Here is a 57,671-nt window from a genome sequence, read left to right on the forward strand (position 1 = left end):
GCTATTACTCGCTGCCGGTCGTTGGGCTAACGACGCTGTTTACCGGCATGGTGCTGGCCCTGCAGGGCTACACGGGCTTTGCGCAGTTCAACGCCGAAAGCACGATTGCCAATCTGCTGGTGCTAGCGATCACCCGTGAACTGGGGCCAGTGATGGCCGGGTTGATGGTGGCAGGCCGCGTTGGCGCGGCGATGGCGGCGGAGCTTGGCACGATGCGCGTGACCGAGCAGATCGACGCGCTCGATACCCTCTCCACCCCGCCGATGAAATATCTCGTCGCGCCGCGCCTCTTGGCCGGAACCTTGGCGCTGCCGCCGCTGGTCGCCATCGGCGATATCATCGGCGTCATGGGCGGCTGGCTGATCGGGGTGCAGAAGCTGGGCTTCAACGGGGCCGCCTATCTTCAGGCAACGATGAATTATCTGACCTTCGAGGATGTCTTCTCGGGCCTCGTCAAAGCTGCCGTCTTCGGCTTTACCGTCACGCTGATGGGCTGCTACCACGGTTTCTATTCCGGGCGCGGCGCCCAAGGCGTCGGGTCGGCCACCACCAATGCCGTCGTCTCGGCCTCCATCCTCATTCTGGTCTTCGACTATCTGCTGACGGAGGCGTTTTTCGCAAAATGAGCGCCGACTACAAGATCGCCGCGCGCGGCGTCAGCAAGAGTTTCGGGCGCAAGCATGTGCTGCGCGGGGCCGATCTTCTGGTGCCGCGCGGGCAAAGCACGGTCATCATCGGCGGCTCGGGCACCGGCAAGTCGGTGCTGCTGAAGTGCATCCTGGGGCTGATCGAACCCGATGCGGGCCGCATCGAAATCGACGGCGTCGATATTCTGAAGGAAGGCCCGCGCAGCCGCCGCGACATTCGCCAAAAGATCGGCATGCTGTTCCAAGGTGGCGCCCTGTTCGACAGTCTAAGGGTCTGGGAAAATGTCGCCTTCGGGCTAATGCAGGGCGAACGGATGAGCGCGCGCGACGCAAAACCGATTGCGGTGCAGAAGCTGGGACAGGTCGGCCTTGGCCCCGATGTCGCCGATCTTTTCCCGGCAGAACTGTCGGGTGGGATGCAAAAGCGCGTCGGCCTCGCCCGTGCCATCGCCCGCGAGCCGGAAATTCTGTTCTTCGACGAACCAACCACTGGGCTTGATCCAATCATGGCCGGGGTGATCAACGATCTGATCCGCCAATGCGTCGCCGATCTCGGCGCTACCGCCGTCACCATCACCCACGATATGACCAGCGTGCGCCATATCGCCGATCAGGTGGCGATGATCTATCAGGGGCAATTCATCTGGTGTGGGCCGATTGGCGAGCTTGATCAGTCGGGCAATGCTTATGTGGACCAATTCATCCACGGCCGCGCCGACGGGCCGATCGCCCTGCAAGTGCGGAGCGCCTGATGGCGCGCGGCGGCAGCCATTACGTCTGCCAGTCCTGCGGGGCCTTTTACGCGAAATGGCAGGGGCAATGCACCGCCTGCGGCGAATGGAACACGCTGGTCGAAGAATCGGCCCCGCCGCCGGTGGGCGGCAAGAAGGGCGCTTCGGCGCCTCGGACGCGCGGCGGCGGGCTTGATTTCGTCGATCTCCACGGTTCCTCCGCCCCCGCCCCGCGCCGCCCCAGCGGGATTGGCGAGTTAGACCGGGTAACCGGCGGCGGTATCGTTCCCGGCTCCGCCATTCTCATCGGCGGCGATCCCGGCATCGGCAAATCAACCTTGCTCACCCAGCTTGTCGCCCGCTTGGCCGAAACCGGGGCGCGCTGCGCCTATATCTCCGGCGAAGAAGCCGTCGATCAGGTGCGCTTGCGCGCGGGCCGCCTGGGGATTTCGGCGGCGCCCGTCGCCCTCGCCTCCGCCACCGCCCTGCGCGATATTCTTCCGGCGCTGGAAACCGATAACCCGCCCGATGTGGTGGTCATCGATTCGATCCAGACCATGTATCTCGATGCGCTGGACAGCGCCCCCGGCACGGTCGGCCAAGTGCGCGCCTGCGCCCAGGAATTGATCCGCGCCGCCAAGAAGCGCGGCTTCGCGCTGATCCTGGTAGGCCATGTCACCAAGGAAGGCGCCATCGCCGGGCCGCGCGTGCTGGAACATATGGTCGATACGGTGCTGTATTTCGAAGGCGAGCGCGGTCACCAGTTCCGCATTCTGCGCGCGGTGAAGAACCGCTTCGGCCCGACCGACGAAATCGGCGTTTTCGAGATGACCGACCGGGGCCTATCGGAAGTGCCGAACCCCTCTGCCTTATTTTTGGCCGAACGGCGGGACAATGTATCGGGCGCGGCGGTTTTCGCAGGTATGGAGGGCACGCGCCCGGTGCTGGTGGAAATCCAGGCGCTGGTCGCCCCCACCAGCTTCGGTACACCACGCCGCGCCGTCGTCGGCTGGGATAGCGGGCGGCTTGCGATGGTGATGGCGGTGCTGGATGCACGCTGCGGCCTATCCATCGGCGCGCAGGATGTGTACCTGAACGTTGCGGGCGGGTTGCGGATTTCCGAACCGGCGGCGGATCTGGCAGTTGCCGCCGCGCTGGTTTCCGCCTATTCCGGGGAACCGGTACCGCCGGATATGGTGGTGTTTGGCGAAGTCGGGCTAGCGGGCGAGGTTCGGCAAGTCGGTCAAACCGATGCGCGGCTGAAGGAAGCCTTGCGCTTGGGCTTTGGGCGGGCTTTGATCCCGGCGCGCCGGGCGGGGGCTGCGCAAGGGTCGAGCGGACTAACGCTGACCGAGATCGACCGGCTGGCGGAGCTTGTGGAACGCCTCGCCCCGGCGGAAGACAATACATGGCGGCGCAAGCTGCCGTAAAAGGAACCAGAACGGGTCCGAGAGGAGTAGAATGGACGGCGGCTTTCATATGACCGACATCGCGGTTGTGATCGTGGTGCTAATTTCGGGGGTGCTCGCCTTTCTGCGCGGCTTCGTGCGGGAAGCGCTGGGGATTGCCGCCTGGATCGGCGCCGCCTTCATCGCCATGCAGGTCCAGCCGATGACGATGGGGATCGCTATGGATCTCATCGGCATGGAGGTGATCGCCAAATACGGCTCCTGGGTCGTTATCTTTCTGGTCGCGCTGATCATCCTGTCCATCGTCAGCGGCGCGCTGTCGAACATGATCAAGGATACCAGCCTGAATGCGCTCGACCGGTCCCTAGGCTTCGTCTTCGGCTTGGCGCGCGGTGCGCTGCTGATTTCGGTGGTCTATTTCCTCGGTGCGCAACTGATGAATAAGAACGCCCCGCCGCCCGAGTGGCTGGCGCAGGCGAAGACCTATCCGCTAATCCAGCGCGGCGCCGATATGGTCGCCGTCTTCGTGCCACGCGATCAGTCGGAAGAAGCTGCCCGCGCGCTGGAAGAAAAACGCCGCCAGGGGGAAGCCCTGCTGGAAATTCAGCGCAATCTACAAACCCTCACCGCCCCGCCCAGCGGTGCCCCGGCCCCAGCGGCCCCAACGCCGGCCCCCGCGCAACCGGCGCCGCAAGCCGCTCCCGCTCCTGCCGTGCCGCCCGCGATCGTACCACAGCCTGCCGCCCCAGCGGGTGCTGCGCCGGTAAAACCAGCGCCTGCCCCGGCCCCGCCGTCGGCGCCGCAAGGCCAGAAACCGGCGCAAACTCAGGCCCCCGCCCCAGCGGCGGGACAAGCCCCCGCAAAAGCGGGGACCGGGTATGACGATCAGCAACGCAACGCGATTGATGCATTGTTCAAAAATAAGCAGTAAAGAGGCGCCAGCCATTGCCCCGGTGGCCGCGCCGGGGTCAGCCTTGCTTTAGAAAAGGGTTGCCCGCACATGCTCACGACGCATCCGTTTGACGACGACAAGCTGCGGGAGGAATGCGGGGTCTTCGCCATCTATGGCACGCCGGACGCCGCCGCCCATACCGCGCTCGGCCTCCACGCTTTGCAGCATCGCGGTCAGGAAGCCGCCGGGATCGTCGCGTTTGACGGTACCCAATTCAACGCCCATCGCGCGCTCGGCCATGTTGGCGAAACCTTCGCCCAGCCGGACGTTATTGGCCGATTGAACGGCCATGCCGCTATCGGCCATACGCGCTATGCTACGACCGGCGATACGCTGCTGCGCAATGTTCAGCCGCTGTTCGCCGATCTCGCCATCGGCGGCTTTGCCATCGCCCATAACGGCAATCTGACCAATAATCAGGCCCTGCGCCGCCGCTTGGTGGAACGCGGCTCGCTGTTCCAATCGACGACCGATACCGAAGTGGTGGTGCATCTGATCGCCACCGCCCTCGCTACCGCCGTCGTGGACCGGCTGATCGACGCGCTGCGCCAGATTAATGGCGCCTATTCCTTCGTCGGGCTGATGGACGATGGCATCGTCGGCGTGCGCGACCCCAATGGTGTGCGCCCGCTGGTGCTGGGCCGCTTGGGCGATGCCTATGTGATGGCGTCGGAAACCTGTGCGCTCGATATTCTCGGTGCCGATTTCATCCGCGATGTCGAACCGGGGGAAATGGTCATCGTCACCCGCGACGGGCTGACCAGCCGCCACCCCTTCCCCAAGGCCAGCCGCCGCTTCTGCATTTTCGAGCATATTTATTTCGCCCGGCCCGATAGCATCGTCGAAGGCACCTCCGTCTACGACGCCCGCAAGCGCATTGGTGCCGAATTGGCGCGCGAAGCCGGGGTGGATGCCGATGTGATTATTCCGGTGCCGGATTCGGGCGTTCCCGCCGCGCTCGGCTATGCCAATGAAGCGGGCATCCCCTTCGAACTCGGGATTATCCGCAACCATTATGTCGGTCGCACCTTCATCGAGCCGACCGATCAGATCCGCCATTTGGGCGTCAAGCTGAAGCACAACGCCAACCGCGCCCATATCGAAGGCAAGCGCGTGGTGCTGGTGGACGATAGCATCGTGCGCGGCACCACCTCGACCAAGATCGTCGAAATGGTGCGCGCCGCCGGGGCGACGGAGGTGCATATGCGCATCGCCTCGCCGCCGACGACCCATAGCTGCTTCTATGGCGTCGATACTCCGCGTCGGGAGAAACTGCTGGCGAGCCAGATGGATATCGAAGCGATGACCAAGTTCATCGGCGCCGATAGCCTAGCCTTCGTCACCATCGACGGCATGTACCGCGCGATGGGCAAGCCCGAGGGGCGCAATAGCCGCGATCCGGGCTTCTGCGATGCCTGCTTCACCGGCGATTACCCGATCCCGCTGATCGATTTCACCGACGGGACCAGCGATGACCGCGTGAGCGTGCTGGCCGAATAATGACCAAGGGAATGCTTGCGGGCCGCATCGCGCTGATCACCGGCGCGTCGCGCGGCATTGGCGCCGCCGTTGCAAAACTGTTCGCGGCGGAGGGCGCGCAGGTCGTGCTCATCGGCCGGTCGGTCGGTGGGCTTGAGGAGGTGGATGATGCCATCCGCGCCGCCGGGCATCCGGGGGCGACCCTGCTGCCGCTCGATCTGGCCGATGGCGATAAGATCGATCAATTGGGCTATGCCCTGGCCGAACGCTTCGGGCGGCTCGATGTGCTGGTGATGAACGCCGGGGCGCTCGGCGGGTTCTCGCCAGTCGGGCACCAGAAGCCGAAAATTTTCGAAAAACTGGTGGCGGTGAACTTCATGGCGCCCTGGCGGCTGATCCGCGCCTGTGACCCGCTGCTGCGGGCCTCCGACGCCGGACGGGTGATCGCGACGGTCGGCGGACCGGGCACAGCCACGCCGGAGCATTTCACCGGCCCCTATGCCGCCAGCAAGGCTGCCCTGCTCAGTTTGATGCAGACCTACGCCCTTGAGAACGCCAAGACCAAGTTGCGGGTGAACTGCGTCGATCCCGGCACGGTAGCGACCCGCCTGCGCGCCGAAGGTTTCCCGGGCGAAGACGCTGCCGCTTTGGCGACGCCGGAGAGCGTGGCGCCGCTGTACCTCGATCTCGCGCGCGCGGACTGCCACCGAAACGGCGAAATTCTGCGGGCCTAGCGGACCCAGGGGGTTTCCCCCTGGCCCCCACTCACGGGGCTTGCCCCGTGAGAATCCCTTTTTCTTTTCCAGTCCCCTCCTGTAAACCATGCGCCCTTGCAATAGGATTCTTAAGGGGTAAGCCCCTTAAGCGGGGGTGTCGGGGGCGGCGCCCCTGACAGCGGGCCAGGGTTTCCATGAACGTCGCCGATTTTGATTTCGACCTGCCGGACAGTCTGATTGCCGAGCGCCCGATGGAGCCGCGCGAGGCGGCGCGGCTGCTCTGCGTTGGGGATAGGCTGACCGATAAGACCATCGGCGATTTGCCGAGCCTGCTGGGGCCGGGTGATTTGATCGTCTTTAACGATACCAAGGTCATTCCCGCCCGGCTGCACGGCCGGCGCGAACGGGTGGAGGGTGGGGCCGTGGTAGCGGTCGAACTCCTGCTGCACCAACGCCACAGCAGCGCGGAATGGACGGCTTTCGCCAAACCCGGCAAGCGGCTGCGGATCGGCGACACGATCCGCTTCGGCGATCTCTTACGGGCGGAACTGCTGGAAAAACGCGACAGCGGTGAAGTGCTCATCCGCTTCGACCGCAAGGACGCCGAGCTGACCGCCGCGCTGGAGGCCATCGGCGAAATGCCGCTACCGCCCTATATCCGGCGCGCCCAAGACGCCCGCGACCGCCAGGATTATCAGACGATCTTCGCGGCGAAAGAGGGCGCCGTCGCCGCGCCCACCGCCGGGTTGCACATCACGCCAGGGCTGTTGCAGGCACTGCGTGAGCGGGGGGTTGCGACGGAAACGGTTACCTTGCACGTCGGCGCGGGTACCTTCCAGCCGGTGAAAGCCGAGCGGGTGGAAGACCATAAGATGCATTCGGAATGGGCGGAACTGTCGCCGGAGGGGGCCGCGCGGCTAAATGCGCACCGCGCAGCAGGCGGGCGGATTATCGCCTGCGGCACGACCTCCTTGCGCACGCTCGAAAGCGCCGTGGCGCCAGATCGGCGCTTTAGCGCCTTGAGCGGCGGGACAGAGATTTTTCTCTATCCCGGCAAACCGATCTATTCCGCCGACCGGCTGCTGACGAATTTTCACCTGCCGCGCTCGACGCTATTCATGCTGGTCTCCGCCTTCTCCGGCCCGAACCGCATGCGCGCGGCCTATCAGCACGCAATCCGGCAGAACTACCGCTTTTTCTCCTACGGAGACGCCTGCCTTTTGGAGCGACGGGACGATGACACAGCTGCGCTTTGAGCTTCTGAACACCTCCGGTCGCGGGCGGCGTGGGCGGATTTTCACCGCGCACGGCACGGTGGAAACGCCGACCTTCATGCCCGTTGGCACCGCCGCCACCGTGAAAGCGATGACCGTCGACGCGGTGAAAGCCACCGGCGCGCAAATTGTGCTGGGCAATACCTATCATCTGATGCTGCGCCCCACGGCGGAACGTATCGCCCGCCTGGGTGGCCTGCATAAGTTCATGAATTGGGAAGGGCCGATCCTGACCGATAGCGGCGGTTATCAGGTCATGTCGCTGACCGCCCTGCGCAAGATGAGCGAGGACGGCGTTACCTTCCGCTCGCATCTAGACGGCAGCGCCCATACGCTGACCCCAGAACGCTCCACCGAAATCCAGAACCTGCTGGATGCCACGATTACGATGGCGTTCGACGAATGCACACCCTATCCGGCGACGCATGAGGTGGCGCAGAAGTCGATGGAACTGTCGATGCGCTGGGCCGAACGGTCGCGCAAGGCCTTCGTGGCCCGGCCCGGGTACGGCCAATTCGGCATTGTGCAAGGATCTGTCTATCCCGACCTGCGCGCCCGCTCGATGGACGCGCTGATCCCGATGGATTTCGAAGGCTATGCCGTGGGCGGGCTTGCCGTCGGCGAAGGCCAGGCGATCATGTTCTCGGTGCTGGACGCGACCACCCCGCGCCTGCCGACCGATAAGCCGCGCTATTTGATGGGGGTCGGCAAACCCTCGGACCTTGTTGGCGCGGTGCAACGCGGCATCGATATGTTCGACTGTGTGCTGCCCACCCGCTCCGGCCGTACTGCCCAAGCCTTCACCCGGCGCGGCACGGTGAATATCCGCAACGCCCGCCATCAGGACGATCCGCGCCCGCTCGATCCCGATTGCGCCTGCCCGGCCTGTTCCAACTATTCGCGCGCCTATCTGCACCACCTCGCCCGCTCCGGCGAGATTCTGGGGGCGATGCTGCTGACCTGGCATAATATCCATTATTATCAGGAACTTATGGCGGGGATGCGAAAAGCGATCGAAGAAGACCGGCTGGATGCTTTCGCAGCCGAGTTCCACCGGGAGCAGGCGGCGGGGGACTTGGAGGCGTGGCGGTAACGCCGCAAAAATATCCCCCCCGCCCCTTGAACGCTAGAAACCTGCGGGCCACCTGAGATCAGTCTCAGGTCCGGGCCCCTCTGGCGGTCCTTCCAGGCCGCGATGTCGGACCCTTAGACGACACCCACCCGTGCCTTCGAAAAGGGACCATCATGAGCCTGTTTTCTATGTTCAAGAGTGACAAGGGCGAGCAGATGACGCCGCATAAGGCGTTTGCCGTCGCGCTTCTCTACACGATGGCCGCCGATGGCGAAATGGATGCCGAAGAAGTCGGTCATCTGCTGTCCGTGATCGGCGGATCGCGCGAGGGCGGCACGATTGGCGTCGGCGCCAATAACCGCGCGCTACTGGAATCGGCGATGAAATACGTCCGCACCCATTCGCCCGATCAGTTCCTGGCGGAAGCCACGCCGTTGCTGACCACGGCGCAACGCCTGTGCATTCTGATGAACCTTGTCGATAGCGCCCTGTCGGACGGCGAGGCGGAGCCGGAAGAACGCGCCTTCTTCGATAAGACGCAAACGGCCTTTGGGATTTCGGATGAAGAGTTCCGCCCCTATTTCCAAGTGCTGATGATGAAGAACGACCGGTCGGTCTTCATGGATCAAAACCACCCGCTGAACCGGCCCGATTTTAAGGTCGGGCTGCCCGGCCAAGCGGCCTAATTGCTTGGGCCGGGGTTTGTCCCCCGGCCCCTTCTATCACGCGGCGCGGACGGCTTTTAGGAACTGTTCCACGACCCGGTTGAGCGCCTGGGTTTCCACCCCGAGGTTCTGCGACGTGCTGGAAACCGATCCGACAATCGAGCCAACCTGCGCCGAAGCGCCAGAAATGCGGTCCACATCCCCCGCGACGCGGCGCGCGCCCTGCGACGCATAATCGACGGCGCGGGCGATTTCCGCCGTTGCCGCCCGTTGTTCTTCGGCTGCCGACGCAATCATCGCAATCGTATCGTTGATCGTGCCGATGACTTGGCCAATCCCCTGCACCGCATCCACCGTCTCGCGGCTAACCGCCTGCACGGCGGCAATTTGGGTGGTGATTTCCTCCGTTGCGCGGGCGGTTTGATTGGCGAGGCTTTTCACTTCATTGGCAACGACGGCAAAACCTTTGCCCGCCTCCCCCGCCCGCGCCGCTTCGATGGTCGCATTGAGGGCCAACAGATTGGTTTGCTCGGCGATACTCTGGATCAGCCGCACCACGTCGCCGATGCGCTGCGCCGCCTCGCTTAGGCTTTCGACCGTTGCATTGGTTTTATCGACCAAATGCACCGACTGCGCCGCCTGATCGGTGCAGATCGACAGATCGCGGCTAATACTGGCGATAGAAGCGGAAAGTTCTGCCGCCGCCGTCGCCGCCGTATCGACATTCGCCGCCGCCTGATCGGCTGCGCTTTGGGCCGATGTGGTATCGGCATGGGTATTTTTCGCGAGCCGGTCCAATTCCCCGGCGCCAGAGCAAAGATTGCCCGTCGCTTGGGTAACGGCCTCGGCCACATGGCCAATCCCCCCCTCGAAATCGGCAATCGCGGTTTCCAGCGATTGCTGGCGGGCAAGCCGCTGCGCCGCCTCCGCCGCGCGTTCCTGCTGGGCGGCAGCCACCCGTTCCGTAGTTTCGCGGTAGGCTTCGACGGCGCGGGCGATAGCGCCCATTTCGTCCCGAGCGGTGAACCCAAGAGGATCCGCGCGATCGCCGTTGCGAATCCGGTCAAGTGCCGTTGCACAGGCGCTGAGTGGCCGGGTGATTGAGGTTGCGATCAACCGGGCGGCAACAAGCAACCCAAGCAAAGCCAAAACGATCACCGAACCAATTGCCCAATAGGCCGTGGCGATCAGGCCATCGGCCTGGCTACGCACGCTATCGGTTTCCGCCTTGATCAGATCTTCGATTTCTTCCTGCTCCTTCGCCAAGGCATCGAAGGCCGTAACAAAGGCGGGCAATTGGGCCGACGCTTTGGCGCGGTCCTGCGCAGCCAGCGCCACCAGGGTTTCCGACTGGCGAATATAAGTCTCTAAGGGCGTAGAAACGCGCTGCAAGAGCTCCCGCAGCCGCCCCTCGGCCCGCTGCTGATTATCTGCCAGCGTTTTGCGGAAGGCGGCGGCATCGGTTTTCAAATCCTCGGCCACATGCATCGCATCCGCCGTCTTTTCACCGCTCGCAGCCAGCATCGCTTCGAAGACATGCCCGCGCAGGGTATCGTGCAGCATGTCGCCATATTGGAAGTCGCTTAAAATTTCGCCCTGTGCCTTCACCGTATGCAGCAACACGACGACTTGCTGGAAGAAGTAAGCCGACAACCCCGCCGCAGTCAGCATCAACACCCCTGCAATAAGAACCAATGACAGTATTTTCTGCCGTAATCCCCGTAAGGTGCGCATGGTGCCCTCTCTCCCTTCACTGATTGCCGTCGATGAACCCCCAAGGCCGATCTGCCAGAACTGAAGAAGAATAGAAACGTTTCGGAAATTTTTAGTGCAATTTATCGACTCTATACGCCTCTCTTTCGTATTTCGATACTCACGAAATTTGGTCACGATACTGCCCAAATATCAATAAATCGTGAATCGGAATTTCTATCAGGGGAGGCAATGCCGCAAAGGTCAGGAGCTACCCGCCGCATGAAAGCCTGCCCTGCTGGAACCTCGGCGGCATGAGGATTGCCAGGGCAGCGGCAGCAAGACCAAAGTAAGCCGATGCACGCCCCGACCGAAGCCCTGACCCACGCCGCCCGCCGCCTATCCATCGCTTTGCTGAGCGGTCTGGCGTTTTTCACGATTCTGGCCGCCACCAGCGGACGGACCGAGTTTGGCACACTCGCCGCCCTCTGCCTTATTCTCTACCTCGGGATGATCCTACCGTCGGTGCATAAGCGGGAAGCGCCGCTGGTTTCGGTCGCCGCCGTCTCGGTGATCGCGGTCACCATCCTGCATCCGGCGCCGGGGCCGATTCTGTTGACGGCCGCCGCCAAGGGCGCGAGTTTCGCGTCGCTAATCCTGGCTTTGGGTTTTTTGCAAGCCCCCGCCAGCCACTCGCGCCTCGTGCATCGCTGCGGCGAGTTTCTGATCAATCAAGGCCCCAGCCGCCGCTATGCCGCGCTCACGGTGGGCGGGCATCTGTTCGGCATCGTCTTGAACCTCGGCGCCCTTTCGCTGCTTGGCGGCATGATGAAACGGTCGAATACGCTAGAGCAGGCGGGCGGCGATCCCGCCATCGTTGCCCTGCGCTCCGAACGCATGAGCATGGCGATGTTGCGCGGTTTCAGCACCTCGACCCTCTGGTCGCCGACCACGCTGACCGTCACCGTGTCGCTGACCCTGGTGCCCGACGGTCTCTGGCTATCGATCCTGCCCATCGGGATGTCGATGGCGGCGCTACTGCTGTTTATCGGCTATCTGCAAGATCGCCTGCAGCACCCGCCGCGCGCCCGCGCCCGGGCGCTGAGCTATCACACCGACCTGACCCTGCGCGAAACGCTGCTGCCACTCAGCCTGCTGGTCCTGAGCGTGCTCGCTCTGATCGTCGCCGTTCGGCAGCTCATGGGGTGGCCGCTCGGTACGGTCGTTATGACTGTCGTGCCGCTGTTTTCGGTGGGCTGGATGTTCTGGCAGAATGTGGGGCGTAGCCTGCGCCTCGCGCTCGGTCTCACCGCCCGCCAGACGCTGCGCCATTGCGCCGAAAAACTGCCGAAGAACCGCTACGAGGTGATCTCCCTCTCATGCGGCGGGATCGTCGGCGGCTGCGTTGCGGCTCTGATCCCACCCCAGGCGTTGGGCGACCTGATGAACTATTTGGGGCTGCCGCCCGTCGCGCTGCTGATCGCGGTTTTCTGGGTTGTCGTGCTGGGCGCGCAGATTAGTATCAACCCGATCATCACGGTGCCGCTGCTGGGCAGTGCGATTATGCAGATGCATCCCTTGCCCGTATCGCCCTTCGCGCTGCTGGTGACGCTGATCACCAGTTGGACGATGTTCACCCTGTTTTCGCCCTTTTCGGCCTCCGCCCTCATTCTCGGGAATATCGGCGAGGTGCCGCCGCGCACCATCGTTCACCGCTGGAATGGCCTCTATGCCCTGGGCGCCGCGTTTTTATTCAATCTGCTTATCATCATAGTCGAGCTTCTGACCGCGCCTGTGGTATGACGCTTCCGCTATGTTGGACATTACGAATATTACCTATCGCATCGCCGGGCGCGTCCTGCTCGAAGGGGCCTCCGTGCGCGTTTCGGAAGGGCATCGCATCGGTCTGGTCGGGCGCAACGGCACCGGCAAATCGACGTTGTTCAAGCTGATCTCGAAAGAAGCTGAACCCGACGCGGGCGAGATTTCGCTGCCGCGCGGCTGCCGTATTGGCATGGTCGCCCAGGAAGTACGCGGCGATGAAGGCACGCCGCTCGAATACGTCCTGGCTGCGGATACCGAGCGCGCGGCCCTACTGGCTGAAGCCGACACCTGCACCGATGGCCACCGCCAGGCCGATATTCAAACCCGGCTGCTGGATATCGACGCTTATGCCGCCCCGGCGCGCGCCGCTACCATTCTCGACGGTCTGGGGTTTGATGCCGAAGCGCAGAATAAGCCGCTGTCGGCCTTCTCCGGCGGCTGGCGCATGCGCGCGGCCCTCGCGGCGGCGCTGTTTGCCCAGCCCGATTTGCTGCTGCTCGATGAACCGACCAACCATCTCGATCTCGAAGCGGCACTGTGGCTGGAAGGCTTCCTGAAAAGCTGGCCGAAGACGCTGATTTTGATCAGCCATGACCGCGATTTCTTGAATAGCGTCGTCACGGGCATCGTCCATCTCGAACGCCAAGGGCTTTACGCCTACTCCGGCTCTTACGATAGTTTCGAGAAACAACGCCAGGAACGGATCGCCCAGACCGAGCAGGCGATTGCCAAGCAGACCGCCGCCCGCGCCCATCTTCAGGCCTTCATTGATCGCTTTAAGGCCAAGGCCAGCAAAGCGAAGCAGGCACAAAGCCGCGTCAAGGCCCTGGCGCGGATGGAGCCGCTGGAAGCCATCACGCGCGACCCGGAAGTGCGCTTCAACTTCCCCGACCCGGACGAGTTGGCGCCGCCGATGATCTCGCTGAACGGCGCCGCCGTTGGCTACGACGGGCGGCCCATTCTGCGCAATATCGGCCTGCGGCTCGATCCTGACGACCGGGTGGCGCTGCTGGGCGCCAACGGGAACGGTAAAACCACGTTGGCCAAACTCATCGCCGGGCGGCTGGAGGTGATGGATGGGGAACGGATTGCCCCGAACCGCCTGCGCGTCGGCTATTTTGCCCAGCATCAAGTCGATGAACTCAACCTCGACGAAACACCGATCCAGGCGATGACCCAGGTCATGCCGAAGACGGCGAAGCCCGAACAGGTGCGCGCCAAGCTGGGCGCTTTCGGGTTCGGGGCAGAAAAGGCACAGACCAAGATCGGCGCCCTATCGGGCGGCGAGAAGGCGCGGCTAACGCTAGCCCTCATCACCTATGATGCGCCACATCTGCTGATCCTCGACGAACCGACCAACCATCTCGATATCGAAGCGCGCTCCGCCTTGGTCGAAGCCCTGACGATCTATAAGGGCGCCGTCATTCTGGTATCGCATGATCGGCGCATGGTGGAAATGGTTGCCGACCGGCTGTGGCTAGTCGCCCACGGCACCGCCAAACCCTTCGATGACGATATGGATGCCTATCAGCGGCTGATCCTCTCGGGCAGCCTAACCGCCCCCTCCGGCAAGGGTGGCGCGAAGTCGGAACCACGCAGCAAGACGCCCGGCGAAAAGCGCCCGGCCCTTGGCCCGCTGAAAAAGGCGGTGACCCAGGCGGAAGCCGCGCTCGCCAAAGCCACGGCGGAGAAGGAAAAGATCGACGCTAAACTGGCGGAGGATGGGGTTTATTCTGGCCCCAAGGATAAGCTGAATGCCCTGTTGAAACAGCAGAGCGAGGCCGCCACCGCCGTCGCCAGCGCCGAAGCCATCTGGCTTTCGGCGATGGAAGCCCTGGAGGCGGCGGAAGCCGCCTAACGCCAATGAACTATCGCCACGCCTATCACGCCGGCAACTTCGCCGACGTTTTCAAGCATGCCGCCCTGTCCTTGCTGCTTCAACACCTGCGGAAGAAGGACAAGGGCTTCTGCGTTATCGATACGCACGCTGGGGTCGGTCGCTACGATCTGCACGGAACCGAGGCCCAGAAAACCGGCGAATGGCGCGCGGGCGTCGGCGCGGTGCTCAAGGCGCCGGAAACCCCGATCCTCGCGCCCTGGCGGGACGTGATCGCCGCGCTGAACCCAAACGGCGGCTGCCGCGTCTATCCCGGCTCCCCGCTCGTCGCGCGGCATTTCCTGCGGCCACAGGACCGGCTGGTGGTTGCCGAACTGCACCCGCAAGACCGGGCACAGTTGGCCGACCTCTTCGACGGCGACCGACAGGTACTGGTGCGCCCCGCCGATGGCTATGCGACGCTGATCAAGCAGGTTCCACCCCTCGAACGGCGCGGCGTCGCCCTGATCGACCCGCCCTTCGAGCGCCCCGACGAATGGGAAGTGCTGACGGAGGTGATCGCCACCGCCCACCGCAAATGGGCGACCGGCTGTTGCGTGATCTGGTATCCGGTGAAGGATTTGGCGGAGGTCGTGCGCTTCCACGATGTGCTCGCCAGCCTCGGCATTCCGAAGATCCTGATTGCCGAATTCCACCTCGGGCCACCCAAGCCCGGCACGTTCTTCGGCTCCGGCCTCGCGGTCATCAACCCGCCGTGGCAGTGGGATGAGGAATTGAGAGAGCTGGGCGCCGCCCTCGCCACGGCTTTAGGACGGTGCGACGCCCGCACGATTGTCGATTGGCTGGTACCCGAAGACGCCTAACCGGCGCGCACAATCGGCTCCAGCGCCCGACCGATGGCCAAAATACGCCGGTCGTGCATCGGCGCCCCCACCAGGCTGATGCCGACGGGCGGTTCCCCCGGACGATGGCACGGCAACGTCAAGGCGCAGCCATCGGCCATATTGACCAGCGCGGGATTGCGTAAAATCAGCAGATTCAAGCGCGCATAATCTTCCTCGCTCGCCACCTCGTCAAAGCGCGGGGCGATGACCGGCACGGTCGGCATGACCAGCGCGTCATAGGGCGCCAAGGCCGCGTCCATGCTCCGCACGAAGGCTGCCCGCAACGCCAGCGCCTCGATGTAATCGGCGGCGGTCATGGTTTGGGCTTTTTCGATGCGCACGCGCACGCGCGGATCGTAGCGGTCGCCGTCGCGGGCCAACAGGTCGCGGTGCCACGCATACGCCTCCGGCGCCGAAAATCCACCGCGCGCGCCAATCGCCTGCACATCGTTCAGCACCGGCAGAGCGGCTTCAACGATCTTCGCGCCTGCAGCGGCCAGGACCGACAAGGTGCGCTCGTAGGCCGCGGCAACGGTCGCATCCATCCCATCCAGCACGGCGTTGGTCGGCGCCAGCAGGCGCAGCCCGTGGGGATTGAGCGGCATCGGCAGCGGCGCCGTTGGATCGCCGCTCAGCACCGCATCGGCCTGGGCGCACAGATCGACGGTTTTGGCCAGCGGACCAATCGAGTCGAGTGTCGTCGACAGCGGCAAAACCCCGTCGCGCGGCACTCGGCGGGCGGTCGGCTTAAAGCCGACGAGGCCGCAGAGCGCCGCCGGAATGCGCACCGATCCACCGGTATCGGACCCGATGGCAACATGGGCCATACCATCCGCGACCGACACCGCCGCCCCGGAGCTAGAGCCCCCGGGAATCCGTCCCGCCCCGATTTCGCGGCCATAGGGATTGCGCGGCGTGCCGTAATGGGGGTTGAGGCCCAGGCCGCTAAAGGCGAACTCCGTCATATTCGTGCGGCCAACGATCACCGCCCCTGCGGCCCGCAACCGGGCCACCACGGGCGAGTCGCGCACCGCCGGAGGGGCCTCGTTCAGCACGATTGAGCCGGAGCGCGTGACCTGCCCCACCTCATCGACCAGATCTTTGACCGACACAACCAGCCCACTCAGCGGCGACGGTACGATGCCCGCCGCGCGCAGCCGGTCGGCATGGTCTGCCGCCGCCAGCGCCGTTGTGCGGTGGACCGCCAGGAATGTCTTCGCCCCTTCCCCCGCAGGATCGTCGATCCGGGTCAGCGCCGCCGTAAGGTAGCTGACGGCGGTTTCCGAGCCGTCATGCAGGGCGCGCTGCGGGGGGTGTCGATGGGGCATTTTCCTCTCCTTAACCTAGTATTAGTCTCAGCCCTTAGAGACCGATTACGCCGGAAGTGTGGCCGGTTCCACAATCCGCCAAGGTAGCGCCTGCCCGGCCCAGAACGGCACGATATGCTGATCTCGGGCGACGATCTCCGCCGCAACCCGTTCTGCTTGGCCGTCGCTCACGCGGGCGAGGGTGACTTTCTGCACATTGATCGGCAGACCGTAAAAGGCCGGTCCGTGCAGGCTGGCGAAGCCTTCGAACCGGTCGAGCGCCCCTTCTTCCTCAAAGACCTGCAGATAGGCCGCCAAGGCCGAGGGTGCCGTGAAAAGCCCGGCGCACCCGCAGGCGCTTTCCTTATCGCGGGCCAGATGCGGCGCCGAGTCGGTTCCCAGGAAAAAGCGCGGATCGCCAGAGGTCGCGGCATCGCGCAACGCCAGCCGGTGAATTTCGCGCTTCGCCACCGGCAGGCAGTAGAAATGCGGGCGGATGCCGCCTTGGAACATGGCGTTGCGGTTGATGTGTAGATGATGCGCCGTAATCGTCGCCGCCACATTCTGCGGGTGGGACTTCACGAAGGCCACCGCATCCGCCGTCGTCACATGCTCGAAGACAATCTTCAGGTCCGGCAGCCGATCACAGAGCAGCGCTAGCACCGTATCAATGAACATCGACTCGCGGTCGAAAATATCGACGTGCTGATCCGTCACCTCGCCATGCACCAGCAGCGGCATGCCAATGTCGGCCATCCTCTCCAGCACTGGCATGATGCCGTTGATGGAGGTCACGCCGAAATCGGAGTTGGTCGTCGCCTTGGCGGGATAGAGTTTCGCCGCCACCCAGATTTTCTCGGCAAACCCGGCGGCGATTTCGTCCGGGGTAATGGCATCGGTCAGATAGGCCGTCATCAGCGGCTCGAAGCTAACGCCCTTCGGCACGGCGGCGCGGATGCGGTCGCGATAGGCCGCAACGGCGGCGCGGGTGGTCAGCGGTGGCACAAGGTTCGGCATAACAATCGCGCGCGCGAAGGAGTTTGCCGTATGCGGCACGACCGCCGCCAGCATATCGCCGTCGCGCAGATGCACATGCCAATCGTCAGGACGGCGGATGGTCAGAGAAAGTGGGGTTTGAATATCGGTCATCACGTCCGTTCCTGCAGGTCTTCTTGCCCTTACAGGAGGGGAGCCGGGCCGGGTCTGTCAAGAATGGGGCGTTTTTATCGCTTTCGACCGCGAGATCAAGAAGGCCCCCAGCAGAATAAAGCCGCCACCCGCCAGCTTCCCCACCGTCAGCGCCTCGCCAAAGGCCCAATGGCCGCCCAGGGTGGCGCTGAACAGCGACAGACCGATCCCGATGGGATAGGCGATGGACATTTCGTTGCGTGCCAGCGCCACCGTCCACAGCCCCAAACCCAGGAAATAGACCGCCGCCGCGCCGATCAGCGGCAGCGCCTGCCCGAGCAGTGCAGGTAGGGTCAGAACCTCCGGTAGGGCAGTTTTCAACCCGATCATGCCGAGCGTCGTCAACAGCGCACAGAGGGTCGAGAGGATCAGATCGAGCGGCCGCATGTCACCCCCAGGCCAGCAGGCCAACGCCGATCATCAGCGCTGCCATCCCGGCGATTTTCCAAGCATCCAGCCGCTCCCGAAACAGAAGCCGTGCCAGCAGCGCTGCGACGATCAGGTTGACGCCAATCGCCATCGGCGCCGCCACGCTCATATCAATCCGCGACAACAGAAACCCGAGCAGGGCGAAATTGCTGGCAACCAGCGCGCCGGCGATTATCCCAGAGGGAAGTGAGGCCGCCCAGCGCCGCGCCAGCAGATGTGCCATCGCAATCTTTGCCGCCGCCGCCGCCGCCGTGCCGATAGCGGCATAGAGGATGTAGAGCGGCAGATAGAGGATCAGCGTATTCTGGGTCATAGCCCCGCTCCCGCCCGCACGGCCCGCGCCGCCGGGCATAAACCGCAGCGGCATAGCGCAGGCGGGCCGCTGCCGTCCAGACCGCGCGGCATCACATTACCGAAGTTTAAGGTGCGCGTTTAGGTTTGAGCGGGAATCATACACTTGTGACGGAAATGAGGTAACGCCCAGGGTCGTCGCAAGAAACTGGCGCCCAGGGGAATCCCCCCGGCGGCGACGCGGAGGCCCCGACGCACGGGGCTACTATTGATCAGTTAGGTGCTAACGTGTCCGCTGCCAATATCCTCAGCTTGCAGAATGCGCTGACCCTCGCCCGCACCCCCGCTGCCCAGCCGGTTCCGGCCACCGTCACACCGCTCCCGTCCCCCGATAGCGAACCGCTGTATTTCGCCCGCCCCAGCGCCCAGTACCGGGCGATGCACGGCGAGATTGACGCGGCGATCCAGTCGGTTCTCGATGGCCATACCTACATCCTCGGTGAAGCCGTCAAGCAGTTCGAAGCCGAATTCGCGGCCTACACGGGCGCCAAATACGCCATCGGTGTCGCCAACGGCACGGATGCGCTGCACCTCGCCCTGCGCGCCCTTGGCATTGGCGACGGCGATGAGGTGATCACGACGGCCCATACCGCCATCGCCACCGTCGCCGCGATTGAAATGAGCGGCGCCACTCCGGTTTTCGCCGATATTACCGCCGACCGCTACACGCTGGACCCGGTGGATGTCGCGCGCAAGATCACGCCGCGCACCAAGGCAATTCTGCCGGTCCATCTCTACGGTCATCCGGCGGATATGGGACCGCTGCTGGAGCTGGCGGCGCGCCATAAGCTCGAAGTCATCGAAGACTGCGCCCAGGCCCATGCGGCGGAGTGGCATAACCATCAAGTCGGCACCATCGGCAAGATCGGCTGCTTCAGCCTGTATCCGACCAAGAACCTCGGCGCGATCGGCGATGCCGGTATCGTCATCACCAGCGACGAAGCCGTAGCGGATAAGCTGCGCCTACTGCGCCAATATGGGTGGCGCGACCGGCAGCTTAGCCTGATTTCGGGCTTTAACTCGCGCCTGGACGAGCTTCAGGCCGCCATTCTGCGGGTAAAACTGCGGCACCTCGACGAAACCACCGCGCGCCGTCGCCAGATCGCCCGCGCCTATTCCGAAGCCTTTGCCGATCTGCCCCTGACCCTGCCGCGCGATATCGACGGCAATCTGCACGTCTATCACCTCTACGTCCTGCGCACCCCGCAGCGGGAAGCCCTGAAAGCCCATCTGGCGGGGCAGAACATCCATGCGGGCATTCATTACCCCATCCCCTGCCATAAGCATCCGGCCCTGGCCGAACGCTGTGCTACCCTGTCGCTACCGGTGACGGAACAGTTGGCCGACCAAATCCTGTCGTTGCCGATGTACCCGGAACTGACGGATGGCCAAGTGGAGCGGGTGATCCGGGCGGTCCGCAGCTTTTATACCGCGTAAGACAGTCGGGCAATTTCTGCCGAGGTCTGCAAAACCGGCTTCTGCCTCAGAAGCCGGTTTTTCTTTTTAGAACAGGGCATTAAAGAACGTCCTCCACCTTTGGCACGCTATTCGCTAAGAAAGTGGCGAGCTTCAATCGCTCGCGGCGAAACATGCCGGGTCCGATAGGCGCTAACCGCGTGTCATAATTGGTTTTCTGCCGTTGGCGGGAAAGCTATTATGGAGCCGGAAGGCGCCTTTCTTCCGGTCGGAGGCAAACGGGGCGCCACAGGATGACGATGATCAGGGGAACGGACATGACCGAATTCGCCGACGATGATCAGGGCCAGGATGCTCTGACTCAACTGTCGTTCGACCTGCGGGAAGTGACCGAACTCATCGACCGGCTAACCGCCGTGTTGGATGAGGAAACGGCCCTGATCGACGAAGGCCGCATTGCTGAGATCGAACCGCTTCAGGTGGAAAAGAACCGGCTTTCGGCGGCTATCCGGCAGGCGACCGGCAGTCTCGAACCGATTATCGACTTTCTCTACGAAACCGATGATCCCGAGATCGCGGCAGACCGCGACGATATGATCGATGCGGTGCTGATGCTGAAGGATGCGTCCGAACAGAACGAACGGGTCATCCGGGCGGCGCTGCGGGCCACGTCGCGGCTGGTTAGCGCGCTGGTTCATACGGCGCGTAATGTCGCTGCCGAAGACAGCCGCGCCTATACGGCGGCGGGGTCGGTCGCGAAGAATGCGCCGGGAACGGCGATGGGTGCGGTAGATCATTCGCTGTAGCCCAACCCGGCGATTTTTGCCGGGTTGCGGCTTGTCGATGTTGCCTAGTGGCTTTGGATATGACGGTACGGGAAAGGTAGAACACCATGAGCCTCTCGCTCTCCCTCAATAGTGCAATCAGCGGGCTGCGGGCTGCGCAAAACTCGTTGGCGGTCATTTCCAATAACGTCTCGAACGCGAAGACGGCGGGCTATACCAAAAAGGTCCAGCCGCAGGTTAACGTAACCTACAACGGCATGGGGGCCGGGGTCGTTTCCCAGACCGTCTATCGCCAGACCGACGAGTTGATGCGCCGGGAGATCCGCAAGGAAACCTCGACCCAAGGCCGCACGACCATCGAAAACGACTTCCTGAAGCAAATTCAAACGATGTACGGGAAGACGGAAAGCGGCGGCCGCCTGGGCAGTGCCATTACCGCCTTCAATACCGCACTGAATGCGTTATCGACGACGCCGGAATCCTCCTCCGCGCAGTTGAACGTCGTCGCCAGCGCTAAGGCCCTGACGCTGACCATGAACGATATGGCGCAGCAGGTGACCGATATGCGGACCAGCGGCGCCCGGCAGGTCGGCGACGCGGTAACGGAGGTGAACACCAACCTGCAACAGGTGCAGGAACTCAACCGTCAGATCACCCGCGCCTATGCGCTGGGCCAGCCGACCGGCGATCTTGAAGATACGCGCGATCTCGCGCTGTCGAAGATTGCCGAGAATATGGATATCCAGACCTTCCGCCGCGATACGGGCGAAATGGTGGTTTTCACCAAATCGGGCCGCATTCTGGTGGACGGTAACGCCGTACAACTGTCCTACACGACGCCGAACGTCATGGGCGTGACGGATAAGGTGCCCGCTATCACGATCAACGGGCAGAATGTCGATATTAAGTCAGAGTTCCGCGACGGTAAGATTGCTGGGCTGATCAATACGGTCGATAATACCCTGTCGGGTATCGCCGGACAGTTAAACCAGCTCGCCGAATCGCTGTACGGCAACTCTGCCCGCACCACCGGTGTTGTTGATCAGCCGCAGTATGGCCCTGCCACCTACCCCTTCGGTCGCCTGAACACGACGCCGAGTGAAACAAGTGGGACGATAACCAATCCGACCTATCTCGATATCACCCGGAGCGGCAGCACCCTGCAACTGGGCGTGAATTTCAACATCGGCGACACGCTGACCTTCAGCAATGGTGCCACGGCGCGCGTCGAGGCCGTCGATACGAATGCCGCCAGTGCCAATGTGCGTTTTAAGATCACTGCGCTCAGCGGCGGCTTTAACGTGAGCAGCACAGCCCCTGTCTCGATCACCCAGGTCAACGGCGTTGCCTTGGGCGGCGCGGCGGCGAATATCACCGGGATCGATAGCGGGTACCGCTTCTTCACAGGGGTTGACCTGACCCATTACACCAGCACGACGGGCGGCTATGTGGCGCAGAATAATGCTGCCAGCATCGCCATTCACCCGAACCTGGACCCCAGCCAAGGCGGCACAGCGGCCCTGCTCGCCCTGGCCAATGACCCCTTCACGAAGAATCTGGCAAAAACCCTGTCGGATACCTTCACCCAGATGCAGAGCGTGGCCCAAAACATCGGCGGCGTTGCTTCGGGTAACTATACCTACGCCGGCTACGCCACGTCGATGGTGTCCCAGAATGCCATCGTGGCCAGCAAAGCCGCCGCCGACCAGAGCTTCCAAGTGGAGTTCGTTCGCTCCCTGCAAAGCCAATCGGCAGAAATCGAAGGCGTGAATGTCGACGAGGAAATGGCCAATCTGGTGACCTATCAGAACGCCTATTCGGCGTCGGCCCGCGTCGTCACTACCATTAGCGAAATGTTCGATACCCTGCTGGGTATCAAGTCGTAAGCGCAGCGCTTAACGAGGAGAGAGTAACATGCCCAGCCGGATCGGAACGCAAGCGCTTTTCCAGACGCAACTTAGCTACCTGATGCGCCTCCAGACGCAACAGTCCCTCGTAAATGAACAGATCGCGACGGGGTTCAAGTCCCAAACCTTCGCGGGCGTTGCGTCGGACAGCGGGTCGATCATCTCGTCCAAAGCGATGATGACGAAGATTGATCAGTATAATCAGAACATAACGATTGCGACCAACCGGTCGAAGCTGATGGATACGTCGCTCAGCAGCATTGATAAGTCGATCAGCTCTCTTCAGGGCTACTTGGCGCAATTGTCAAACTCGACGACGCCCCCCGACGTACCGAGGTTAGCGAAAGATCTGCTCAATCAGGTGACAGATTATCTGAACCTGAGCGATGGGTCGCGGTATCTTTTCTCCGGCTCGAACACTCAAACCGCCCCGGTTAAGACACTCTCGTATACGTCCGGCGTCGCGGCAACGGTTCCCGCCGTCCCGTCAACACTGACGGCCGCCGGGACCCCCCGGCAGACAGCATCCGCTCTCCCCCTCCCAACGACGAACGTGTTTCCAGCCGCCAATTTCGATCCGGCAACACAGACGTTTTACGCCCCGGATCCAGATAACCCCACCGTCCTGAAGCAATTCAAGCAGGCTCTACCGCCGCTAACGACGATCGAAGTAACGCAGGATACCGCTGCTGCCATTGAAATTGGCCGTATCCTGGAAGACCCCACCACCGGCGCCCGCGCCCGCGTCATGTATGCGACCAATGCGACACCCGCGGGCCTCGGCGGAACAGCCCGCCTTTACGTGGAAAAGCTGAACGAGGCGAATTTCACGCCGGATGGCACGCTATCGATGACCGAGTTGACCCAGACGGGTTCGACTTACTCCGAAACCGTCACGGCAACGACTTTTACGATGATTGGCGATATGCGTAACGCCAATATCGACACCCAGTCGATTGAACTGGCCGGAGCGCTGCCAACCTCGATCGTCCCTGGTGGGATTATCGATATCGGCAATACGGGCAATCGCTTCATTGTTCAGTCGATCGAACCGGCAAAGACTGCAGGCGGGAACCCTGTTCTCCAGGTGCGCCCCCTCGGAACAGCGACCGTTGCCTCGACCAATGTCGGCGTCGGGGCAGGGCGGCAGGTTTTTGTCGTGGATCAGAAGACCAATACGTCGAGTGCCGTGGGTAACGTCGCGACACGGACGATTGCCGGTAATAACTACGAAAAAATCGGTGTCCCTGCCGATTATCAAACTAACAGCACCACGGTAGGCGGGACGGGCTATTACACGAACGCCCAAGCTGCACGCGAAATTTTGAACCCCCAGAAGGTTCAAGTTTCAGAGAACTCCACCGTCGATTATGGCGTCAGTGCTGATCAGGCCGGGTTTGCCCGCCTAATCTACACGCTTAACTTCTTGCAGCAGCAAGGCTCGCCTCTCAATGCCAACGATGTGACTACAGCCAATAAAATTTTGGTCGAGGCCCGGACGCAGATCACCAGCATGCGCGCCTCCCTTGGGATCAACCAAAAGACAATGGCAGGCATTCTCGACGAGAATAACTTGCAAAAGTCAATCGCCAATAACAACTTTGATGACCTAGCCAAGCAAGATCGTACCGAAGCGATTGCAACGCTAACAAGCTTGCAAACGACTCTTGAAGCCTCCTATCAATCCTTTGCGAGTGTTCAGAACCTGAACTTACAAAGCTTCTTGCGCTAACCTGGGATTTTGGGTTTCACGGGCTAGTCTTTTCACAAAGACTAGCCCTTTTTATTTATACACTCAAAAAATAGAAATTATTTTAGTAAACTGAAATCGAGCCTTTCTCAGAAGAGAAGATGAGATGCTGATAATTCTATCAGGTCGATGCAGCAAAAATTTATGCTAAGATCTATGGCTAAACATTAGGTGCTTGCTAAAATATATGCTTCGCCGCGCTAAATCCGTCGATATCCCCTTCATGGTGAAAGGTTACGAAATCGGCCTTCGGGACGGAAATTTTTCCGAATCGAAGATGCAGATCAATGCCTTTTTCGCCAATACAACGACTCATAAAAATGTTCATTCTTATATTTACGAGCATAATGGCACCGTCTCTGGCTATGCCATTCTTCGGAAAAAGGATGATATCCGCCACGAAATCATGATGATGTTCGTTGACCCTAGCGTTCAAGGCCAGGGCGTTGGGCGTAAATTCTTGACCGCTATGTTGACGGGGCCTTTAAAGGACTCGCCAGTTCTTTGCTCCACCACACAACCCGCCTCGGCCCGAATGATGAGATTGTTAAAGAGTTTGGGGTTTGAGCGAAAAATTGAAGCGGCAGATGGGGTCTATTGGGAAAAGCTCAATACACCAGGCGCCACCTCAGCCCTTCCAGCCAAACCTAAGGGGGGAGCCTCCTCTCCAGCCCAACCGACGGGACAGGCCCCGGCCCCACGACTTTTACTTCCCGTTCCCATGCTTGAAGAGGCGGCGGAAACAGGCGACGATCTCGTTCAAGCGACAAAGGTTACGCCACAGCTTCCCAAGTCCTACGCCCCAAAGCCTGTATCGAATACGCCTCCGCCTGTTTTAGAGGGGGAAGCGGTTGTCATACCAAGCACAGACCCCGAAGCCCCCACCCCGCAGACGATATCAGCATCCCCGCCTTCAGCTCCTCCCGAGGAACCTGCCGCGCTGCCAGCCTCCCCATCGGACACGCCTCCCAGTGCGCTTGAGGAATCGCAATCTCCACCACCAGCCCCCCCGGCACAGGCACTCATCTCGACCGAACCAGCCGAACTTGCGGTCGATAGCCCTGAAGCGACCCCGGTCGCGGAAATACAGCCCCCTGGATCAGCTTCTCTACCGCAGCCCCCGGCGGATTTTTCGGCAAAAGCACGAGAACTCGGGTATGTTTCAAAGCAAGAACGGGCACGGCAGTTGGCGCGGGAACTCTTCCAGACTCTGCGGAGCCAGGACGAACCAGCCACGCCAGAGCAACTGCCTGCACCAATCGATACCCCTCCCTCCACCGAGGCACCGGATACAGAGGAGATCCCTTTGCTCGCTACCTTGAACGTCGTCCGGGAAAAGATGGGGTCGCTGCCGGGCGTCAGCCTGCCGCCGCTCGACCGCTATCGGCTGATGGAACTTAATAAAAAAGACCTAGAGAATATGAATGTCGTTGAACTGGCGGCGCTCTCGGCGCAATTAGTCAAACTTGCGAAAGACCAATTGGCCGAAATCGACCGTCTGAAAGTTGCTACCCAGAAACGGCGCTAATCTAAAAGATCGGCGAGACTGTCTAGAACCAATTTTGTCTGGTTCTGCCAAGACCGGCTTTGGGCAAGTTCTGTTCCATTACGGGCAATAGACCGGGCATACCCCGTATCGGTGTAAATCTTCTCTAAAGCTTGCACAACATCCTCGACCGAGCTTTCGCCCCAGCCGTCTAAACCCGCCATACCCGGGGCGGTTTTCACGCGGGATTGATGCGTCAGAGCGTGGCACGTCGGCTCGGAACCCATCATCAGATCGAGATGGCCGGTATTGGCGGAGAGGATGACGGGGACATTCACCGCCATACATTCCAATGCGACTAAATTGGTCGCCCCTTCCGCACGGTTGGGAAAAACGGCGACATGCGCCTCGCGCATCACCTGGGCCATCATATGGTGCGGGATCATACCGAGATCGACGAAACTATCTTCGGGCAACCCTTCGCGGATTAACCAGTCACCCAGTGCAAGACGGCCATTCTGATCGAGACCGGGCGCGGTTTGGACATTACCCGCCAGATGAATATCGGCAGCGAGCTGCGGCCAGAAATTCTGCCAATTCACGGCCAACAAGGCTTCTGGGTGGCGGCGCTGGAATATCTTAAAGGCCGCGACAACGATATCCTGGCCCTTGCGAAACTCGAGCTTCCCCCCGGAAAAGACGATAAACCGACCGGGGCAGAGGCCCTGGCGCGGTGCGGGGAAGAAGATGCTATCGTCGATCCCCTCGTGGACCATACGCACATCCGGCACCCCGGCGGCGGTCAGTAGATCGGCATTCCACCGGGACGGCGTGAGAAAACAGTCATAGGCAGGAATATCGCGGCGGTCCGCCGCCGTCAGTTCGGTATCCTCAAACACCATGCGTCCGATATTCTTAGCGCCGCGATGGCGATGGCGACTGCCCGTCCCGCCAAAGTGATTGCCGAGCGGATGCATGACTGGAAACGGCCAGTCGGCCCCTTTGCCGTTCACCCCATCGGTGCGGGTGCGCCGCTCGAGTTCCAACGGCAGCAGCGTCCAGAGATGCAGCCCGTGGATGGCAAGATCTTCCGGCGGCTCCAGCAGCAGCGGGCGCACGCTTCCCAACCGCAGCATTTGCAGCGCCATATTGAAGCCAACCTGCCCCCAGCCGGTTTGCGTCGACAGCGGCCAAGCCAATCCGAGTTCCATGAACTTTTCCTTCACATGCGCGCGGTATGCTGCCGGTGTTTTTTGGCAGCGTGCGAAACCCACAGGGCGGACCCGCGCTATGGAACGCTGGACGCGGGGCGCGGATCAAGTAAGAATTGCGTGCCCGCTAAAGGGCTTGGCCGATTTTCTTGAGGATGCTTCTTCATGGCCGTTTCTTCTGTGACGACCCTCGCGCTCATTCAAGCCCGTCAGCAATCGACGCGCCTTCCCGGTAAAGTGCTGGAAACCTTGGGCGACCGCCCGGTTTTGGCCTGGGTGGTGCGCGCGGCGCAGGCAATTCCGGGGGTGGACCGGGTGGCCGTTGCCACCTCGACCGAAGCGGCCGACGATGCAATCGCCGCCTGGGGCGCGGCGGCGGGCGTGACCGTCTATCGCGGCTCGGAAAAAGACGTTTTACGCCGCTTCGCCGACGCCGCCACCGCCGATGGCGCTGACCTTGTTATGCGCCTGACCGCCGACTGCCCCCTGCTCGATCCCGCCGTGGCCGGGATGGTGCTGCGTCTGCTGAAGCGGAGCGGCGCCGACTATGCCTCCAACGTCGATCCCGCCACCTGGCCCGATGGGCTGGACTGCGAAGTCTTCACCCGGCAGGCGCTGCTGATCGCCGACCGTGAGGCCGCCCGCCCGTCCGAACGCGAACACGTCACCCCCTTTATCCGCGCCAACCGCGCCCGCTTTAAGGTGGAAGCGCTGGTCAACCCGATCCCCGGCGAAACCGGCGAACGCTGGACGCTGGACACGCCCGAAGATCTCGCCTTCCTGCGCGGCGTCGTGGCCGAACTCGGCAGTGCCAGTATCCCCAGCCACGGCCAAGTGCTCGATCTGCTCGCCCGCAAACCGGAGTTGCGCGAGGTCGGCAAACGCCAGCAGCGTAATGAAGGCTATGTCGAATCGATCAGCCTCGATCCCGTCATCTCCTATGGCTACACGCGGTCGGACGCGCTGCTGAAAAGCGCGCTGGAGATCATTCCGGTCGGCAATCAGACCTTCAGCAAATCCTACCTTCAGCTTCCCAATGGCGCAGCACCCTTATTCCTGACCCACGGCCAGGGTGGCCGGGTGTGGGATGTGGACGGCAACGAATATGTCGACATGGTCAGCGGACTGCTGCCCATCGTGCTCGGCTACCGCGACCCGGATGTGGATTACGCCATCCGCAACCAACTCACGCGCGGGATCAGCTTTAGCCTTGCAACCTCGCTGGAGCAGGAACTGGCGCGGGTGATGCGCGACATCATCCCATCCGCCGAAATGGTCCGCTTCGGCAAGAACGGCACCGACGCCACCTCGGCCGCCATCCGCATGGCGCGCGCCTTCACTGGGCGCGAGCGGGTGATCGCCTGCGGCTATCACGGCTGGCAGGATTGGTACATCGGCGCCACGGCGCGGAAAAAAGGCGTGCCCTCCTCAGTCCAAGCGCTGACCAGCATGGTGCCTTACAACGATATCGAGGCCTTCGAAAAGGCCTTCGCCGCCCATCCGGGCGAGGTTGCCTGCGTTATCATGGAGACCATGAACGTCGTCGAACCCAAACCGGGCTACTTGCAAGCGGTGAAAGATCTCGCCCATAAGCATGGTGCGCTGCTGGTCTTCGATGAAATCATCACCGGCTTCCGCTTCGCCCTCGGCGGCGCGCAGAGCCTCTTTGGCGTCACGCCGGATATGGCCTGCTTCGGCAAGGCAATGGCCAACGGGATGCCGCTCTCCGCCGTCGTCGGGCGGCGGGATGTGCTGATGGAGATGGAGCAAATCTTCATCTCTGGCACCTTCGGCGGCGAAGCCCTGTCGCTGGCCGCCTCGCTCGCCACCATCGATAAGTTGAAGCGCGAAGCCGTGATCCCGCGCCTTTGGTCGCTGGGTGAAGAACTAACCCGCGACGTGCGCGCCCTGGTGACTAAACACGGGCTGGACGGCATCTTCGCCCTAACCGGCGCCGCCCCCTGGATGCTGCTGGTGATCAATGATCACCCCAGCGTGCGCAAGGAAGCCATCAAAACGCTATTCCTGACCGAGATGTTGGCGCGCGGAATTCTAATGAATGCCTCGCATAATGTCTGCTGGGCGCATGACGCCACCGATATGGCGCGCATGCGGCAGGCCTGGGATGGGGCGCTGGGCGTCGTCGCCCAGGAAATCGCGGGCGGCGCGCTGATCGAGCACCTGAAGGCGCCGATCATTGAACCGATCTTCAAGGTGCGCTGATGCAGGGGCCGCAGGCGATTTTCCGCTGCGAGGCCGGGGGTACGACCGGCCTCGGCCACGCCGTGCGCAGTTCGGCCTTGGCCCATCGGCTGCAGCAGGCCGGGTGGCGGGTGAGCGTCGCAATCTCGGACGCAGGCTATGCCGCCGTGCCCGATCTGGCCGACCTGCCGCGTTTGCGCCCGGAAGCGATGCTAGAAGCGCCTGCGGATCTCTTCGTGATCGATGGCTATGATTTCGGTCTCGATCTCGAACAAAAACTTCGCAAGGCCGGCCGCAAGCTGCTGGTCATCGATGACGCGCCGACCCGGCGACACGAGGCCGACCTGCTGTTGGACTCAACCCTCGGGCGCACAGCAGATGAATATGCCGAGGTTGCCCCGCACGCCTGCGTGCTGGCTGGGGCGCGCTATGTGCCCCTGCGCCCCGCCTTCCGCCGCGCCCGGGCGGAACGCTGGGAACGGCTTAAGCTGCTACCGGAACTTCCGGCCCAGCGGGTGTTGGTATCGCTCGGCGGTACCGATCCGCTCAACCATACTGGCACAGTGCTGGAGGCCCTGGCCCCCCACGCCCCCGCCGTCACCTTCGTTGTCGTGATGGGACCGAGTGCCGCCCATCTCGAAACCGTGCGGGCGCAGGTCGCCGCCTTGCCGGGGGCCGAACTCCATATTGCACCAACGGATATGGCCGGACTGATGGCGGGCTGCGATCTTGCCATCGGCGCGGGCGGTACGTCCTCCTGGGAGCGCTGCTGTCTCGGCCTGCCCAGTCTCGCCCTGATTATCGCCGACAATCAGCGCCCAGGCGCGGAACGTCTGGCCGCTTCCGGCGCGGCCTGGTTGGTGGAAGATAATGCTGCGGCCATCGCTAACCGTTTCGCCGATCTACTGGCCGATGCCCATACCCGCCGTACGATGGCAGAGGCCGGGCGGGCGCTGATCGACGGGCGCGGGCTGGACCGCCTTCTGCTGCCCCTGCTGCCGATGCAATCGATCCTCGACGGGCGTGTTTCCCTGCGCCTGATGGAGCGGGACGATGAAGCCCTGCTGCTCGATTGGCAGCGCCACCCGGAAACCCGGCGCTATGCCCGCTCCGCCGCCGCGCCGACCGAGACGGAACACGCCGCTTGGTTCCGTAAACTACTCGAAGCCCCGGATCGCCTGCCGCTTTTCGTGCAGGAAGACACGCCCGCCGGGCCGCGCCCGGTCGGGTATATTCGCCTCGATTGGCGGGAAGCCCCGCAACCCGGTTGGGAAATTTCCATCGCGACCGCACCCGACCATTACCGCCGGGGCATTGGGCGGGCGGCGCTAACCCTTGCCGCCGCCGTTGTCCCGCGCGACACGATCCTCGCCCATGTGCTGCCGGAAAACGAAGCCTCCCACGGGCTGTTCCGCGCCGCCGGTTACCTTCCGTTCACCGAGGGCTGGTACCGTCTTAGCCCCCGACTGACAGAAAGCCTTGCATGACCCAAGCATTCGCCATCGCCGGGCGCCCCATCGGCCCCGACCAACCGCCCTATATCATCGCGGAAATCAGCGGCAACCATAACGGCGAGATCGCCCGCGCCAAGGAATTGATTTCCATGGCCAAACGCTGCGGCGCGGATGCAGTGAAGCTGCAAACCTATACCGCCGATACGATCACCATCGACCATAACGGCCCCGGCTTTACCATCACAGGCGGGCTGTGGGACGGGCGGACGCTGCACGATCTCTATGGGGAAGCCCATACCCCCTGGGAGTGGCACGGCGAACTGTTTGATCACGCCAAGGCGGAGGGTATCGCCTGCTTCTCCTCCCCCTTCGATTATAGCGCCGTCGATCTGTTAGAAAGCCTAGACGCACCAGCCTATAAGATCGCCTCCTTCGAGATGATCGACCTGCCGCTAATCCGCTATGTGGCGCGGTTGGGTAAGCCGATGATCATTTCTACCGGGCTTGCCAATTTGGGCGAGATTTCGGAAGCGGTTGCTGCCGCTAAGGGCGCGGGCAATACCCAGCTTTGCCTGTTGCACTGCGTCTCGGCCTATCCCGCCGCCGCCGAAGATTACAACTTGGCAACCATCGCCCATCTCGGCGCGGCCTTTGGCGTGCAGCCTGGGTTGTCGGACCATACCCTTGGTACGGCGGTGCCGGTCGCGGCGACGGTGCTCGGCGCGACGGTCATTGAAAAGCACGTGACCCTCGCCCGCGCCGATGGCGGGCCGGATGCGGCTTTTTCGCTGGAACCGGACGAGTTGAAGCGCCTGGTGGACGATACCCGCACAGCCTGGGCCGCCAAGGGGCGCATCACCTACGATCAGCAGGACGGCGAGAAGGGCAATGCCCAGTTTCGCCGCTCGCTTTACGCCGTTGCCGATATCAAGGCCGGGGAAAAGCTGACACCGCAGAATGTTCGGTCCATCCGCCCCGGCTTCGGGCTGGCGCCGAAATTCTACGACCGGGTGCTGGGCATGACCGCCCGCTGCGATATCGCCTATGGCACGCCGCTCGATTGGACCCTGCTGGCCTAGTTTTTTGAGGATAGGATCATGAGCTTCATTCCCTACGGCCGCCAGGAAATTGACGAAGACGATATCGCTGCCGTCATCGCCGCGCTGAAATCCGACTGGCTGACGACCGGCCCCAAGGTTGGCGAGTTCGAAAAAGCCTTCGCCGAGTTTACCGGCGCCAAGGAAGCCGTCGCCGTTTCGAATGGCACCGCGGCGCTGCATTGCGCGATGGCGGGCGCGGGCGTTGGCCCGGGGGACGAGGTGATCGTTTCTACGATGACCTTCGTCGCCTCGGCCAATGCCGCCGTCTACATGGGCGCAACGCCGGTTTTCGCCGATGTCACCCCAGATACGCTGACCATCGACCCGGCGGATGTCGCCCGCAAGATCACGCCGAAGACGAAGGCCATCGTCGCCGTCGATTACTGCGGCCAGCCCTGCGATTACGATGCGCTCTGGGCGCTCTGCGAGAAACACGGGCTGAAGCTGATTTCCGATGCTTGCCACGCGGTCTGCGGAGAGTATCGCGGCAAGCCGGTGGGCACGCTGGCTGATTTTTCCACCTTTTCTTTGCATCCGGTGAAGCATTTCACCACCGGCGAGGGCGGTCTGATTACGACCGACGATCCCGAGAAGGCGCAGCTTATGCGCGTCTTCCGCAATCACGGCATCACCTCCGATCACCGGACCCGCGCCGCCACGGGCGGGTTCGCCTATGAACAGGTGATGCTGGGCTATAACTATCGCCTGACCGACATTCAGTCGGCCCTCGGCCTGTCGCAGTTGAAGAAGCTGCCGCAGTGGCAGGAACGGCGCTGGGCCATCGCCAAGCGCTACCGCGAGGCTTTCGCCGATATGAACGCCGTGCGCCCACTCGCAGAAGTGCCACACACGAAGCACGGCTATCACCTCTTCGTCGTGCGGATCGACCCGGAAGGCTCGCGCCTGACGCGCGATGAGCTATTCCCGATTCTGCGCAGCAAGCACGAGCTTGGCATCAACGTCCATTACCAGCCCGTCCATACACAGCCGTTCTATCAGCAGACCTTCGGCACCAAGATCGGTGATTGCCCGGTAGCGGAAGCCGCGTGGCCGCAGATTCTGACCATTCCGATCTGGGGCAATATGACCGACGCCCAAGCCGACCGGGTGATCGACGCCCTGCGCCTCGAAACCAGCGGTCGGGCGGCGGCATGAGTGGTTTTAGCCGGCTGCCGCTGTATCGCGGTGGCCCAATGGTTGGGCGGCTAGGCTTCGGCACGGTCGCCCTTGGCCTCGCCTATGGGGTTGGGCCGGAGGCAGTGTTGCCGCCGGAAGATGCAGCTATCGCGACCCTCCGGGCTGCCCGGTCAGGTGGTGTGGATTTCTTTGACACGGCCCCCGCCTACGGGGTGGCCGAACAGCGCACCGGCCTTGCGCTGGGCGGCGATGCGGGTGCGGTGATCGCGACAAAAATTCTGTTGCCGAAGGACATAAGCGATTTCGAGCTTCCGGCCTTCGTCCGTACCTCCGTTATGACCAGTCTAACCCGACTGAAGCGCGACCGGATCGACCTGCTCAAAATCCACAATGCAACCGCCGCCGATATGGAGCGCCGTCCGTTGCTCGATGCTTTGCGGGCAGAGGTGGACGCCGGGCGGGTGACGGCCCTCGGCGCGTCAGTCTATGGGCCGGGGGATGCTGCTGCCGTCATCGCAACGCCTGGGTTCAAGAGCGTGCAAATCGCCTTTTCGATCTTGGACCAGCGCTGCCGGGCGATCTTCGCCCAAGCCGGATCGGCCGGGGTCGGCCTTGTCGTCCGCTCGGCTTTGCTGAAAGGCGCGTTGACTATCCGCGCCCGCCACCTTCCCCCCGCCTTGGCCCCGCTGGCCGATGCGGCTAGCCAGGTTTGCACCCTCGCCGGGATTGGCTGGGAGGAACTGCCGACGCTGGCGATGCGCTATGTTCTATCGGTCGGGGCGCCGATTTCCGTCGTCCTGGCCGGGGCACAATCGCAGGCCGAACTCAATGATGCCCTCCGCGCCCTCGACGCAGGCCCGTTACCGCCCGCGTTGATGGCAAAGCTCGACGGCTGCGGACTAACCGACGACGCCTTGCTGAACCCCGCACGTTGGCCCGCCCTGTCGTAAAACGTATCACCTGGATTGGACAGGTGAAGCGCGCGTGCTAGGTTTTTGATAAATTTCCGTTCCTGTCGAGGATCGACCATGACCGAGCTTGCACTGTTGGGCGGTAGCCCCGTGATTTCCACCCCCTTCAAACCCTTCCGCACGATGGGACCGGGCGAAGTGGCCGCCGTGCAAGCCGTGGTCGAAAGCGACTGCCTGTCGGGCTTTTACGGCAGTTGGGGCGATGAATTTCTCGGCGGGCCGAAAATCCGCGAATTCGAAGCGGCTTGGGCGGAAGCCTTCACGGTAAAGCATTGCGTTTCGGTCAATTCCGCCACCTCGGGCCTCTATGCCGCGCTGGGCGCCATCGGCCTTACGCCGGGCGATGAGGTGATCGTACCGCCCTACACCATGTCGGCGTCTGCCGTCGGGCCGCTGATTTATGGTGGCATCCCGGTCTTTGCCGATATCGAGCCGGAAACCTTCTGCCTCGATATCGCCTCGGTCGAAGCCAATATCACCGAGAAGACCAAGGCGATTGTTGTCGTCAACCTCTTCGGTCATCCGGCAAAGCTGCGCGCGATGCGCGCGCTGGCCGATAAGCACGGCATTATCCTGATCGAAGATAATGCCCAAGGACCGTTTGCAACCGAAAACGGCGTGTTCGCGGGAACCATCGGCCATATTGGCGTCTTCAGCCTGAATTATCATAAGCACATCCACACCGGCGAAGGCGGCATGTGTGTTACCAACGACGACCGGTTGGCCCTGCGCATGCAGATGATCCGCAACCACGCGGAAAATATCGTCGGGCCAACCGAGCATGACGATCTATCGAACATGATCGGCTTCAACTACCGCATGACCGAGCTTTCCGCGGCCGTCGGGATCGTGCAATTGCAGCGCCAGGAAGAGCTGATCGGCCAGCGCGTACATATCGCCCAGCGGCTGACCGAGGGCACAAAAGACCTCGAAGGCTTCACCCCGCCAGTGGAGCGCGATGGCTGCCGCCATGTTTATTATGTCTGGACGCCGAAGATCGACCCGGCGGCCCTAGGCATCTCGCGCGAGGTGCTGGTGAAGGCCCTTGCGGCTGAAGGCGTGCCAATCTATCAGGGCTACGTCCGCCCGCTGTACCTGCTGCCTGCCTTCCAGCAGCGCATGGCGCTGGGCCGCGATCACTTCCCCTTCACGCTGACCAATCGGTCCTATGCCAAGGGCCTGTGCCCCGTGGCGGAAGAGATGCATTTCACCCGTCTCCTGTCGTTCGAAACCTGCGCCCATACGCTGACGGATGCGGATATCGACGCGATCATCGCTGGCATCCGCAAGGTTCATAGCCAGCGCCATAAGCTGATCCAGCAGGCCGCCGAATAATCATGGCGGATCGCATTGTCGCCAGCATTGAAGCCCGGATGGGATCGTCCCGTCTGCCGGGCAAGGTGCTGATGGATATTCATGGCAAGCCTGCGCTGGCCCGCTTGGTTGATCGGCTACGCGCCTGCCGAACCCTGACCGATATCGTCGTCGCCACCTCCACCGATCCGCGCGACGATGCCATCGCCGATTGGTCGCAGGCCTATGGCGTCGCCGTCTTTCGCGGCAGCGAAGAGGATGTACTGGACCGGGTGGTCAAGGCCCAGGCCTTTATGAACAGCGACATCGTGGTCGAAATCACCGGCGACTGCCCGCTGCTGGACCCGGAAATCATCGACCTTGGCGTTGAAAGTTTTCTCGCCAATTCCTGCGACATCCTGACCAACGCCCGTATCGAAAGCTACCCGGCGGGGACGGACGTGCAGGTCTATCGCCTCGCCGCCCTGCAAGACGTCGCGGCGCGCATCGACGATCCCGCCGTGCGGGAGCATGTAACGCTCTATTTCTATGAAAACCCCGAGCTTTACCGCTGCACCAACATCCTGGCGCCCGCATCGTTGCGCTGGCCGGGGCTGCGCTGCCAGCTCGATTACGCCGAGGATCTTGAGTTTATCCGCGCCGTCTATGCCGAGCTGATGCCGCACCACGGCCCGCTCTTCGGTCTGCCGGTGTTGATCGACCTGTTGAAGCGCAAACCAGAACTGGCGGAGATCAACAGCCATTGCGTCGAGAAAGCGGCGCGATGAGCCTGCGCACGGCCCTGGTCGGTTTCGGCAAGATGGCCGATACTTATGCTGAAGACCCGATTATGGCGCGGCACTACCGCTATGCCGCCCATTCGCAGGTATTGTCTGAACATCCCGGCTTCAACTGGGATTGTGTGATCGACCCCTCCCCGGAGGCGCGGGAGCGGGCGAAAGAGCGTTGGGGGATCGCGCAGTGCTATGCCACGGTCAGCGACGCGGCCGCCGCAGGCTATGCCCCGGACTGCCTAGTTATCGCAACCCCGCCATCCCTTCGGGCGGCCGCCCTTGCCGCCTTCCCCAGCGTCAAAGCCGCCCTGGTGGAAAAGCCCCTCGGCCCCTCGCTCGGTGAAGGCGAAGCCTTGATGGCGATTGCCGCCGCGCGCGGGGTGGCGTTGCAGGTCAACGTTTGGCGGCGGGCCGATGAAACCCTGCGCCGCCTCACGGGTGGGCTCCTTGCCGAAAAACTCGGGCGCGTGCAGGCCGCCACGGTGATATACGGCAATGGGTTGCACAATAACGGCTTCCATATGATCGATATGGCGCGGATGCTGTTGGGGGAGGTCGTGGCCGTCCGCGCCCTTGGCCCAGCGATTCCCGGCCCGCATCTGCCGCTGCCGGGCGACTTCGATCTCTGCTTTGCCCTGCACCTCGCGGGCGGCGAAACCGTGATCGCCCAGCCGGTCGATTTCCGCACCTATCGTGAAAACGGTCTCGACCTGTGGGGCATCGATGGCCGCCTATCGATCTGGCAGGAAGGGTTGACCGTCAGCCTCGCCCCGCGTCGGGAAAATCGGGCAATGCGCGGCGAGCATGAAATCGCCAGCGACTGCGGAGAAGCACTGCCGCCCACGGTCGGCACGGCCCTGTGGGCGATGTTGGACAATCTCGCCGAAGCCGTGGCTGGGCAGGCGCCGCTGTGGTCGCCGGGCGATAGCGCCTTGCAGGTCGAACGGATCATCGCCGCCCTGGAAGCCTCGCTGGCCCAAGGCGGTGCACGGATTGAGGTTACTCATGGGTAAGATCGTCATTTTCGTTGAAGACCCGGGGGCGGCGAACTACGCGCTACCGCTGGTCGCGCCGCTGGGGGCGGCGCTGTGGGTCGCCCCGGCACTGCTGCCCTACCTCGATGCCCGCGGGATTGAGCCCGCCCGCGTTCTCGACGGCCCCGTTCCCCCCTTACCCCCCGAAACCGCGCGGCTGCTGGTCGGCACGTCCGAAAACCTCGAAACTGCTGCCCATGCGCTGGTGCGCCAGGCTAAGGCGCGCGGCATCCCTTCGGTCGGCATGATCGATTTTCCAGCCAATGCCGCCGCCCGCTTTCGCGGTACCGGCACCAATCCCCTCGCCCATGCGCCCGACTGGCTGATGGTGACCGACGACGGCACCGCGCGCCATTATGAAGCCCTGGGCTTTCCGGCGGAGAAAATTGGCCGGGTCGGGCACCCGCATTTCGATACGGTCCTGGCCCTGCGCGAGAGGTTGGAGGCCGAAGGCGTTACCGCTGTGCGCCGTCGCCTGCTGCCCAATGTGCCCGAGGGGCAAAAGCTTATCGTTTTCCTGTCCGAAATTTCCGGGGGGCTTGACCCGGAACAATATCAAAAGTCGCCGGACTATACGCTTGAGGGGCGCGGGGGGCGGACCGACCGCACCGGCATCGTTGTGGAAGAATTCCTGGATGCTTCCGCCGCGCTGTCCCCCCAGCCCTATCGGCTGCTACGCCTGCACCCGAAGAATACCCGGGAAGAATTCGGCCTGCTGCTGGGGGAATTCGATAGCGTTAGCGCCGCCGGAACGCCGCTGGAAATGGTTTTTGCCTGCGATCTCGTCTGCGGCATGACCACTATGCTGCTTTATGAAGCCGCCCTGCTGGGCCGCCCCACCTTGGCCATTCTGCCGCGCATGACGGAAGCGGCCTGGCTACCGACGATTGCCAGCGGTATCACCCCAGCCGCCGTGACCCGCCCGGCGCTGACCCGGCTGCTGCCGACGCTACTGGCGCAAACGCACGGCAATGATCTGCGCCCAGCCCCCGCGTTGCCGCGCGCCCTCGCCTTTCTCGCTGCCCTCCCATCTTAGGAGCCTGCCGATGAGCGTTCCGTCCCGCCGCCTTGAGACCGAGCGTCTCTTCGTCGATCCCTATTCCGAAGCCTATGTGACGCCCGCCTATGTAGGTTGGCTGAACGACCCAGAAGTGGTGAAATATAGCGAGAATCGCTACCGCACTTTCACGTTAGAAGGCTGCCGCGACTACGTCGCCTCCTTCGCAGGCTCGCCGAACTATCTCTGGGCCATCGTGCGGAAGGATAGCGGTCAGCACATCGGCAATATCAACGCCTATGTCGATGTTCCGAACAAACTGGCCGACGTTGGCATCATGGTCGGGGAGCGGTCATGCTGGGGCGGCGGCTATGGGCTTGAGGCCTGGAACGCCGTCTGCACTTGGCTATTAACCGAAGCGGGCATGCGCAAAGTGACCGCCGGGACGCTCGATACCAATATCGGCATGAAGCGGATTATGGAGAAATCCGACATGATCCCGGACGGTCGCCGCGTGCGGCAGTATATCAACGCGGGCGAAGAGGTTGATGTCGTCTATGCTGCGCTATTCGCAGCCCGCTGATCGCGGAATTCAACCAGCGCCTGCTTCACCTCTTTGAGGACACTGGCCCAATCCCCTCGCCTTGGCTGGCGGAACAGCCGGGCGGAGGGGTACCAGGGGCTATCGCTGCGGTTCAGCATCCAGCGCCAATCGGGCACAAACGGCAGCAGAATCCAGACGGGTTTCCCGAGAGCTCCGGCAAGATGCGCGACGGAGGTATCGACGGTGATCACCAGATCGAGCGCCTGAATGGCTGCCGCCGTATCGGCGAAATCGGTGAAAGTCGGGGCGAGGTCCACCACCTGCGCCCGAGCTAAAGATCGTTTAGCCTTCTCAGAAGTACCATATTGAAGAGAATAGAAGCTACATCCGCCAACCTGCGTTAAAGATAATAAATCATTCATCGGAATAGAACGTTGACGATCATTGACGTGATTTGGATTACCAGCCCAAACCAAACCAATAGCCGATCCGTTGGCCGTACCTGCAAAGGTTAGATCGGTATTACCAGGCGCTTTAACATAAGTTTTCTTCCAAAAATATGCTTCGGAATTTATTTCCAGAAGCCATGGCAAAGAAGGGATAGAGGCGCGACACTCAAAGTTCGAAAAATCATCATCCATGAAGACCAATTGGAGCTCTGGAAAAGAGCAAGACAAAAGCCCTACTAACGATTCCTGCACCTCCAGGCCAACCCTCATCCCTTTTTGAATTAGATCATCGGCAAATCTAATAAATTGAATAGTATCACCCTGACCCTGTTCCCAATATATAAGAATAGACTTACCCGGAACACAGTCTCCATTCCACCGTGGCAAGGCGGCAATAGCGGATGGCGGTTGAAAAATAGAACTATTTAAACGAAATTCATAATCTGGTCTCGCCAAATCCCAACGCCCCAGTAACAATAATAGCTGACCACGGTTAAATTTATACTCTCCAATAAATGGCTCGAGATCAACTGCACGATTAAAACTCTCCAGAGCCTTATCAAACTCCCCCAGCTCAACTAAAATATTGCCACATATATTATGCGACGGTGCCCAATCTGATTTCAAATTGATCGAGCGTGCAATTTCATCAAATGCTTTCTTGAAGTCAAACGCCCGAATATAAACCTCTGACCGTAAGCAAAAATAACAATGGGGCTGAGATTGCCTCAGCCCCGTTTTTTCAAGATAACGCAGTGCTTCCCCAAGATTATAACCGATCAATCGTTGAGAAATCTCCTCTAGATTGAACAACACTCGGTAACTCCAAACGCTCGTTTATTTCGCCATGACTAATTTATCTTCAGACTCTTCCCTTAAACAAAAAGATTCATAATGGAACCTTTTTGAACCTTATTCCAGCTAAAGCGGTCCGCTCGAACCTCTACGTTAGCCTGAGCAAACTCAAAGCTTAACGACAAAGACTGCAGGACCGAATCACGCTTCTTCTCCATTGCCTGCAATTCTTTAAGAAGAGGCAACCGTAGCTCAGCATCTTTTTTTTCAATTGCCTTATCAATTTCCTTCAGTTTCTTGATCGACGCTTCTTGTTTTGCCTTTGCAAGGTCAAAATCTTGCGCCATACGATAACGCAGAACCCCTAAAGTCTCCCCGAGGCCTCGGGAAAGACCGACATTGACCTCAGTTGGATCACTAGACGTTGAAACAAACACGCCAACTGCGGAAACACGATCAGATAACGTAGCGTAGCTCGAGTAATCCCCTATACCGGAAGGATTTTTTTCACCTTTAAACTTCGTTACCTTATCTAAAAAACCACCCTCAATGTAGCTATTGGCCTGAAGCCCCTGCAAAGCCCTATTCAACTGATCACGTGTCGCGTTGAAATCAGCAGCAGCCGTTGGCCCGACTGCAGACGCGGCGTCACTGAGAGCCGGAACCATTTTATTGATAATATCAGACAACTTGTTAATGTTGCGTCGTCCAAGCTCAAGATAAGCCGTCAAGTCAACGCGCTGCTTGTCTGCAGCAGCACGTTCTCGCTTAAGTCCCGCCAGGGAAGGTTCCAACGTTTTATCTATATCATTATAAGCTATTTTCTTTTCATTCAGCTCAGTATCCAATCTTTTCTTGATTGAACGAAACTGAATTTCAAACCCTAGCCGAGCCGTATTCTGGCTTTGCCGGACAAAGATATCACTAAAGGTAACTTGATTGAACGACGTCATCTGAAGCCTCCAGCTTTCTGCGGATAGCGAACCTAATTATTCATACTACGCCACTCGCCCCAAAGCGACTCTATTTTGTTCGCCAAAACCTCGGCAGTCTCTTGATAGAGCGATGAGGAGATTGATTTATGTAGGTTGCGCATTTTTTCCACAACAACCTTCAGATCAGCCTTGTTTTCCAGAAAATCAATAGCATCCTGATAATAATCCTCTATGCCATCAGAGATTAATTCATCGAAGCCCGCAGCCTTAACTAAATAAGCCGCCGCTTCTGAACGAGGATTATTACCCTTAAGCGTCAAAACAGGAGAGCCAATCCACAGGGCTTCAGTCACCATTTCTAGATTGCCGTAAGGGAAGCTGTCGAGGATCAAATCTGCATCGAGCATAATCTCGCTCCGTGATTGCAGGAAATCCGATGGGTCGATCAACTCGACACGATCACCACAGTCGTGGATAGCGGCGGCCGCCAAAACTCTCTGCACGAGTGGGTCGTTCAATTCAGACCGAGCAACAAAAGCAAGAGTTGCCCTAGGTACAGCAGTCAAAATTTTCATATAAATATCTAACGCAACATCAGATATCAGCAGGCCAGCGTGTGGTGCAAGAAGCCGACGCACATCGCGATCACTTGTATCTCGAGATACTTTCAGAGCACGGACTTCGGCGACACGCCCCATCAGTTCTGCCGGGGGCACTGGATAACGCAATGGAACGCCAAGGTCTATCAGCCGCATATTGGTACTATCGGCAGAAGGCGCAAGACGATAATCATAACAAGCTAGATCATCGTAGCGGCTCGGAACCGCCCAAAGTATCTGAATAGGCGCCATGCGCGTGCGCCAAATTCCCGGACGCGCAAAAGCAGCAGCACCAACAGTGTCAAATAAAACAGACACCTGATCAAATCGAATCATCTCAACTAATGTTGCATCATCAACGGCTGCAACTTCTCGAAAATCCTCCAAAGCAGCTTTAACGCGCATCAAGCTCGGGGAACTACCAGTACCTGTAAAATATACTTTTACAGGTATATATTCTTTGAGAGATAGTAAGAGGCCCTCTAAAGCCGAATCAACGTAAGAGCATAAGAAGCCTACTGAAACAGTATCGGGCCAATCAGTCGCAGAAAAGGTAGAAACTTCAGGATTGGCAAAAGTTAAACGATGAACTTGGCTCAAGCCTTCCGCTAAAACAGCGTCGTCAACAAGCGGTGACCATTCTAACATCCGATAACGCGCGAGAGCGTCTTCGAGATTATCAACTTCCTTAAGCTGAGCACAGGCCTCAGACACCGCTTGCGCATCGCCCTTTAAAAGGGCTATGCCTAGCGCATAGTCTGGGCGCTTCGGATGATCAGCATTAAGAGCAAGCAGCGCGCTAAAGGCAACTTCCGCTTCTTGAAGTTGCCCGGTATAAATTGAACATTCCACAAGCAGAGAGAAGCTATCCACATCACCGCCAGAAACCCCAACGAAGGTCTCAAGCTGGCGCATGGCAGCAGCATACATCCCCTGCTGCATCATCAGGCGGGCCGTCGTAAGTGGACGATTCTCGATAAAAGAATCAAATATATCCTTAATTTTACCGAAATAGCTCCCAATAATTTCATCTAAAAATACATCTGAAGGCAGATGAGTTCCGAGTTTTAGATTAAAAATCCCATCCGATTTTCTACCTAATTTCAATAGAATAGCAGCAGCCGCATCGGGATAGTTCCCAACTTCGGGAGCGAACTGCATCGCCTGTTCCAGCATAGACAAGGCATCAATATCCCGACCAAGGGCATGAGAGATCGCCGCGAAAACGATCAATACCCTGGCAGACTGATCGCTGGAACGCGCCTTCTCCGCCTCTTCTGCCGCCCGCATGATATCCCCAGCACGCAAGGCCGTCATAGCTGCTCTTAGGTGTTCATCAGCTTGTTCATTTGTAGCTGAAGCAGGGCTGGAAACAACGTCAGACATCTTGTGGGTATCCGAAAGTTCAGGTTAAGCGCTTGTACTGATTGTATCGTCACTCGACACGGATGCAGTATCGCTCGGGGCCTTCTCCTCGGAAACTGCAGCAGCGGCATTCCGCATAGAGTCAAACAGCCCAGCCGCAATATTTTTATTTATCTCAATCAGCGTAGCAAGCTTGCTAGCTTCAGGAGTTGTAATAATTCCCACAGTATGCTTATCAATAAAATTTGATAGATTCAGAAGATTCTGGCGCACCTCCAAGGTAAGTGCACTCTCGTCATCCAAAATATCAGCTTGAATGATCGTCCATAGCTTCCAGTTCAAGCGTGCTGCCGCCAGTAAACCGTCCCGGTCATCCGGTTGACGAACGGCATCATCCAGCCGCTTTGCCGCTTGGATCAACCCCCACGCCAGGGTTTGAACCGGATTCCCCACGGGGGGGTGCGTCGGATAAGCTTTCGATGGGGGCACTGACATTGTCCAACCTCTCCTTTTCATGCGCAATCAAGGCACGCACAGTCTTGAGGGCATGATAGAATTCACCTTGGGATACCTGCTGCTTAACGCGCTCGATGATATCGACTGCACTCGGAGCTGCAGCAAGATAATCTGCCATTAGTTCCGTTAATAAGTCGCCATAGTGATCCCGTCGCGCAGGGAAAATATAAAGGCATTGGAGGGCAAAATAGATGCGTGACGCCGGCGTCAGCGCATCAACTTCCGCCAAGATATCTTTCTCGCGCATGAACGCGGCATCATTCAGAAAAACCAGATGCGCTTCACCACCACCGTTCTCAAGAACAGCGCCGTTGACGATGATCCGCTCGCCGGGCTTCAACGTCATCTTTAGCGGCATGTTTTATCGTTCCTGTTACAGGATTTGTGCATCGCTATTCTGTTCACTTGCCCACAGAGCGTCGAAGCCCTCCGCATCGACCCAAACATCATTTCGATCACTTGAATAGCGGAAATCCTCAGGACAACGGCGCGCAGTACCATTCTGGGTGAATAAAGGGTTCTCCATAGCGACCGCATCCGGAAGGATGGCGAAGTGATGGGGGAACTCGAGTGTGTTGCGCGCATCATCCTCGGCAACCATCACTTCGTGCAACTTTTCGCCCGGGCGAATTCCCACATACTTACGTGTACAACCCGGAGCGATTGCTTCAGCAATATCATTAATCCGTACACTCGGGATCTTGGGCACAAAGATCTCCCCGCCCTGCATACGAGCAAGGGAGTCGAGAACAAACTGCACGCCCTGATCCAACGTAATAACGAAGCGCGTCATGCGCTCGTCGGTGATTGTTACTTCACCCGTTAGTTTTTGCCGTTGAAAAACCGGAACGACACTGCCGCGGCTGCCAATCACGTTCCCGTACCGAACAACACAAAAGCGGGTACGATCATTTGAATAGGAGCGCGCAGCCGTGAACAATTTATCCGAGCACAGCTTGGTGGCGCCATAGAGGTTGATCGGATTGGCGGCCTTATCTGTGCTCAGGGCCACAACATTGCGAACCCCCTTGTCGATCGCCGCATCAATCACATTCGCGGCCCCCAACACATTGGTCCGGATAGCTTCGATCGGATTATACTCAGCGGCAGGAACCTGCTTAAGCGCCGCAGCGTGGATAACAACATCCACCCCATCAAAGGCGCGATAAAGCCGATCTTTGTCGCGCACATCGCCCAGAAAATAGCGCATACAGTCGAAACGCGAGTCAGGAAAAACCTGTTGCATCTCGAACTGCTTCAGCTCATCACGGCTGAAAACAATTAAGCGACGGGGCTTGTAGCGTGCCAGAATGGTCCGCACAAGGCGCTTACCAAAAGATCCTGTGCCACCGGTAACCAGGATCGACTTATCGTTCAGCATTCTGCACGCTCGGTTTAGCCTCAACAATCAGACTGCCTTTATCGTCAAACAGCTCTGGTCGCACAAGAGGCAATTCTTGCCGAACCTGGTCCACAAATCGAATAAAGTCCTTCTCTATGACACGCAAAAATACAGTCCAAAAGCGCCGCACAATACCCTCAAACTCCGGCAACCTATCCTCAGGTATTCTGCGCCACCAATACATCAAAACTATAGTCTTTGTAGTAATTGACCCCGAAATACCCGGATTAAATTTGGAATAAGGCGCCGGGACACGATCCAAGGCTTCGTGAAGAGACCTGAGAAACAGTATGATGTCCTTATTTTTCTTGGAGCCTGCCGAAAATTCTTTTTTCAATATTTTTATATAAATACCAAAATCTTCTTTAAGTTTTTCGAATAAATCCACCCCTACCCTCTCAATCCAATCAATATCCCTCGAAATAGAATATAGGTTTTCTATCAGAAACTCCTTCCCGCTTATCTTGTCTATGGAGCCAATTCGAGACAAACGAGTGGGAGTAACTTTTTCAACACGCGCGCCTTCGGAGGCATTAAATGCTCGAACAGATCGAAACTGTGCCATTAGCAAACTCAGCGTGTTGATGCCATTCTTCAAGTGTACATTTGTATGGACTTTCCCGCCAAAATTCCCTGAAACTACTTCGGGAAACTTGAAGTCAACAATCTTTAGCTCATCATGTGTTTCATACGACGTCCCTTTGGAATGGTGGATATTAGGATCGACCGTACCAAAATCGGCACCAACAAATATAACATGTCGGAAACCTAAATGCATGCATGCACTCGCCGCAGTATTTACTACTGTCGGATTCTGCCATGATAACATCGGAAGATCGTTGCAGAATAAGCTAGAAGCCATAACGCCTTCGCGAATGAACCATAACCGGCGATTAAAAAGTCTAGCAGATCTCACGTCCATCGTTGAGCTGCATATTAAGACCGTTTTGGAGAGGTCATATCCCCTAGTTAATGGCTCAAGCAACTCATAATTAAGAGCAATATTTTCGATTTCCACGTGGAAATCAGGAATGATTCCATTTGATAGGAGGCTTTGCAATGCAGAGCCACCGGAAAAAATGATGATATCTTCTTTATTCTGAATTAACCAATCTATATCCTTATTCAAGGAAGGCCCAGCCCCCACAACGACAGCGGTTCCTTTGAGGGGTTTCTGGACATCGCCACAAAATTTCCAACGATCCATGTATAAATTTAAAACAGTATTACGAGTCATTGTCTTTTCATCGTCGTAAAAACCCAAACCATCAAAAATTAGATACGCCTTTTCTTGAAATTTTTCATAGACTGCGTCCATAATTTCTGATTTATAATGGCGCATGTGAAATATCGTCTGAAGGACACCCGGATTCTTATAGTGAACATGACTCCTTAGAATGCCAAATGCACCATTCGGATCTGTAGAAATTACAATAGCAACCCTATCTTGCAGAGTTTTAAATATTTCAGTCCAATCAGTAAAATACATTGATAGAACTAAGAATAGAGGCTCAGTTTCTGAAATTACAATGTCGCGACAGCGAGTATGCGCGATAAACGGGTAAATGTGAAAACCTAGACCGATTCCAAAAAGAAAAACAGTTGACGAGTCAATCCTTTGACGATCAGCAACAGCAAACAGGTTCCGCCTCCGGAACATCGCATTTAAACGCTTTTGGAGTTCTAAATGGGTTGGCGTCCGCGCCTCATCTGCTTCTGGAGGGAACCCCTCAACCATTGAAGGGGATACAAGATAATTTTCGATCTGTTGATGAGCAAAAAGACGGGCATCGGTACCATAAAAGCGCGAGCCGTTGATAATGACATCTAATACCCCATCCACATCATAAATCTCAACATTAGCGGGGATTTTTTTTTCAATGTATTCAGATATGCTAGGAATTTTCTTTTTAAATAATTTCATATTTTTCTTAAAAAGGCTTTTCTGTTCTTTAGAGAAATTCATCTATCTTCTCGCTCGCTAAGTTAGGCATGAACCGACTGCGATAGTGAGGCCGAAGGCCCGCTCTAAATCAGGATCAATGGTTTCCGGAAGCCCATAAACAGCCTCTTGCCAATCTTCTGCATTTCAGCGGAGCTGCAAAACCTCGGACTTTAGTAAAGGCATAACCACCCTTTATTATAAAAAGAGGGACGGCAAGCCGTCCCTCCCAAAACGCATACTAGATTGGCTAGAACTAGCCGAACAGACGGAGCACAGACTGTTCGGTCTGGCCAGCAAACGCCAGAGCCTGAACGCCGAGCTGCTGACGGGTCTGCAGCGAGACGAGGTTCGCGCCTTCTTCGTTGGTATCAGCCAGCGTCAGCTTGCCCGAACCATCCTTCTGAACGTTCACGTATTCCTTCGTGAACTCCAGGCGGGTGTTCAGAATAGCAACGTTGGTACCAAGAGCCTTAGCAACCGAGTTGTTCTGGCTGATCGAGTTATCCAGGCCCTGGATGACGAAATCGAGCGCTTCGTTGAACGAGTCGTTCGCATTGATGCTCTGGTTAACGTCGAAGGCCGCCGCCGACCAAAGCGTACCAGCCGAGATGGTGGAGATCGCGAAGGAGCCCGTCAGGTTTGCATCAACAAGGATGTAAATCTGCGAAGCGGCGAAAACATTCAGACCCGACACCACGTTGTAGGTATCTTGAATGATGCTGGCGGTCGCCTGAGCGAACGTCTGCGACGTACGCGTCGAGACGGTCGTGACGTTGAACGATGCCGTGTCGCCGCCAACAGTCGAAGCCGCATCGTAACGGACCAGATTGTAGGTGAGCAACGCACCGCCGGAGGTTGCAGCCTTAACGAAGTACTGGCCAACCGCACCCGCGGTGATACCAGCGGCCGAGCCAGCAGCGTTCGACAGCGTGCCGACCGAGTTAACGTTCGACGCAACCTGCGAAGCCAGACCAGCGCCGTAAGTCGAGAGACGCTGAGCGGTCACGACCAGACGGCTGGACGAACGATCCGAGAACTGAGTGGTCTGGATCGACGTCGAGTTGCTGACCAGGTTCAGCCCCTGGTACGACGCATCCGAAACGAGCTGGTCGATCTGCGCCTTAACAGTGTTGTACTGGGTTTGCAGCGTGCCGCGCTCGATCGAGGTCGCCGACTTCGCCGAGGTCGCGATACCCTTCAGCTGCTTCAGCAGCGAATCGATGGCGGTGGTCGCGGTCAGCGCGGTGTTAATGCCGCTGATGGCCTGATCGATGTTCGCCTTACGATCATTGAAATCCGAAGCGCGATCATCCAGAGCCTTCGCCGAGAAGAAAGCCACGGCATCATCGATAACCGTGTTCACCTTCTTGCCCGTGTTCAGACGGCTGTTGGTAACGTCGATCGCCGACTGGGTCTTCTGCAGAGCAAGCAGGTTCGAGCGGACGGAGCTGCTCAGAGTAACGTTGGTAGCCATGTTATTCCCCTTCTGGAGACTGGAGATGGATCACACCGCCTTTTGCGATGCTGGGCTGACCTTACCGGAGTTTTCGGTCGATTCAATAGGTAAATTTTTCCCGCGCATCATACATTCGTCTCCTCAAATCCGCAGAAATCCAAAGATTTCGATGATTCCTCCCGCCACGACAACCCCCTTCGCTTAGGGTGGGAAGTGTTGTAAACTATTGATATGATGCTTTTGCCGTAGAAGCGCGGCGGGTGGAGCAGTGGCATGCGCTGCATGTCTACCCTTATGTCCCAGGAGGGGTGTGTAGATGGACTCGTCAACGTCATCGGCCAGTGCGGGCTCTACACGCAGCGATTCGAATGCGCGGGCGCAGCAGCGCTCGGCTTCGTCACCCGCCGGAAAAGAGAAAAAGCAACCCCCCGCCCCCACCCCGAAACCGGCGGATTATGGAGTTACCGTCAAAGGTCGGTTCGATCCCGATTTACGGCGCTTCTTCGTGACTATTCTGGACGCGTCTAGCCAGACCCTGATCGCGCAGTTCCCCTCCCAGGCCGTAGCGCGCTACGTCCAGCAGCTCAAGAAAGCTGCCGCCGATGGCGAAGCCTCCCCTAAGAACGCCGATAGTCCCGATGCCCAGGATGCGGGAAAATTGGATCAAACGACCTAGACCACGCTTCGTATTGCACCCCTTGCCTTCCCGCGCCCACGCCCGCTAGATGAGCAATGAATCGGTATATAAGGTGCCGGTCGTTCTTTTTTGGCCCTGGGAGTTGCTGGACCCATGCGTTATTGCAGCCGCTGCACAATGCCCGAAACCGCCGAAACGCTGGGCTTTGACGAGCAGGGTGTCTGCTCGGTCTGTCGGCAGATCGAAGTGAAGCACGATCAGATCGATTGGGAGCAACGGGGGCGCGATCTCGACGGGCTGCTGGAGCAGTACCGCGGCAAATACGATTACGATTGCATTGTGCCCTTCTCTGGCGGCAAGGACTCGGCCTTCACGCTTTGGTACCTGATCAAGGTGAAGAAGCTAAAGTGTCTCGTCGTTCGCTTCGATCACGGCTTTATGCGCCCAACGGTCGAAGAAAATTGTCACAAGGCGCTGCGCAAGCTGGGCGCCGACATTGTTAAATTCACGCCGAATTGGCAGGTCGTTCGCAAGCTGATGTACGAGGCGCTGAAGCGCCGCGGCGATTTCTGCTGGCACTGCCATACGGGCATTTTTGCCTTTCCGATGTGGGAAGCCCTGCGTCAGCAGGTGCCGCTGGTGTTCTGGGGCGAGCCCAGTTCGGAATATAGCTCCTTCTATGGCTATAATGACGTGGAAGAGCATGACGAGCGCCGCTTCAACCGCATCGTCAATCTGGGCATCAATGCCGAAGATATGTTGGGCATGCTGGATAATAGCGTGTCCGAGTATCCGGTCAGTCTGCGCGACCTGAAGCCCTTCACCTTCCCGCCCACCCGCGATCTGCGCAAGCTCGGGGTTCGCTCAGTCTTCCTTGGGCATTTCATCCCATGGGATGTGCGCAAGCAGGTCGATATCATCAAGCAGGAATTAGACTGGCAGGGCGATCAGGTCGAAGGCGTGCCGCCGGAATACGACTACGAAAAGATCGAATGCTTTGTTCAGGGCGTGCGCGACTATATCAAATGGCTAAAGCGCGGCTTCGGCCGCACCACGCATGTCACCTCCATCGATATCCGTAACAATCGGATGGATCGGGCGACGGCAGAAAAGCTGGTGGCGGAATATGACGGCAAGCGCCCCGCCGCGCTTGATCTCTTCCTCGATATCCTAGGCATCGACGAACAGCACTTCATGGATCTGATCGAGCCCCATGTTGTTGCCCCCCATGTGATGCCGAGTTGCGAGAGCTGCCAGAGCAATTGCAACACGGATGTACCGTGGGATTACGCCCATTGGAAGAAGTCCGTCGATATGGGAAAACTCCCCGAAGACGCTTAAGCGCTGGTCGAGGCTGGAGAGAAACCGATGAGTGATCTCGTTATCGTCGATTACGGCGCTGGGAATATCGCGTCGGTTAAGCAAGCTGTCTGGCGGGCGGGTTGGGATGCGGAACTCAGCCGGGGACCGGATGATCTGCTGAGTGCGGATCGCATTTTGCTCCCCGGCGTCGGCGCGGCAGGCACCGCGATGGACCGGCTGCGCAACGGCGGTTACGTCGAAGCCTTATCCGAAGCCGTGCGGGTTCGCGGCACCCCGATGCTGTGCATCTGCGTCGGTATGCAGCTTCTGGCCGAGGAACTGCATGAATATGGCGTTCACCAAGGCCTCGGCTGGGTCAAAGGCAAGGTGACCCGGCTTGAAGAGGCACCAGGGCGGCGTGTCCCCCATATGGGTTGGAACAAGGTTTACCGCCCGGACGGCGGCGCCCCCCCGCCCCCGGGTATCCTTGACCGCGATACCTTCTACTATTTCGCGCATTCTTACGAAATGAGCGGGCTTGATCCGGCGGTTTTGGCGGGCGAGGCCGATTATGCCGGGCCGGTTCCGGCGGCGCTTCGCACAGAAACAGTGTTCGCCACCCAATTCCACCCCGAGAAAAGCCAGGTCGAGGGCGAAAAACTGATCGCCAATTTCATGCGCTGGAAGGTTTAGCCCGGATGCTGACCCGTCGTTTGATCCCGACCCTGCTGCTCCGCCAGGGCCGCCTCGTCAAAGGCGTGCGCTATGGCGATCATCGGGATGCCGGTAATCCCCCCAGTATCACCCGCGCCCATGCCGCCCAGGACGCGGACGAGGTTCTGCTGGTCGATATCGACGCCAGCCGGAACGGAGGCGCACCGGATTTCATCGCCTTTGCCAAGGTAGCCGAAGAATGCACCATGCCCCTTACCCTGGGGGGCGGATTGACCAGTTTCGATCTGGCGCAGCAGGCGATGCAAACCGGGGCCGATAAGCTCGCCTTTACCGGGCCAGCGCTCGATAATCCTGCCCTGCTGGACCAAGTTGCACGCCGCTTCGGGGCGCAAGCCGTGGTGCTCGGGCTGGATGTGACGCAGGACGAGACAGGGACTTATTATCTCTACGATCATCGCACCGGCGCCATCGTCAGCAATCGCACACCGATTGCCTGGGCGCAGGAGGCCGTGGCGCGCGGTGCCGGGGAAATTCGGCTGATGGCGGTTCACCGGGAAGGAACGCGCCTGGGGTTTGATCTCGATCTTTATCGGATGATCGCCGATGCGGTTTCGGTGCCGATCATCCTCGAAGGCGGGGCCGGAACCCTTGATCATCTCGATGCCGCCCTCACCGCCGGGGTGGATGCCCTGGGGCTGGGGACGATGCTGGTCTTCTCGGACAATAATATCGTGAAGTTACGACAATATCTTCTCGGCTGCGGCCATAGTTTGCGGAGATAAGCATGATTCTGACCGGCGCGCTTGAAACCCCGCAGCTTTGGCTGCGCAGTCTGGATGACCAGGCCGCGACCGGCCCCTACCTGACCTGGATGCAAGACCCCGACATCCTACGCTTTCTCGAGGCCCGCTTTTCCCAGCATACGCCAGATAGTTTGGCCGGGTTTATCAAATCGATGAACCAGAACCCGGATGCGCTGCTGCTGGGAATGTTCTTGAAGGACGACGGGCGGCACGTCGGCAATATAAAGCTTGGTCCCGTCAGCCGGGAACATCTGCGCGGCGATATCGGCCTGTTGATCGGTGATAAATCCGTCTGGGGCCGTGGTCTTGCCACGGAGGCGATTACCGCCCTCACCCGCTACGGTTTCGACTCGCTAAATTTGAACCGTCTTTATGCGGGCTGCTACGGCGGTAACGAGGGGTCGGTCCGGGCCTTTGTGAAGGCAGGTTGGCAGGTGGAAGGCCGCTTGCCCCGCTATTGGCGGCTGGAGGACGGTCATTGGGCCGATCATATCCTGCTTGGCTGCTTAAATCCGACGACCTGACTCCAAGAACCGTTGCCGCCGCGCGGCGTTTGAGGTTCCTCTGACTGGGCAAGAAGTGCCCGACTCCAGCAGCTAATAGGGAAAAACGGGGGGCGAATCCTACCCTTCTGATCCCTCGCCCCCATTTTCCCCTCGCCCAAACCTTCATTCTCTGTTATTTATCATAGAGATCAGAGGCGTTGTTGAGATTGGCACGCAACGTGCTAGAGTGAGAGCGACGCTGATGGAGGTAGTCAACCATGGCTTCTACGCCGGTTAAGACAATGTTGGTCGATCGCTTTCGCACCGGGCTGACGGGGATCCCTGCAGCGGCCGATGCGGCTGCGCTGAAGGGAAAATCAGCGCCGGAGCAGGTGCGCCAGTTCGAATCGCTACTGGACCAGACCAATAAGGCTACTCCGGCCCAGAAACCGGCCCCGGCGCGGAGCGTCACTGCCCCAAGCGCCCCGTCCCGTAAAGAGACGCCGAGCAAGCCCGAGGCTGAGGCCACCGCCAAACCGGCAGCATCGGAAAAGACCGCCGAGGCCCCCGACGCAGCGCCAAAGGAAACCGAGGCGACGGTTAAGACCGGCGACGCGGCTCATACCGATGACGCGGTATCGGCAAATATTGCCGATGCACCCGTCACGGCCGCCCCGTCGGGCGACGCTACGACGGAAACGCAACCCGCCCCGGCTGATGAAGCGTCACGTCCAGCGGCGGAAGACCCGGCGGCGGCGCAGGATGCCAGCGCAACGCCGACAGCCCTTGTGGCCCCGCTGCCGCAAGCGCTCCCCCCTCAGGTCATCGACGCCGGGCCGGTTGCCGATCTTCCTCCGGCCCCGACGGGCGCCGCACCGGCGCCAAATGCAGTGCCGGTCGATGCTGATCTGGCCCAGCAGGAACCGGTTGCCCTCCCGCAGACCGTTGCGTCCGGCACGCCCGCGCCAACCGAAACCGCTTCGGTAGCTGCGCCCACGCTGCCCACTGCCGAGGCCGTAAGCCCTGAAGCTGTCGCGCCGCTGCCAACCCCAGAAGCAAAGCCTGTGGTCACCACCGGGACACCGCAGACGCAGAGCAAGGGACCGACCCCGCAGGGTCAGGCATCTCCCCAGGCGGGCTCGCCCCAGGCCGATGCGGTGATCGAAAGCCTAACGGTTATCACGCCGGAAGCAACGGCCGAAACCGCATCACCCCAAGATACCCCGAAGACCGACGCGGCACCGAAGGCAACCGAACCGACGCCGGAGACGGTCGCCGCCCAGACGGCGACCGCCGCTCCCATCGTTGCCGATAGCCAGCCCAAAGCCAAGACCGCCCAGGCGATACCTGCGGCCGATTCGGCAACCGGCCAAGACGCCGATACGCTCGCCGCACTACCGACCGCCGAGGCGGTTCAGGCCCCGGACAGCGAGGCGGCGCGCGACCAGGGCAGCAACCGCGACCCGTCTCACAGCGATAAGGCCCGCGAGCGCGGCCAGGACCGTGCGCAGACAGGGGAACGGCTCGCGGCAAAACTGGCCGATAGCCAAGCTGCCCTTATCCGCGACGAAACCGCTCTGTCCGGGCCGGTGCAGAGCTTCAAGGCCGCCTTGAAGAGCGCTGCAGCCGAGGGCCTCGCGCCCACGACGACGACCGGCAACACTGACCAGCCTGCAAAACCCACTTCCGCTCAACCGATGCTCGCCGCGACGGGGACGACCTCGGCCGCAGTCCCGCAAACGGCAGCAGTGGCAAAAGCCGCCGCGCGGGCGGCGCCGGTTTTCCAAAACCCGGTCGTACAGCAGGTGGGAACCCGGTTGGTTGAAACTGCAGAAAACGGCGGCGGGCGCGTGGTGATGGACCTGCGGCCCGAACACCTGGGCCGGGTGACAATCGATGTTGACGTGCGCGACGATGGCCGCGTTAGTGCGACCGTTCTGGTCGATAATCCTGAAGCCCTGGAACAACTCCGCCGCGATAGTGGGCAGTTGGAACAGGCTTTGCGTGATAGCGGCCTAAACCCCGACCAGAACTCCTTGAACTTCGGTCTGCGCGAGCAAAACCAAGATCAAGGCGGGTTTGGACGGGACGGACGAAATGGCCGTGGGGCAAATTCTGCCGCGCAAGCCGAAGCCGACGTCGAGCCGGAACAGGTAGCAACACAGCAAAGCGTCGTGCCCGGCTTGGGCGTGATCGACATTCGGATTTGACGGGACGTTGGGAACAGAGGACGGATCATGGCAACGACCAGCAGCACAACCTCCAACATGTTCGGCGACATCAGCCAACTCAATGGCGCGTCGCAACAGACCATCGACTCCCGTAATTCGGTGGCCTCGACCTATGACAACTTCTTGAAACTGCTGACGACGCAGTTGAAGAACCAGGATCCGCTGGACCCCACCGACTCGAGCGAGTTCACCAATCAGCTCGTCCAGTTCAGCCAGGTCGAACAGCAGATCAACTTGAACGCCAAGTTCGACAAGCTGCTGACGTCGAACCAAGCAGCGCAGATGCTGCAGGCGTCGAACTATATCGGCAAGAATGTCGAAGCCGAAGGCTCGTTCCTGACCGTCGAGGCGCCCGCAAGCTTCAACTATTGGATGACCAAGGACGCGACCACGGTCAGCGCTGTCATCAAGGACGAAAACGGTAACGTCGTGCGGACGATGACCCTCGACGGCAAGTCCGGCAGCCATACCCAAGCCTGGGATGGCCGCAAGGACGATGGCTCGCTGCTGCCGGTCGGCACCTATAATCTGATTATGAGCGCCCTGGACGAAAATGGCGCCAGCGTCGCCGTCGATCTGCCCACCAGCAAGATCACCCTGTCGGAAACGCCGAAGCCGCGCTTCGGTTATACCTTTGCCGAGGCCTATAACCGCGCCGAAGCCCGTATTTACGACGCGGATGGCTCGCTGGTCCGCGTTCTCAAAATCGACTCTGGTGCGGGCCGCAAGTCGGTGGTCTGGGATGGCCGCGACGAGAAGAATACCCCCGTGGCTGCCGGTAGCTATGAGGTTAAGATCCTGGCGTATGACGCCAACGACAAACTGGTAACGGACGATAAGAGCAACCCGGTCGATGCGAAGCTGACGACGGTGAACCGTGTGAAAGATATCGGCAGCACGGAAAACGGCGTTCAGCTTCAGGTCGGTAAGGACGCTTACATCAATCTCGATAAAATCGTGGCGGTTCGCGGCTAACGCCCCAACGGCCCCTTTCAGAACAACGCACAGATCAGTCTTCGAGGCTAGGAGAGTAACATGAGCATCTACGGCTCCCTGAAAGCAGGTGTCACCGGTCTGAAGTCGCAAGCCTCGAGCATGGCGATGATTTCGGACAATATCGCGAACGCCAATACCATCGGCTATAAGCGCAGCGTTGCGGACTTCGAGACGCTGGTCACGAAGTCCGGCTCGACCGCCGCCTATGCCCCGGGCGGCGTGAAGGCCAATACGGTCGCGCTGATCGATCAGCAGGGTCTGATCAACGCTTCCTCCTCGACGACCGATATCGCGATTGCAGGCCGTGGCTTTTTCGCGGTCTCAACGGCGGTGAGCGCCAATGGCTCAGTCCCGACCGGCACTGAACGCCTCTATACCCGCGCGGGCTCGTTCCGCACGAATTCCGAAGGTTTCCTGACCTCGGCCAGCGGTGAGTATCTGCTGGGCGTTCCGGCGGATGCTGCTGGCAATGTGCCGACGGCAACGCTGCCGGTCGATCAGTTGAAGGCCATCAATGTCGGCTCGATCACGGGGAGCGCGAAGGCGACAGGCACCGTATCGATCGGGGCGAATTTGCCTGCGACCAGTGCAGCACCGACGAATCAATATACCCTGGCCCTTCCCGCTGGGGCTGGCCTCACATTCCCACCTGCGGGGGGGCCTTTCACTTACAACGTCGCAGCTCCCGGTGTTAATGATCCTTCAAGCGACCCGGCCAACCCCGCACCGACCCAATATACGGCGAATGTTACCTTTACAGTTAATGGCGGCGCATACGATATCCGTCTGAATGTAGGCACAACACCAGCAACAAGCATTTTATTAGGTCAGATGTCTGCTGCCGGTACCTTAGATTTTAGTGCAACGGTTGCTGGTAGCACGGCTACCGGTTCCACCGGTGGCCAGATGAATTTCAAAGTTACCGGGAGCGTTTCTGGCACCGCTGCTGCCCCAGCAAATCTGACAACCACGCTGACAAGCCAGTACAAAGTACGTATGTCGTCAACGACCGGTACTGCTAGCACCAGCACAAGTGCTCAACTGGATCTAACGAATGCTAGCGGTATCCAATCGGGCTATACAAGTGATGTAACAATCTATGATAGCCTTGGTGTCGGTCATAATGTTCAACTGGCTTACATTAAGACTGGCGCCAATCGCTGGGATGTTTACGTAACCAAAATGACAATTGTTGGTCGCACCGACTCAAACGGTAACCCAATTGACTCTATAACTGGAACGTCCCAAAATAGCTGGGTCTATAATGGTTCCGAGACAGTGCCTGGCGGTCTTGAAGCAGCCGATCAAGCAGTTTATACGGCTCCAGTTGCCGGTCAAACCTTAACCGGTTTGCTTAAGAATAGTTCTCGGATGGGGTCAATTAGTTTTAACACGGATGGCTCTATCTCTGGATTTACAGCGAACACAAATGCAACCTTTAATAGCGCCATTGCAACCGCCGGTGTCAATCTTTCAAACTCAAATTCGACCGGCGCGACCAAGCTCAACCCCACCTTCAACTTCGGCACCGTCGGCACCAAGAACGGCGTGACCCAGCAGTCGGATGCGTTTGCGACCTCCTTCATCAATCAGGACGGCGTGCGCTTCGGCTATAAGACCGGGGTCGCCGTCGATAAGGACGGCGTTGTCCGCGCCGTGTTCGATAATGGTCAGCGGTTGGCCGTGGCGCGCGTTGCCATCGTCGCTTTCGCCGATCCGAACAAGCTGGATGCCCGCTCGGGTAATCTCTATGCCCAGACCGATGCCTCGGGGTCGCCGACTACCAACTTCTCCGGCATCGGCGGCGCCGGGCAAATCCAGTCGAATGCGCTGGAAGGTTCCACCGTCGATCTCGCCGAAGAATTCACCGATATGATCGTGACCCAGCGCAACTACAGCGCCAACTCAAAGACGATCACCACGTCGGATGAAATGCTGCAGGAAATCATTAACCTGAAGCGTTAAGGCTAACACCCCTCCCGGCGTTTTGGCGCCGGGAGGGGGCTCCTTCCGTGACCAAAGCGTAAAGGTGCGATGATGGGTTTCAATAATTCCCTGATCAACGGCGTGACCGCGATGAATGCCCAAAGCAGCGCGATGGGTGTGCTGTCGGACAATATCGCCAATGCCCGCACGGTCGGGTTCAAGGACTCCGATTCGCGCTTTTCCACTTTGGTTGCCGCCGGTAAATCCGCCAACTCAGGTATTGGTCAGGGCGTGACCTTCTCCAAATTTGGCCGGATAGATCAGCAGGGCATCCTGTCGACGTCTTATACCTCGACGAATTTTGCGATTTCTGGGAATGGTTTCTTCCCGGTCGCCTCAGCGATTGATGGCACCACCGGGCAGATCGCGACAACGGCGGAACGGCTGGTTACCCGCGCTGGGGATTTCACCATCGATAAGAATGGTTTCTTGGTGAACTCCAAAGGTTATGCGCTGCTGGGCCTGCCGGTTGGATCGACGGCGACAACGGGAACCGGCGCGGGGGCTTTTAACGGCCTCCAGCCGATCAAGGTTCCTGCCGTCGGTACCCTGCCGG

General features: G+C 59.8%; 50 protein-coding genes (2 of these 50 running past the window's edge). 36 read left to right on the forward strand and 14 right to left on the reverse strand.

The window, feature by feature from the left end; all coding sequences use genetic code 11:
* The 9 genes from CHR90_RS11620 to CHR90_RS11660 all read left to right on the forward strand — a co-directional run.
* Window positions 1-626: the 3' portion of an MlaE family ABC transporter permease gene (locus CHR90_RS11620; protein ID WP_229671473.1), read on the forward strand. 148 nt of this gene lie to the left of the window's left edge; only the last 626 of its 774 coding nucleotides appear in the window; the start codon falls outside the window, past its left edge; it ends in the stop codon at window positions 624-626.
* Window positions 623-1,399, forward strand: coding sequence for an ABC transporter ATP-binding protein (locus CHR90_RS11625; protein ID WP_094409153.1), 777 nt, complete (start codon window positions 623-625; stop codon window positions 1,397-1,399). The genes CHR90_RS11620 and CHR90_RS11625 overlap by 4 nt, the downstream gene beginning before the upstream one ends.
* Window positions 1,399-2,808: a DNA repair protein RadA gene (gene radA / locus CHR90_RS11630; protein WP_094409154.1), complete on the forward strand. Its 1,410-nt coding sequence runs from the start codon at window positions 1,399-1,401 to the stop codon at window positions 2,806-2,808. The genes CHR90_RS11625 and radA overlap by 1 nt, the downstream gene beginning before the upstream one ends.
* Before the next feature lie 31 nt (window positions 2,809-2,839).
* On the forward strand, window positions 2,840-3,718 hold the full coding sequence (locus CHR90_RS11635; protein ID WP_094409155.1) for a CvpA family protein: 879 nt from the start codon (window positions 2,840-2,842) through the stop codon (window positions 3,716-3,718).
* 69 nt (window positions 3,719-3,787) lie between these two features.
* Window positions 3,788-5,239: an amidophosphoribosyltransferase gene (purF, locus tag CHR90_RS11640; RefSeq protein WP_094409156.1), complete on the forward strand. Its 1,452-nt coding sequence runs from the start codon at window positions 3,788-3,790 to the stop codon at window positions 5,237-5,239.
* The gene (locus CHR90_RS11645; protein WP_094409157.1) at window positions 5,239-5,952 is read left to right on the forward strand and encodes an SDR family NAD(P)-dependent oxidoreductase; all 714 of its coding nucleotides are present in this window, start codon (window positions 5,239-5,241) and stop codon (window positions 5,950-5,952) included. Before purF ends, CHR90_RS11645 begins: the two co-directional genes overlap by 1 nt.
* 176 nt (window positions 5,953-6,128) lie before the next feature.
* Window positions 6,129-7,190: a tRNA preQ1(34) S-adenosylmethionine ribosyltransferase-isomerase QueA gene (queA, locus tag CHR90_RS11650; protein ID WP_094409158.1), complete on the forward strand. Its 1,062-nt coding sequence runs from the start codon at window positions 6,129-6,131 to the stop codon at window positions 7,188-7,190.
* Window positions 7,171-8,301 (forward strand): tRNA guanosine(34) transglycosylase Tgt, encoded by a 1,131-nt coding sequence (tgt, locus tag CHR90_RS11655; RefSeq protein WP_094409159.1) that lies wholly within the window; start codon window positions 7,171-7,173, stop codon window positions 8,299-8,301. The genes queA and tgt overlap by 20 nt, the downstream gene beginning before the upstream one ends.
* Window positions 8,302-8,453: 152 nt before the next feature.
* Entirely contained in the window at window positions 8,454-8,966 is a 513-nt protein-coding gene (locus CHR90_RS11660; protein ID WP_094409160.1) for a tellurite resistance TerB family protein, read from the forward strand.
* Between the two features lie 36 nt (window positions 8,967-9,002).
* Here CHR90_RS11660 and CHR90_RS19685 read toward each other — a convergent pair whose 3' ends face one another.
* Window positions 9,003-10,616 (reverse strand): methyl-accepting chemotaxis protein, encoded by a 1,614-nt coding sequence (locus tag CHR90_RS19685; protein WP_170941380.1) that lies wholly within the window; start codon window positions 10,614-10,616, stop codon window positions 9,003-9,005.
* Window positions 10,617-10,994: 378 nt separating this feature from the next.
* On the opposite strand from CHR90_RS19685, the gene CHR90_RS11670 reads away from it, so the two are divergent.
* Genes CHR90_RS11670 through CHR90_RS11680 form a run of 3 tightly spaced genes read left to right on the forward strand, consistent with a single transcriptional unit; the run spans window position 10,995 to window position 15,161 of the window.
* On the forward strand, window positions 10,995-12,440 hold the full coding sequence (locus tag CHR90_RS11670) for a hypothetical protein (RefSeq protein ID WP_094409162.1): 1,446 nt from the start codon (window positions 10,995-10,997) through the stop codon (window positions 12,438-12,440).
* Between the two features lie 10 nt (window positions 12,441-12,450).
* On the forward strand, window positions 12,451-14,319 hold the full coding sequence (locus CHR90_RS11675; RefSeq protein WP_094409163.1) for an ABC-F family ATP-binding cassette domain-containing protein: 1,869 nt from the start codon (window positions 12,451-12,453) through the stop codon (window positions 14,317-14,319).
* 5 nt (window positions 14,320-14,324) lie between these two features.
* Window positions 14,325-15,161: a 23S rRNA (adenine(2030)-N(6))-methyltransferase RlmJ gene (locus CHR90_RS11680; protein ID WP_094409164.1), complete on the forward strand. Its 837-nt coding sequence runs from the start codon at window positions 14,325-14,327 to the stop codon at window positions 15,159-15,161.
* Here the strand turns inward: CHR90_RS11680 and CHR90_RS11685 are convergent.
* The 4 genes from CHR90_RS11685 to CHR90_RS11700 are packed head-to-tail and all read right to left on the reverse strand — an operon-like array spanning window position 15,158 to window position 18,419.
* On the reverse strand, window positions 15,158-16,510 hold the full coding sequence (locus CHR90_RS11685; protein WP_094409165.1) for an amidase: 1,353 nt from the start codon (window positions 16,508-16,510) through the stop codon (window positions 15,158-15,160). The genes CHR90_RS11680 and CHR90_RS11685 overlap by 4 nt on opposite strands.
* 45 nt (window positions 16,511-16,555) lie before the next feature.
* Window positions 16,556-17,638 carry a dihydroorotase gene (pyrC, locus tag CHR90_RS11690; protein ID WP_094409166.1) on the reverse strand — a complete coding sequence of 361 codons (1,083 nt, stop codon included), beginning with the start codon at window positions 17,636-17,638 and terminating at the stop codon, window positions 16,556-16,558.
* Window positions 17,639-17,695: 57 nt separating this feature from the next.
* Window positions 17,696-18,064: a DMT family transporter gene (locus CHR90_RS11695; protein ID WP_094409167.1), complete on the reverse strand. Its 369-nt coding sequence runs from the start codon at window positions 18,062-18,064 to the stop codon at window positions 17,696-17,698.
* Between the two features lies 1 nt (window position 18,065).
* The gene (locus CHR90_RS11700) at window positions 18,066-18,419 is read right to left on the reverse strand and encodes an SMR family transporter (RefSeq protein ID WP_141210933.1); all 354 of its coding nucleotides are present in this window, start codon (window positions 18,417-18,419) and stop codon (window positions 18,066-18,068) included.
* 266 nt (window positions 18,420-18,685) lie between these two features.
* On the opposite strand from CHR90_RS11700, the gene CHR90_RS11705 reads away from it, so the two are divergent.
* The 5 genes from CHR90_RS11705 (at window position 18,686) to CHR90_RS11725 (ending at window position 25,843) form a co-directional block, all read left to right on the forward strand.
* A complete protein-coding gene (locus CHR90_RS11705) occupies window positions 18,686-19,894 on the forward strand; it encodes a DegT/DnrJ/EryC1/StrS family aminotransferase (protein ID WP_229671435.1) in 1,209 nt (402 codons plus the stop codon).
* Between the two features lie 296 nt (window positions 19,895-20,190).
* Window positions 20,191-20,679, forward strand: a complete 489-nt coding sequence (gene flgN / locus CHR90_RS11710; RefSeq protein WP_170941381.1) for a flagellar export chaperone FlgN — start codon at window positions 20,191-20,193, stop codon at window positions 20,677-20,679.
* 86 nt (window positions 20,680-20,765) lie between these two features.
* Complete coding sequence (flgK, locus tag CHR90_RS11715) at window positions 20,766-22,544, forward strand: flagellar hook-associated protein FlgK (protein WP_094409170.1); 1,779 nt, start codon at window positions 20,766-20,768, stop codon at window positions 22,542-22,544.
* A gap of 28 nt (window positions 22,545-22,572) precedes the next feature.
* Window positions 22,573-24,297: a flagellin gene (locus CHR90_RS11720; RefSeq protein ID WP_094409171.1), complete on the forward strand. Its 1,725-nt coding sequence runs from the start codon at window positions 22,573-22,575 to the stop codon at window positions 24,295-24,297.
* Window positions 24,298-24,502: 205 nt separating this feature from the next.
* Window positions 24,503-25,843 (forward strand): GNAT family N-acetyltransferase, encoded by a 1,341-nt coding sequence (locus CHR90_RS11725; protein WP_094409172.1) that lies wholly within the window; start codon window positions 24,503-24,505, stop codon window positions 25,841-25,843.
* Here CHR90_RS11725 and CHR90_RS11730 read toward each other — a convergent pair.
* Entirely contained in the window at window positions 25,840-27,012 is a 1,173-nt protein-coding gene (locus CHR90_RS11730; protein WP_094409173.1) for a glycosyltransferase family 4 protein, read from the reverse strand. The genes CHR90_RS11725 and CHR90_RS11730 overlap by 4 nt on opposite strands.
* Window positions 27,013-27,177: 165 nt before the next feature.
* Here CHR90_RS11730 and CHR90_RS11735 point away from each other — a divergent pair, with 165 nt between their 5' ends.
* The 10 genes from CHR90_RS11735 to CHR90_RS11780 all read left to right on the forward strand — a co-directional run bounded on the left by CHR90_RS11735 (window position 27,178) and on the right by CHR90_RS11780 (window position 38,577).
* Entirely contained in the window at window positions 27,178-29,235 is a 2,058-nt protein-coding gene (locus CHR90_RS11735) for an aminotransferase class III-fold pyridoxal phosphate-dependent enzyme (RefSeq protein WP_094409174.1), read from the forward strand.
* Window positions 29,235-30,701 carry a UDP-2,4-diacetamido-2,4,6-trideoxy-beta-L-altropyranose hydrolase gene (gene pseG, locus CHR90_RS11740; RefSeq protein WP_094409175.1) on the forward strand — a complete coding sequence of 489 codons (1,467 nt, stop codon included), beginning with the start codon at window positions 29,235-29,237 and terminating at the stop codon, window positions 30,699-30,701. The genes CHR90_RS11735 and pseG overlap by 1 nt, the downstream gene beginning before the upstream one ends.
* Window positions 30,698-31,747 carry a pseudaminic acid synthase gene (gene pseI, locus CHR90_RS11745; protein ID WP_094409176.1) on the forward strand — a complete coding sequence of 350 codons (1,050 nt, stop codon included), beginning with the start codon at window positions 30,698-30,700 and terminating at the stop codon, window positions 31,745-31,747. Before pseG ends, pseI begins: the two co-directional genes overlap by 4 nt.
* Before the next feature lie 18 nt (window positions 31,748-31,765).
* Complete coding sequence (gene pseC, locus CHR90_RS11750; protein WP_094409177.1) at window positions 31,766-32,923, forward strand: UDP-4-amino-4,6-dideoxy-N-acetyl-beta-L-altrosamine transaminase; 1,158 nt, start codon at window positions 31,766-31,768, stop codon at window positions 32,921-32,923.
* On the forward strand, window positions 32,920-33,855 hold the full coding sequence (locus CHR90_RS11755) for an aldo/keto reductase (RefSeq protein WP_094409178.1): 936 nt from the start codon (window positions 32,920-32,922) through the stop codon (window positions 33,853-33,855). The genes pseC and CHR90_RS11755 overlap by 4 nt, the downstream gene beginning before the upstream one ends.
* 78 nt (window positions 33,856-33,933) lie before the next feature.
* On the forward strand, window positions 33,934-35,211 hold the full coding sequence (locus tag CHR90_RS11760; RefSeq protein WP_094409179.1) for a DegT/DnrJ/EryC1/StrS family aminotransferase: 1,278 nt from the start codon (window positions 33,934-33,936) through the stop codon (window positions 35,209-35,211).
* 2 nt (window positions 35,212-35,213) lie between these two features.
* Window positions 35,214-35,957: a cytidylyltransferase domain-containing protein gene (locus tag CHR90_RS11765; protein WP_094409180.1), complete on the forward strand. Its 744-nt coding sequence runs from the start codon at window positions 35,214-35,216 to the stop codon at window positions 35,955-35,957.
* Window positions 35,954-36,976 carry a Gfo/Idh/MocA family protein gene (locus tag CHR90_RS11770; RefSeq protein WP_094409181.1) on the forward strand — a complete coding sequence of 341 codons (1,023 nt, stop codon included), beginning with the start codon at window positions 35,954-35,956 and terminating at the stop codon, window positions 36,974-36,976. The genes CHR90_RS11765 and CHR90_RS11770 overlap by 4 nt, the downstream gene beginning before the upstream one ends.
* On the forward strand, window positions 36,969-38,033 hold the full coding sequence (locus CHR90_RS11775) for a hypothetical protein (protein ID WP_094409182.1): 1,065 nt from the start codon (window positions 36,969-36,971) through the stop codon (window positions 38,031-38,033). The genes CHR90_RS11770 and CHR90_RS11775 overlap by 8 nt, the downstream gene beginning before the upstream one ends.
* Before the next feature lie 10 nt (window positions 38,034-38,043).
* The gene (locus tag CHR90_RS11780) at window positions 38,044-38,577 is read left to right on the forward strand and encodes a GNAT family N-acetyltransferase (RefSeq protein ID WP_170941382.1); all 534 of its coding nucleotides are present in this window, start codon (window positions 38,044-38,046) and stop codon (window positions 38,575-38,577) included.
* Here the strand turns inward: CHR90_RS11780 and CHR90_RS19235 are convergent.
* From CHR90_RS19235 to CHR90_RS11820, 8 genes are all read right to left on the reverse strand, one after another.
* Entirely contained in the window at window positions 38,550-39,803 is a 1,254-nt protein-coding gene (locus CHR90_RS19235; RefSeq protein ID WP_141210934.1) for a tetratricopeptide repeat protein, read from the reverse strand. The genes CHR90_RS11780 and CHR90_RS19235 overlap by 28 nt on opposite strands.
* Before the next feature lie 59 nt (window positions 39,804-39,862).
* Complete coding sequence (locus tag CHR90_RS11790) at window positions 39,863-40,735, reverse strand: hypothetical protein (protein WP_094409185.1); 873 nt, start codon at window positions 40,733-40,735, stop codon at window positions 39,863-39,865.
* A 32-nt stretch (window positions 40,736-40,767) separates the two neighbouring features.
* Entirely contained in the window at window positions 40,768-42,702 is a 1,935-nt protein-coding gene (locus CHR90_RS11795; RefSeq protein ID WP_141210935.1) for a tetratricopeptide repeat protein, read from the reverse strand.
* 24 nt (window positions 42,703-42,726) lie between these two features.
* Entirely contained in the window at window positions 42,727-43,101 is a 375-nt protein-coding gene (locus CHR90_RS11800) for a flagellar biosynthesis regulator FlaF (RefSeq protein WP_170941383.1), read from the reverse strand.
* A complete protein-coding gene (locus CHR90_RS11805; RefSeq protein WP_094409188.1) occupies window positions 43,073-43,555 on the reverse strand; it encodes a flagellar biosynthesis repressor FlbT in 483 nt (160 codons plus the stop codon). The genes CHR90_RS11800 and CHR90_RS11805 overlap by 29 nt, the downstream gene beginning before the upstream one ends.
* Window positions 43,556-43,570: 15 nt before the next feature.
* Window positions 43,571-44,578, reverse strand: a complete 1,008-nt coding sequence (gene pseB / locus CHR90_RS11810; protein ID WP_094409189.1) for a UDP-N-acetylglucosamine 4,6-dehydratase (inverting) — start codon at window positions 44,576-44,578, stop codon at window positions 43,571-43,573.
* Entirely contained in the window at window positions 44,565-46,565 is a 2,001-nt protein-coding gene (locus CHR90_RS11815; protein ID WP_094409190.1) for a motility associated factor glycosyltransferase family protein, read from the reverse strand. Before CHR90_RS11815 ends, pseB begins: the two co-directional genes overlap by 14 nt.
* A gap of 232 nt (window positions 46,566-46,797) precedes the next feature.
* Window positions 46,798-48,018 (reverse strand): flagellin N-terminal helical domain-containing protein, encoded by a 1,221-nt coding sequence (locus tag CHR90_RS11820; RefSeq protein ID WP_094409191.1) that lies wholly within the window; start codon window positions 48,016-48,018, stop codon window positions 46,798-46,800.
* Window positions 48,019-48,316: 298 nt separating this feature from the next.
* On the opposite strand from CHR90_RS11820, the gene CHR90_RS11825 reads away from it, so the two are divergent.
* From CHR90_RS11825 to CHR90_RS11865, 9 genes are all read left to right on the forward strand, one after another.
* Window positions 48,317-48,676, forward strand: a complete 360-nt coding sequence (locus CHR90_RS11825; protein ID WP_094409192.1) for a hypothetical protein — start codon at window positions 48,317-48,319, stop codon at window positions 48,674-48,676.
* 114 nt (window positions 48,677-48,790) lie between these two features.
* Window positions 48,791-49,978 carry an N-acetyl sugar amidotransferase gene (locus CHR90_RS11830; protein WP_094409193.1) on the forward strand — a complete coding sequence of 396 codons (1,188 nt, stop codon included), beginning with the start codon at window positions 48,791-48,793 and terminating at the stop codon, window positions 49,976-49,978.
* Window positions 49,979-50,005: 27 nt separating this feature from the next.
* Window positions 50,006-50,632: an imidazole glycerol phosphate synthase subunit HisH gene (hisH, locus tag CHR90_RS11835; RefSeq protein ID WP_094409194.1), complete on the forward strand. Its 627-nt coding sequence runs from the start codon at window positions 50,006-50,008 to the stop codon at window positions 50,630-50,632.
* A gap of 5 nt (window positions 50,633-50,637) precedes the next feature.
* The gene (gene hisF, locus CHR90_RS11840) at window positions 50,638-51,396 is read left to right on the forward strand and encodes an imidazole glycerol phosphate synthase subunit HisF (RefSeq protein WP_094409195.1); all 759 of its coding nucleotides are present in this window, start codon (window positions 50,638-50,640) and stop codon (window positions 51,394-51,396) included.
* 2 nt (window positions 51,397-51,398) lie between these two features.
* Window positions 51,399-51,941 carry a GNAT family N-acetyltransferase gene (locus CHR90_RS11845; protein WP_094409196.1) on the forward strand — a complete coding sequence of 181 codons (543 nt, stop codon included), beginning with the start codon at window positions 51,399-51,401 and terminating at the stop codon, window positions 51,939-51,941.
* Window positions 51,942-52,180: 239 nt separating this feature from the next.
* Window positions 52,181-54,112, forward strand: coding sequence for a flagellar hook-length control protein FliK (locus tag CHR90_RS11850; RefSeq protein ID WP_094409197.1), 1,932 nt, complete (start codon window positions 52,181-52,183; stop codon window positions 54,110-54,112).
* Between the two features lie 27 nt (window positions 54,113-54,139).
* Window positions 54,140-55,108, forward strand: coding sequence for a FlgD immunoglobulin-like domain containing protein (locus CHR90_RS11855; RefSeq protein WP_094409198.1), 969 nt, complete (start codon window positions 54,140-54,142; stop codon window positions 55,106-55,108).
* A 60-nt stretch (window positions 55,109-55,168) separates the two neighbouring features.
* Complete coding sequence (locus CHR90_RS11860; RefSeq protein ID WP_094409199.1) at window positions 55,169-57,094, forward strand: flagellar hook-basal body complex protein; 1,926 nt, start codon at window positions 55,169-55,171, stop codon at window positions 57,092-57,094.
* A 69-nt stretch (window positions 57,095-57,163) separates the two neighbouring features.
* Window positions 57,164-57,671, forward strand: partial view of a flagellar hook protein FlgE gene (locus tag CHR90_RS11865; protein WP_094409200.1) — the 5' end (the start) only. 866 nt of this gene lie beyond the right edge of the window; 508 of the gene's 1,374 nt are visible here — the first part of the coding sequence; the start codon lies at window positions 57,164-57,166; the stop codon falls past the right edge of the window.

This window comes from Elstera cyanobacteriorum (genome assembly GCF_002251735.1).
GTDB lineage: Bacteria > Pseudomonadota > Alphaproteobacteria > Elsterales > Elsteraceae > Elstera > Elstera cyanobacteriorum.

What these genes read in the sequence shown, in the direction of transcription:
- CHR90_RS11695 (WP_094409167.1), bottom strand. Translation starts at nt 18,064, where the DNA reads ATGCGGCCGCTCGATCTGATCCTCTCGACCCTCTGTGCGCTGTTGACG.
- CHR90_RS11635 (WP_094409155.1), top strand. Translation starts at nt 2,840, where the DNA reads ATGGACGGCGGCTTTCATATGACCGACATCGCGGTTGTGATCGTGGTG.
- CHR90_RS11795 (WP_141210935.1), bottom strand. Translation starts at nt 42,702, where the DNA reads ATGTCTGACGTTGTTTCCAGCCCTGCTTCAGCTACAAATGAACAAGCT.
- CHR90_RS11845 (WP_094409196.1), top strand. Translation starts at nt 51,399, where the DNA reads ATGATTCTGACCGGCGCGCTTGAAACCCCGCAGCTTTGGCTGCGCAGT.
- CHR90_RS11730 (WP_094409173.1), bottom strand. Translation starts at nt 27,012, where the DNA reads ATGGAACTCGGATTGGCTTGGCCGCTGTCGACGCAAACCGGCTGGGGG.
- CHR90_RS11660 (WP_094409160.1), top strand. Translation starts at nt 8,454, where the DNA reads ATGAGCCTGTTTTCTATGTTCAAGAGTGACAAGGGCGAGCAGATGACG.
- CHR90_RS11765 (WP_094409180.1), top strand. Translation starts at nt 35,214, where the DNA reads ATGGCGGATCGCATTGTCGCCAGCATTGAAGCCCGGATGGGATCGTCC.
- CHR90_RS11680 (WP_094409164.1), top strand. Translation starts at nt 14,325, where the DNA reads ATGAACTATCGCCACGCCTATCACGCCGGCAACTTCGCCGACGTTTTC.
- CHR90_RS11780 (WP_170941382.1), top strand. Translation starts at nt 38,044, where the DNA reads ATGAGCGTTCCGTCCCGCCGCCTTGAGACCGAGCGTCTCTTCGTCGAT.
- CHR90_RS11820 (WP_094409191.1), bottom strand. Translation starts at nt 48,018, where the DNA reads ATGGCTACCAACGTTACTCTGAGCAGCTCCGTCCGCTCGAACCTGCTT.
- queA (WP_094409158.1), top strand. Translation starts at nt 6,129, where the DNA reads ATGAACGTCGCCGATTTTGATTTCGACCTGCCGGACAGTCTGATTGCC.
- CHR90_RS11760 (WP_094409179.1), top strand. Translation starts at nt 33,934, where the DNA reads ATGACCGAGCTTGCACTGTTGGGCGGTAGCCCCGTGATTTCCACCCCC.
- CHR90_RS19685 (WP_170941380.1), bottom strand. Translation starts at nt 10,616, where the DNA reads ATGCTGACTGCGGCGGGGTTGTCGGCTTACTTCTTCCAGCAAGTCGTC.
- CHR90_RS11805 (WP_094409188.1), bottom strand. Translation starts at nt 43,555, where the DNA reads ATGCCGCTAAAGATGACGTTGAAGCCCGGCGAGCGGATCATCGTCAAC.
- CHR90_RS11755 (WP_094409178.1), top strand. Translation starts at nt 32,920, where the DNA reads ATGAGTGGTTTTAGCCGGCTGCCGCTGTATCGCGGTGGCCCAATGGTT.
- tgt (WP_094409159.1), top strand. Translation starts at nt 7,171, where the DNA reads ATGACACAGCTGCGCTTTGAGCTTCTGAACACCTCCGGTCGCGGGCGG.
- CHR90_RS11790 (WP_094409185.1), bottom strand. Translation starts at nt 40,735, where the DNA reads ATGACGTCGTTCAATCAAGTTACCTTTAGTGATATCTTTGTCCGGCAA.
- CHR90_RS11770 (WP_094409181.1), top strand. Translation starts at nt 35,954, where the DNA reads ATGAGCCTGCGCACGGCCCTGGTCGGTTTCGGCAAGATGGCCGATACT.
- purF (WP_094409156.1), top strand. Translation starts at nt 3,788, where the DNA reads ATGCTCACGACGCATCCGTTTGACGACGACAAGCTGCGGGAGGAATGC.
- CHR90_RS11685 (WP_094409165.1), bottom strand. Translation starts at nt 16,510, where the DNA reads ATGCCCCATCGACACCCCCCGCAGCGCGCCCTGCATGACGGCTCGGAA.
- pseC (WP_094409177.1), top strand. Translation starts at nt 31,766, where the DNA reads ATGAGCTTCATTCCCTACGGCCGCCAGGAAATTGACGAAGACGATATC.
- CHR90_RS11645 (WP_094409157.1), top strand. Translation starts at nt 5,239, where the DNA reads ATGACCAAGGGAATGCTTGCGGGCCGCATCGCGCTGATCACCGGCGCG.
- pyrC (WP_094409166.1), bottom strand. Translation starts at nt 17,638, where the DNA reads ATGACCGATATTCAAACCCCACTTTCTCTGACCATCCGCCGTCCTGAC.
- pseG (WP_094409175.1), top strand. Translation starts at nt 29,235, where the DNA reads ATGCAGGGGCCGCAGGCGATTTTCCGCTGCGAGGCCGGGGGTACGACC.
- CHR90_RS11815 (WP_094409190.1), bottom strand. Translation starts at nt 46,565, where the DNA reads ATGAATTTCTCTAAAGAACAGAAAAGCCTTTTTAAGAAAAATATGAAA.
- pseI (WP_094409176.1), top strand. Translation starts at nt 30,698, where the DNA reads ATGACCCAAGCATTCGCCATCGCCGGGCGCCCCATCGGCCCCGACCAA.
- CHR90_RS11850 (WP_094409197.1), top strand. Translation starts at nt 52,181, where the DNA reads ATGGCTTCTACGCCGGTTAAGACAATGTTGGTCGATCGCTTTCGCACC.
- hisF (WP_094409195.1), top strand. Translation starts at nt 50,638, where the DNA reads ATGCTGACCCGTCGTTTGATCCCGACCCTGCTGCTCCGCCAGGGCCGC.
- pseB (WP_094409189.1), bottom strand. Translation starts at nt 44,578, where the DNA reads ATGCTGAACGATAAGTCGATCCTGGTTACCGGTGGCACAGGATCTTTT.
- flgK (WP_094409170.1), top strand. Translation starts at nt 20,766, where the DNA reads ATGAGCCTCTCGCTCTCCCTCAATAGTGCAATCAGCGGGCTGCGGGCT.
- flgN (WP_170941381.1), top strand. Translation starts at nt 20,191, where the DNA reads ATGACCGAATTCGCCGACGATGATCAGGGCCAGGATGCTCTGACTCAA.
- CHR90_RS11825 (WP_094409192.1), top strand. Translation starts at nt 48,317, where the DNA reads ATGGACTCGTCAACGTCATCGGCCAGTGCGGGCTCTACACGCAGCGAT.
- CHR90_RS11735 (WP_094409174.1), top strand. Translation starts at nt 27,178, where the DNA reads ATGGCCGTTTCTTCTGTGACGACCCTCGCGCTCATTCAAGCCCGTCAG.
- CHR90_RS11830 (WP_094409193.1), top strand. Translation starts at nt 48,791, where the DNA reads ATGCGTTATTGCAGCCGCTGCACAATGCCCGAAACCGCCGAAACGCTG.
- CHR90_RS11720 (WP_094409171.1), top strand. Translation starts at nt 22,573, where the DNA reads ATGCCCAGCCGGATCGGAACGCAAGCGCTTTTCCAGACGCAACTTAGC.
- radA (WP_094409154.1), top strand. Translation starts at nt 1,399, where the DNA reads ATGGCGCGCGGCGGCAGCCATTACGTCTGCCAGTCCTGCGGGGCCTTT.
- CHR90_RS11675 (WP_094409163.1), top strand. Translation starts at nt 12,451, where the DNA reads ATGTTGGACATTACGAATATTACCTATCGCATCGCCGGGCGCGTCCTG.
- CHR90_RS11700 (WP_141210933.1), bottom strand. Translation starts at nt 18,419, where the DNA reads ATGACCCAGAATACGCTGATCCTCTATCTGCCGCTCTACATCCTCTAT.
- CHR90_RS11775 (WP_094409182.1), top strand. Translation starts at nt 36,969, where the DNA reads ATGGGTAAGATCGTCATTTTCGTTGAAGACCCGGGGGCGGCGAACTAC.
- CHR90_RS11670 (WP_094409162.1), top strand. Translation starts at nt 10,995, where the DNA reads ATGCACGCCCCGACCGAAGCCCTGACCCACGCCGCCCGCCGCCTATCC.
- hisH (WP_094409194.1), top strand. Translation starts at nt 50,006, where the DNA reads ATGAGTGATCTCGTTATCGTCGATTACGGCGCTGGGAATATCGCGTCG.
- CHR90_RS11860 (WP_094409199.1), top strand. Translation starts at nt 55,169, where the DNA reads ATGAGCATCTACGGCTCCCTGAAAGCAGGTGTCACCGGTCTGAAGTCG.
- CHR90_RS11725 (WP_094409172.1), top strand. Translation starts at nt 24,503, where the DNA reads ATGCTTCGCCGCGCTAAATCCGTCGATATCCCCTTCATGGTGAAAGGT.
- CHR90_RS11855 (WP_094409198.1), top strand. Translation starts at nt 54,140, where the DNA reads ATGGCAACGACCAGCAGCACAACCTCCAACATGTTCGGCGACATCAGC.
- CHR90_RS11625 (WP_094409153.1), top strand. Translation starts at nt 623, where the DNA reads ATGAGCGCCGACTACAAGATCGCCGCGCGCGGCGTCAGCAAGAGTTTC.